54 protein-coding genes (2 of these 54 running past the window's edge) are annotated in these 56,578 nt (G+C 73.6%); 42 read left to right on the top strand and 12 right to left on the bottom strand.

Going from position 1 to position 56,578, the window contains the following annotated elements; translation table 11 throughout:
- The 18 genes from QFZ75_RS07775 to QFZ75_RS07690 form a co-directional block, all read left to right on the top strand.
- Positions 1-279, top strand: partial view of an MFS transporter gene (locus QFZ75_RS07775; RefSeq protein WP_307534973.1) — the 3' end only. It extends 2,220 nt beyond the left edge of the window; the window shows 279 of its 2,499 coding nt (coding positions 2,221-2,499); its start codon lies beyond the left edge, outside the window; its stop codon occupies positions 277-279.
- 194 nt (positions 280-473) lie between these two features.
- Positions 474-2,918, top strand: a complete 2,445-nt coding sequence (locus QFZ75_RS07770; RefSeq protein WP_307534971.1) for a SpoIIE family protein phosphatase — start codon at positions 474-476, stop codon at positions 2,916-2,918.
- A 173-nt stretch (positions 2,919-3,091) separates the two neighbouring features.
- Positions 3,092-3,814 (top strand): class I SAM-dependent methyltransferase, encoded by a 723-nt coding sequence (locus tag QFZ75_RS07765; RefSeq protein WP_307534969.1) that lies wholly within the window; start codon positions 3,092-3,094, stop codon positions 3,812-3,814.
- 56 nt (positions 3,815-3,870) lie between these two features.
- Complete coding sequence (locus QFZ75_RS07760) at positions 3,871-5,061, top strand: FAD-binding oxidoreductase (protein ID WP_307534967.1); 1,191 nt, start codon at positions 3,871-3,873, stop codon at positions 5,059-5,061.
- On the top strand, positions 5,058-5,366 hold the full coding sequence (locus QFZ75_RS07755) for a (2Fe-2S)-binding protein (protein ID WP_307534965.1): 309 nt from the start codon (positions 5,058-5,060) through the stop codon (positions 5,364-5,366). Before QFZ75_RS07760 ends, QFZ75_RS07755 begins: the two co-directional genes overlap by 4 nt.
- Positions 5,359-6,753, top strand: coding sequence for an FAD-dependent oxidoreductase (locus tag QFZ75_RS07750; protein WP_307534963.1), 1,395 nt, complete (start codon positions 5,359-5,361; stop codon positions 6,751-6,753). Before QFZ75_RS07755 ends, QFZ75_RS07750 begins: the two co-directional genes overlap by 8 nt.
- Positions 6,754-6,851: 98 nt before the next feature.
- Positions 6,852-7,808: a dihydrodipicolinate synthase family protein gene (locus QFZ75_RS07745; RefSeq protein WP_307534962.1), complete on the top strand. Its 957-nt coding sequence runs from the start codon at positions 6,852-6,854 to the stop codon at positions 7,806-7,808.
- A 31-nt stretch (positions 7,809-7,839) separates the two neighbouring features.
- On the top strand, positions 7,840-8,841 hold the full coding sequence (locus QFZ75_RS07740) for a proline racemase family protein (protein ID WP_307534960.1): 1,002 nt from the start codon (positions 7,840-7,842) through the stop codon (positions 8,839-8,841).
- Between the two features lie 139 nt (positions 8,842-8,980).
- Positions 8,981-9,658 carry a GntR family transcriptional regulator gene (locus QFZ75_RS07735; RefSeq protein WP_307534958.1) on the top strand — a complete coding sequence of 226 codons (678 nt, stop codon included), beginning with the start codon at positions 8,981-8,983 and terminating at the stop codon, positions 9,656-9,658.
- Positions 9,659-9,762: 104 nt separating this feature from the next.
- Positions 9,763-11,457 carry an immune inhibitor A domain-containing protein gene (locus QFZ75_RS07730; RefSeq protein WP_307544283.1) on the top strand — a complete coding sequence of 565 codons (1,695 nt, stop codon included), beginning with the start codon at positions 9,763-9,765 and terminating at the stop codon, positions 11,455-11,457.
- Positions 11,458-11,502: 45 nt separating this feature from the next.
- Entirely contained in the window at positions 11,503-12,339 is an 837-nt protein-coding gene (locus QFZ75_RS07725) for a M55 family metallopeptidase (protein ID WP_307534956.1), read from the top strand.
- Positions 12,332-13,705, top strand: a complete 1,374-nt coding sequence (locus QFZ75_RS07720; protein ID WP_307534954.1) for a M20/M25/M40 family metallo-hydrolase — start codon at positions 12,332-12,334, stop codon at positions 13,703-13,705. Before QFZ75_RS07725 ends, QFZ75_RS07720 begins: the two co-directional genes overlap by 8 nt.
- Before the next feature lie 9 nt (positions 13,706-13,714).
- Entirely contained in the window at positions 13,715-15,694 is a 1,980-nt protein-coding gene (locus QFZ75_RS07715) for a prolyl oligopeptidase family serine peptidase (protein ID WP_307534952.1), read from the top strand.
- Between the two features lie 29 nt (positions 15,695-15,723).
- Positions 15,724-16,650, top strand: coding sequence for an LD-carboxypeptidase (locus QFZ75_RS07710; RefSeq protein WP_307534951.1), 927 nt, complete (start codon positions 15,724-15,726; stop codon positions 16,648-16,650).
- A gap of 63 nt (positions 16,651-16,713) precedes the next feature.
- Entirely contained in the window at positions 16,714-16,914 is a 201-nt protein-coding gene (locus QFZ75_RS07705) for a hypothetical protein (protein ID WP_307534950.1), read from the top strand.
- A 111-nt stretch (positions 16,915-17,025) separates the two neighbouring features.
- A complete protein-coding gene (locus tag QFZ75_RS07700) occupies positions 17,026-17,589 on the top strand; it encodes a GNAT family N-acetyltransferase (RefSeq protein WP_307534948.1) in 564 nt (187 codons plus the stop codon).
- On the top strand, positions 17,586-18,488 hold the full coding sequence (locus QFZ75_RS07695) for an arginase family protein (RefSeq protein ID WP_307534946.1): 903 nt from the start codon (positions 17,586-17,588) through the stop codon (positions 18,486-18,488). The genes QFZ75_RS07700 and QFZ75_RS07695 overlap by 4 nt, the downstream gene beginning before the upstream one ends.
- A gap of 46 nt (positions 18,489-18,534) precedes the next feature.
- Positions 18,535-20,520 (top strand): DUF5107 domain-containing protein, encoded by a 1,986-nt coding sequence (locus tag QFZ75_RS07690; RefSeq protein WP_307534944.1) that lies wholly within the window; start codon positions 18,535-18,537, stop codon positions 20,518-20,520.
- A gap of 17 nt (positions 20,521-20,537) precedes the next feature.
- Here the strand turns inward: QFZ75_RS07690 and QFZ75_RS07685 are convergent, their stop codons facing one another.
- Positions 20,538-20,888: a VOC family protein gene (locus tag QFZ75_RS07685; RefSeq protein WP_307534942.1), complete on the bottom strand. Its 351-nt coding sequence runs from the start codon at positions 20,886-20,888 to the stop codon at positions 20,538-20,540.
- A 68-nt stretch (positions 20,889-20,956) separates the two neighbouring features.
- Here QFZ75_RS07685 and QFZ75_RS07680 point away from each other — a divergent pair, with 68 nt between their 5' ends.
- From QFZ75_RS07680 to QFZ75_RS07620, 13 genes are all read left to right on the top strand, one after another.
- Complete coding sequence (locus QFZ75_RS07680) at positions 20,957-21,460, top strand: hypothetical protein (protein ID WP_307534940.1); 504 nt, start codon at positions 20,957-20,959, stop codon at positions 21,458-21,460.
- Positions 21,461-21,541: 81 nt separating this feature from the next.
- Complete coding sequence (locus tag QFZ75_RS07675; RefSeq protein ID WP_307534938.1) at positions 21,542-23,389, top strand: transketolase; 1,848 nt, start codon at positions 21,542-21,544, stop codon at positions 23,387-23,389.
- Positions 23,386-24,306, top strand: a complete 921-nt coding sequence (gene ligD, locus QFZ75_RS07670) for a non-homologous end-joining DNA ligase (RefSeq protein WP_307534936.1) — start codon at positions 23,386-23,388, stop codon at positions 24,304-24,306. The genes QFZ75_RS07675 and ligD overlap by 4 nt, the downstream gene beginning before the upstream one ends.
- 61 nt (positions 24,307-24,367) lie before the next feature.
- A complete protein-coding gene (locus QFZ75_RS07665; RefSeq protein ID WP_307534935.1) occupies positions 24,368-24,724 on the top strand; it encodes a gas vesicle protein in 357 nt (118 codons plus the stop codon).
- 48 nt (positions 24,725-24,772) lie between these two features.
- Positions 24,773-25,198: a gas vesicle structural protein GvpA gene (locus QFZ75_RS07660; protein WP_307534933.1), complete on the top strand. Its 426-nt coding sequence runs from the start codon at positions 24,773-24,775 to the stop codon at positions 25,196-25,198.
- Positions 25,195-25,944, top strand: coding sequence for a GvpL/GvpF family gas vesicle protein (locus tag QFZ75_RS07655; protein WP_307534931.1), 750 nt, complete (start codon positions 25,195-25,197; stop codon positions 25,942-25,944). The genes QFZ75_RS07660 and QFZ75_RS07655 overlap by 4 nt, the downstream gene beginning before the upstream one ends.
- 25 nt (positions 25,945-25,969) lie before the next feature.
- A complete protein-coding gene (locus QFZ75_RS07650; RefSeq protein ID WP_307534929.1) occupies positions 25,970-26,233 on the top strand; it encodes a gas vesicle protein GvpG in 264 nt (87 codons plus the stop codon).
- Positions 26,230-26,937, top strand: a complete 708-nt coding sequence (locus QFZ75_RS07645) for a DNA primase (protein WP_307534927.1) — start codon at positions 26,230-26,232, stop codon at positions 26,935-26,937. Before QFZ75_RS07650 ends, QFZ75_RS07645 begins: the two co-directional genes overlap by 4 nt.
- Positions 26,930-28,105: an SRPBCC family protein gene (locus tag QFZ75_RS07640; RefSeq protein ID WP_307534926.1), complete on the top strand. Its 1,176-nt coding sequence runs from the start codon at positions 26,930-26,932 to the stop codon at positions 28,103-28,105. Before QFZ75_RS07645 ends, QFZ75_RS07640 begins: the two co-directional genes overlap by 8 nt.
- Positions 28,102-28,467: a gas vesicle protein gene (locus QFZ75_RS07635; RefSeq protein ID WP_307534924.1), complete on the top strand. Its 366-nt coding sequence runs from the start codon at positions 28,102-28,104 to the stop codon at positions 28,465-28,467. The genes QFZ75_RS07640 and QFZ75_RS07635 overlap by 4 nt, the downstream gene beginning before the upstream one ends.
- Entirely contained in the window at positions 28,464-29,255 is a 792-nt protein-coding gene (locus tag QFZ75_RS07630; RefSeq protein WP_307534922.1) for a GvpL/GvpF family gas vesicle protein, read from the top strand. The genes QFZ75_RS07635 and QFZ75_RS07630 overlap by 4 nt, the downstream gene beginning before the upstream one ends.
- Positions 29,252-29,440, top strand: coding sequence for a gas vesicle protein (locus QFZ75_RS07625; RefSeq protein WP_149513946.1), 189 nt, complete (start codon positions 29,252-29,254; stop codon positions 29,438-29,440). Before QFZ75_RS07630 ends, QFZ75_RS07625 begins: the two co-directional genes overlap by 4 nt.
- 41 nt (positions 29,441-29,481) lie before the next feature.
- The gene (locus QFZ75_RS07620) at positions 29,482-29,778 is read left to right on the top strand and encodes a gas vesicle protein K (protein WP_307544280.1); all 297 of its coding nucleotides are present in this window, start codon (positions 29,482-29,484) and stop codon (positions 29,776-29,778) included.
- Positions 29,779-29,917: 139 nt separating this feature from the next.
- Here the strand turns inward: QFZ75_RS07620 and QFZ75_RS07615 are convergent, their stop codons facing one another.
- Both QFZ75_RS07615 and QFZ75_RS07610 read right to left on the bottom strand, forming a co-directional pair.
- A complete protein-coding gene (locus tag QFZ75_RS07615) occupies positions 29,918-30,733 on the bottom strand; it encodes a class I SAM-dependent methyltransferase (protein WP_307534918.1) in 816 nt (271 codons plus the stop codon).
- Between the two features lie 152 nt (positions 30,734-30,885).
- Positions 30,886-32,376: a bifunctional phosphatase PAP2/diacylglycerol kinase family protein gene (locus QFZ75_RS07610; protein WP_307534916.1), complete on the bottom strand. Its 1,491-nt coding sequence runs from the start codon at positions 32,374-32,376 to the stop codon at positions 30,886-30,888.
- Positions 32,377-32,457: 81 nt separating this feature from the next.
- On the opposite strand from QFZ75_RS07610, the gene QFZ75_RS07605 reads away from it, so the two are divergent.
- Positions 32,458-34,077, top strand: a complete 1,620-nt coding sequence (locus QFZ75_RS07605) for an ABC-F family ATP-binding cassette domain-containing protein (protein ID WP_307534914.1) — start codon at positions 32,458-32,460, stop codon at positions 34,075-34,077.
- Between the two features lie 110 nt (positions 34,078-34,187).
- Here QFZ75_RS07605 and QFZ75_RS07600 read toward each other — a convergent pair whose 3' ends face one another.
- The 5 genes from QFZ75_RS07600 to QFZ75_RS07580 form a co-directional block, all read right to left on the bottom strand.
- Complete coding sequence (locus QFZ75_RS07600) at positions 34,188-34,799, bottom strand: response regulator (protein WP_373466030.1); 612 nt, start codon at positions 34,797-34,799, stop codon at positions 34,188-34,190.
- Between the two features lie 62 nt (positions 34,800-34,861).
- The gene (locus QFZ75_RS07595; protein WP_307534912.1) at positions 34,862-36,139 is read right to left on the bottom strand and encodes a sensor histidine kinase; all 1,278 of its coding nucleotides are present in this window, start codon (positions 36,137-36,139) and stop codon (positions 34,862-34,864) included.
- Between the two features lie 7 nt (positions 36,140-36,146).
- On the bottom strand, positions 36,147-38,396 hold the full coding sequence (locus QFZ75_RS07590) for an MMPL family transporter (protein ID WP_307534910.1): 2,250 nt from the start codon (positions 38,394-38,396) through the stop codon (positions 36,147-36,149).
- A gap of 251 nt (positions 38,397-38,647) precedes the next feature.
- On the bottom strand, positions 38,648-39,196 hold the full coding sequence (locus QFZ75_RS07585; RefSeq protein ID WP_307534909.1) for a type 1 glutamine amidotransferase domain-containing protein: 549 nt from the start codon (positions 39,194-39,196) through the stop codon (positions 38,648-38,650).
- A gap of 84 nt (positions 39,197-39,280) precedes the next feature.
- Positions 39,281-39,721, bottom strand: coding sequence for a CBS domain-containing protein (locus QFZ75_RS07580; RefSeq protein ID WP_307534907.1), 441 nt, complete (start codon positions 39,719-39,721; stop codon positions 39,281-39,283).
- Positions 39,722-40,079: 358 nt separating this feature from the next.
- Between QFZ75_RS07580 and QFZ75_RS07575 the strand changes: the two genes are divergently transcribed.
- The 4 genes from QFZ75_RS07575 to QFZ75_RS07560 all read left to right on the top strand — a co-directional run bounded on the left by QFZ75_RS07575 (position 40,080) and on the right by QFZ75_RS07560 (position 44,536).
- The gene (locus QFZ75_RS07575) at positions 40,080-40,889 is read left to right on the top strand and encodes an RNA polymerase sigma factor SigF (protein WP_307534905.1); all 810 of its coding nucleotides are present in this window, start codon (positions 40,080-40,082) and stop codon (positions 40,887-40,889) included.
- A gap of 222 nt (positions 40,890-41,111) precedes the next feature.
- The gene (locus QFZ75_RS07570) at positions 41,112-41,951 is read left to right on the top strand and encodes a hypothetical protein (RefSeq protein ID WP_307534904.1); all 840 of its coding nucleotides are present in this window, start codon (positions 41,112-41,114) and stop codon (positions 41,949-41,951) included.
- A gap of 153 nt (positions 41,952-42,104) precedes the next feature.
- Positions 42,105-43,499, top strand: a complete 1,395-nt coding sequence (locus tag QFZ75_RS07565; RefSeq protein WP_307534902.1) for an aminotransferase class I/II-fold pyridoxal phosphate-dependent enzyme — start codon at positions 42,105-42,107, stop codon at positions 43,497-43,499.
- Positions 43,496-44,536 (top strand): MBL fold metallo-hydrolase, encoded by a 1,041-nt coding sequence (locus QFZ75_RS07560; RefSeq protein ID WP_307534901.1) that lies wholly within the window; start codon positions 43,496-43,498, stop codon positions 44,534-44,536. The genes QFZ75_RS07565 and QFZ75_RS07560 overlap by 4 nt, the downstream gene beginning before the upstream one ends.
- Positions 44,537-44,731: 195 nt before the next feature.
- Here the strand turns inward: QFZ75_RS07560 and QFZ75_RS07555 are convergent, their stop codons facing one another.
- Together QFZ75_RS07555 and QFZ75_RS07550 are read right to left on the bottom strand one after the other, a co-directional pair.
- The gene (locus QFZ75_RS07555; RefSeq protein ID WP_307534899.1) at positions 44,732-45,358 is read right to left on the bottom strand and encodes a DedA family protein; all 627 of its coding nucleotides are present in this window, start codon (positions 45,356-45,358) and stop codon (positions 44,732-44,734) included.
- Complete coding sequence (locus QFZ75_RS07550) at positions 45,355-46,194, bottom strand: MBL fold metallo-hydrolase (RefSeq protein ID WP_307534897.1); 840 nt, start codon at positions 46,192-46,194, stop codon at positions 45,355-45,357. The genes QFZ75_RS07555 and QFZ75_RS07550 overlap by 4 nt, the downstream gene beginning before the upstream one ends.
- An 85-nt stretch (positions 46,195-46,279) precedes the next feature.
- Between QFZ75_RS07550 and QFZ75_RS07545 the strand changes: the two genes are divergently transcribed.
- The 6 genes from QFZ75_RS07545 (at position 46,280) to dnaK (ending at position 54,851) form a co-directional block, all read left to right on the top strand.
- Complete coding sequence (locus tag QFZ75_RS07545) at positions 46,280-46,705, top strand: hypothetical protein (protein WP_307534896.1); 426 nt, start codon at positions 46,280-46,282, stop codon at positions 46,703-46,705.
- A 206-nt stretch (positions 46,706-46,911) separates the two neighbouring features.
- Positions 46,912-48,993 carry a phage holin family protein gene (locus tag QFZ75_RS07540; protein ID WP_307534894.1) on the top strand — a complete coding sequence of 694 codons (2,082 nt, stop codon included), beginning with the start codon at positions 46,912-46,914 and terminating at the stop codon, positions 48,991-48,993.
- Between the two features lie 301 nt (positions 48,994-49,294).
- Complete coding sequence (locus QFZ75_RS07535) at positions 49,295-50,356, top strand: ATP-binding protein (protein WP_307534893.1); 1,062 nt, start codon at positions 49,295-49,297, stop codon at positions 50,354-50,356.
- 62 nt (positions 50,357-50,418) lie between these two features.
- Positions 50,419-52,161: a hypothetical protein gene (locus QFZ75_RS07530; RefSeq protein WP_307544278.1), complete on the top strand. Its 1,743-nt coding sequence runs from the start codon at positions 50,419-50,421 to the stop codon at positions 52,159-52,161.
- A gap of 75 nt (positions 52,162-52,236) precedes the next feature.
- Positions 52,237-52,662, top strand: a complete 426-nt coding sequence (locus QFZ75_RS07525) for an OsmC family peroxiredoxin (RefSeq protein ID WP_307534891.1) — start codon at positions 52,237-52,239, stop codon at positions 52,660-52,662.
- Positions 52,663-52,883: 221 nt separating this feature from the next.
- Complete coding sequence (gene dnaK, locus QFZ75_RS07520) at positions 52,884-54,851, top strand: molecular chaperone DnaK (RefSeq protein ID WP_307534890.1); 1,968 nt, start codon at positions 52,884-52,886, stop codon at positions 54,849-54,851.
- Positions 54,852-54,878: 27 nt separating this feature from the next.
- On the opposite strand, the gene QFZ75_RS07515 is transcribed toward dnaK, so the two are convergent.
- Together QFZ75_RS07515 and QFZ75_RS07510 are read right to left on the bottom strand one after the other, a co-directional pair.
- On the bottom strand, positions 54,879-55,742 hold the full coding sequence (locus QFZ75_RS07515; RefSeq protein WP_307534888.1) for a helix-turn-helix transcriptional regulator: 864 nt from the start codon (positions 55,740-55,742) through the stop codon (positions 54,879-54,881).
- A 143-nt stretch (positions 55,743-55,885) separates the two neighbouring features.
- Positions 55,886-56,578 carry the 3' portion of a helix-turn-helix domain-containing protein gene (locus QFZ75_RS07510; RefSeq protein WP_307534887.1) on the bottom strand. 204 nt of this gene lie beyond the right edge of the window, so the window shows 693 of its 897 coding nt (coding positions 205-897); the start codon falls outside the window, past its right edge; the stop codon is at positions 55,886-55,888.

The following is a 56,578-nucleotide window of genomic DNA, read 5'->3' as shown; positions in this document are numbered from 1 at the left end:
CGGCAGGACGTCGAGCTCGCGGGCGGGGCGGTACTGCGGGGGACCGTGCGGGCCAGCGGCGGGCGGCCCGTAGAGGACGCGCGGGTGACGTTGCTCGACGCGGCGGGGAACGTGGTGGACACGCTGACCACCGGGGGCGACGGGGCGTTCCGGTTCGTCGACCTGTCGTCCGGGGAGTACACGGTGATCGCGGCGGGGTACCCGCCGGTGGCCACGGTTCTGCAGGTGGCCGGGGGCGGGAGGACCGAGCGGGACCTCCAGTTGGGGCACGAGGACTGAGCGGGAGGGGGCCGCGGGTCGGTTGCCGGCCGCCGGCCGGTGGGGGCTGGTCGCGCAGTTCCCCGCGCCCCTCACGGGGTGCCGGTGTGCGCCGGGGCAATTCGGGGATTGGTGCACATCGTCGGTGCGGGCGGACGTACCGTGGTGGTGTGGCGGCGCAGATCTTGCGGACCGCGGGAGAGAGGGCCTGAGCCATGGACCGTGGCACCGAGAAAGGTGTCCCTCCGAGGGGGATCGCCGCGGCGGGACGGATTCCACTGGCCGTGGTCGTGGTGGACCGCGAGGGCCTGGTCACGCACTGGAGCCAGGGCGCACGGCGCCTCTTCGGCACCGCCAGGGAGGAGGCCGTCGGCCGCCTCGCCGTCGATCTGCTGCCCGTCTCCGGTGCCCTGCCCGAGGACGACGGGAACGCGCCCTACGGGGCCTACGCCGCCTACGACGGGTTCGGGCCCGACCTCGAATCCTCCCTCGACGGGCGGCTGTTCTACCCGGCGGCCGGTCGCGCCCGGCTGACCGCCGCGGGACCCGGCCGCATCGACGTCCTGTGGTGGGCCTACCCGCTGGTGGGACCCGGCCCGGAGCGGCTGCTGGTCCTCGCCGCCGATACGGACGCGCTGCGTCGCGACGACGGCATCGGCACGGCCGCGGCCGTCGAGCGCATCGCGCCCGGCTTCGCCCTGCACACCGACTTCCCCGGCGCCGAGGAGCTGGCCCGCGGACTGCCCGAGATCCTGCCGAGCATGAGCGTCGGCGAGAGCGCCCGCATCGTCGCCCAGGTCCTCGAACTGGGCTATCCGGTACTGGAGTTCAGCCAGAACGACCGCGTTCCCGTCACCCCCGACTGGGGCGTGCCGCGGCGCGCCGGGCGCAAGGCGCGCCAGGAGCGGGCCGCCGCGGCGGCCAGGTCGGGCGAACCCCTGCCCGAGGACGCCGAGGACGAGGTCCAGGACCTCGAGTACGCGGCCGTGCGGGAGCGCCTGGAGTTCCTGAACGAGGTCAGCGGACGCATCGGCACCTCGCTGGATCTGTCCCGCACCGTCGTCGAGGTCAGCCGGGCCGTCGTCCCGCGCTTCACCGACGTGGCCGGGACCTATCTGCGCGAACAGGTCGTCGCCGGCGAGGGCTTCTCCGAGGGCGTGCCCGACACCACCACCATGTGGCACCGGGTCGCGCTGGAGCACACGGACGAGCCGGGCCGCTGGGACGACGTCGTACCGGTCGGCGAGGCCATGCCGTTCCCGGCGCACACGCCGTTCTTCCAGTGCATGACCACCGGCGAACCCGTCCTCGTGCCCCGCATCAGCGAGCAGCTGGGCCACATGATCGCCGCGCAGTTCGAGAAGCGCGACATCCGGCCGCTCATCACGGGCCGCTCCATGCTGGTCGTGCCCCTCAAGGCCCGCAACGTCGTCCTCGGCTTCATGATCCTGCTGCGCCACCCGGAGCGCGTCGAGTTCAACGACATGGACCGGGTCACCGGCGCCGAACTCGCCGCCCGCGCCGGGCTCGTGCTCGACAACGCCCGTATGTACACGTACCAGGAGAGTGTCGCCGAGACCCTCCAGGACAGCATGCTGCCGCACATCGCCCCGCGGATGTCCGGCTGCGACATCGCGACCCGCTACCTGCCGGGCACGCTGCTCGGCCGGGTCGGCGGCGACTGGTTCGACTCGGTCAAACTGCCCGGCTCGCGGACGGCGCTCGTCGTCGGCGACGTGATGGGCCACGGCCTCAACTCGGCGGCGATGATGGGGCAGTTGCGCACCGCCGTCCAGACCATGGCGGCCCTCGACCTGCCGCCCGCCCAACTCCTGCGCAATCTCGACGACCTGGCGCAGCGGCTCGGCGAGCACTACCTGGCGACCTGTCTGTACGCGATCTACGACCCCATCGCGAGCGAGCTGGAGATCGCCAACGCGGGCCACATCCCGCCCGTGCTGGTCCGCGCCGAGAACGGCCGCAGTGATCTGCTCGACCTGCCGACCGGCGCGCCCGTCGGCGTCGGCGGGGTGCCCTTCGAGTCCGTACGGGTGCGGGTGGCGCCCGGCGACCGGCTCGTGATGTGCACCGACGGACTGGTCGAGGTGCGCGGCGAGGACATCGGTGTCGGACTGGCCACGCTGTGCGAGTCGGCGGCCCATCCGGCCGCGTCCATGGACGACGCCTGCGACACCATCATCCGAACCCTCAACACCCGCGGTGGCCGCAAGGACGACGTCGCGCTCCTGATGGCGCGGCTCAACGGCATCGAGCCCGAGGACGTCGCCGAGTGGCGGATCGGGCACGACCCCCGGGAGGCCGGCAGGGCGCGTGCGGCGGTCCGTGAACAGCTCCACGCGTGGGGTCTCGGCTCCCTCGCCGACACCGCCGAACTGCTGGTCGGCGAGCTCGTCACCAATGCCGTACGGCACTCCCACAGCAGGCCCGTCGACCTGCGGCTCGTCCGCGGCGACACCCTGCTGTGCGAGGTGGGCGACGACGACCACACCCTGCCCACGCTGCTCAGCGCCGGCCCGCTCGACGACGCCGGCCGGGGCCTGCGGGTGGTGAGCACGCTGGCGCGTGAGTGGGGGACCAGCCGGACCGACTCCGGCAAGACGGTGTGGTTCGAGCTGACCGTGCCGCGGCGCTCGCGCTGACCGTGCCGCGTCGCACGCCGGGTCCGGGGGGCGCACGGCTGCGGACGGCGGCGGACGGCCGCCGGATGCGCCGTGAACGTGCGCGCCGTGTCCTTGTCGCCTCGCCCCGGGCGCGGTAGACCGGACTGCCCGTCAGTTCAGGGCGGTCCGCGGTCGCATCCTGGGGAGCCGGCATGAGCGTGACTACTCGGTACAGAGAGGCCTGGGAGGGCTTCTGGCGCGAGGCCCCCGACGAGCGGGGGGCCGTCTTCTGGGACGCCGAACCCGCGCTCACCGCACGTGTCCACCTCGCGCTGTTCGAACCGCATCTGGCCGCTCCCGGGCTGCCGTTCGTGGACCTCGGCTGCGGCAACGGCACGCAGACGCGGTTCTTCGCCGACCGGTACCCGCGGGTCGTCGGTGCCGATCTGTCGGCCGCCGCCCTCGACCACGCCCGGCTCGCGGATCCGGCGGGGCAGGCGTCCTACCGGCTGTTCGACGCGGCGGAGGCGGTGGAGGCCGAGGTGCTGCACGCCGAACTGGGCGACGCCAACGTGTACATGCGGGGCGTGCTGCACCAGTGCGAGGAGGGGGACCGGCAGGCGCTCGTCGACGGGATCGCCACGCTCGTCGGTGACCGGGGGCGGGCGTTCGCCGTGGAGCTCGCCGAGGCGGCGGGGGCGGTACTGCGAGGGCTCGCCGGCGGGCCCGGGGGACCACCGGCGAAGCTCGCGCCCGTTCTCCGGCACGGGCTCACGCCGGGGGAGGTGGCCGACGCCGCCGTTCCCGGGTTTCTGCGGGCCGCGGGTCTCGTGGTGCTGGCGGAGGGGGAGTTGCCGCTGGTCACCACGGAGTGCCGTGCCGACGGCTCGCGGATCGAGCTGCCGTCACGGTGGACGGTGCTGCGGCGCGCCTGAGGGCCGAGGCGCCCGCACCCCTGTGCCAATCCTGGGGTATGTGACATAGTACTGGCGTGAACGAGGCGCTGACCTGCGATGTCGTCGTGGTGGGGGCCGGGATGGTGGGGGCGGCCGCCGCTCTGTACGCCGCTCGGGCGGGGCTGCGTGTCGTGCTGGTGGACCGCGGGCCCGTGGGCGGCGGCACCACCGGGGCGGGGGAGGGCAACCTGCTGGTCTCCGACAAGGAGCCCGGGGCCGAGCTCGACCTCGCGCTGCTCTCCGGGCGGCTGTGGGCCGGCCTCGCCGCCGAACCCGGTGTGGCGCGGTCCGTGGAGTACGAGGCCAAGGGAGGGCTGGTCGTCGCCTCCGGGGAACAGGGGCTGGCCGCGCTCGACGTGCTGGCCGCCGCCCAGCGGGCGGCCGGGGTCGAGGCCGTGTCCGTGGCCCCGGACCGGCTCCACGACCACGAGCCGTACCTGGCGCAGGGCCTCGCCGGTGGCGTGCTCTATCCGCAGGACGCCCAGGTGATGCCGGCTCTCGCGGCGGCCCGTCTGGTCCGCCTCGCCCGCACGGCCGGGGCCTCGCTGCGGACCGGACGGACGGTCACCCGGGTACTGCGTACGGCGTCGGGGGCGGTGCGCGGGGTCCGTACCCCGCAGGGGGACATCCACGCGCCCGCCGTCGTCAACGCGGCCGGGACCTGGGGCGGGGAACTGGCCGCCCTGGCCGGGGTGTCCCTGCCCGTGCTGCCACGGCGCGGCTTCGTCCTCGTCACCGAGCCGCTGCCGCGCCGGGTGCACCACAAGGTGTACGCGGCGGACTACGTGGCCGACGTGGCCAGCGACTCGGCGGCGCTCCAGACCTCGCCCGTGGTCGAGGGCACGGCGGCGGGACCGGTGCTGATCGGCGCCAGCCGGGAACGGGTCGGCTTCGACCGCTCCTTCTCGCTGCCCGTCACCCGGCGGCTCGCGGCAGGGGCGACCCTGCTGTTCCCGTTCCTGGCACAGGTGCGGGCCGTGCGCGCCTACCTCGGCTTCCGGCCGTACATGCCGGACCACCTCCCCGCCATCGGGCCCGACGCGCGCGTCCCGGGCCTCTTCCACGCGTGCGGGCACGAGGGCGCGGGGATCGGGCTCTCCACGGGGACGGGCCACCTGATCGCCCAGGTGCTCACGGGCAGGACGCCCGACCTGGACCTCGCCCCGTTCCGCCCCGACCGCTTCGCCGGGCGCACCGCCGACCCGCCGTCCGAGGAGGCCCTGTGAGACCGCGTACGCCCCTGAAGCTGGTCCGGGCCAGGCCGGAACCGTCCTTCACCGTCACGTTCGACGGCCGGGAGATCACCGTCCTGCCCGGCCGGACGATCGCGGCCGCGCTGTGGTCGGCGGGAGTCGTGTCCTGGCGCACGACCCGGGCGACGGGCGAACCCCGCGGTGTCTTCTGCGGCATCGGGGTGTGCTTCGACTGCCTGGTGACCGTCAACGGGCGGCCCGACCAGCGGGCCTGCCTGGTGCGGGCCGAGCCCGGTGACGTGATCCGCACCCAGGAAGGGACCGGGCACCATGACTGAACCGCCCCGCCTCGCCGTGGTCGGCGCGGGACCCGCCGGGCTCGCCGCCGCCCTCGCCGCCGCCGCGCGCGGCGTGCGGGTCACCCTCGTGGACGCCGCGGCGGACGCCGGCGGACAGTTCTACCGGCAGCCCGCCGCCGGGCTCGGTGCCCGCCGCCCCCATGTCCTGCACCACCAGTGGCGTACCTGGGAGGCGCTGCGCGACGGACTCGCGGCGCACACCGCGGCGGGGCGCGTCACACACCTGGCCGACCACCACGTGTGGTGCGTGGAGGGGGAGTCCGGCGCCTTCCGGGTGCACGCCCTGCGCGGGCCCGGGCAGGAGGAGTCCGTCACGGTCCGTGCCGACGCCGTGCTCCTGGCGACCGGCGGGTACGAGAGGGTACTGCCCTTCCCCGGCTGGACCCTCCCGGGAGTCGTCACCGCGGGCGGGGCGCAGGCCATGCTCAAGGACGGGCTCGTGCTGCCGGGGCGTACCGCCGTGGTCGCCGGGACCGGGCCGCTGCTGATGCCCGTGGCCGCCGGACTGGCCGCCGCCGGGGCCCGGGTGGCGGCCCTCGTGGAATCCGCCGACCCCAAGGACCTCGTACGGCACGCCCGGGTCCTCGCCGCCCGCCCGGACAAGCTCGCCGAAGGCGCGTGGTACGCGGCCGCACTGGCGCGGCACCGGGTCCGGGTCCATGTCCGCCACACCGTCGTCGCGGCGCACGGCACCGGCCGGCTCGAAGCCGTGACCGTGGCGGCGCTCGGCAGCGACGGGCGGATCAGGGACGGCAGCGAGCGGCACATCCCCTGCGACAGCCTCGCCGTCGGCCACGGCATGCTCCCGCACACCGACCTCGCCGAGACGCTCGGCTGCCGCCTCGACGGGGTGGACGTCGCCGTGGACGACGAGCAGCGCACCGACGTACCGGGCGTCTGGGCGGCCGGCGAGACCACCGGCATCGGCGGCGCGGCCCTCGCGCTGGCCGAGGGCCGGATCGCGGGACTGTCCGCCGCGGCGCGGCTCGACGCGCGTGCACCGGAGCCCGGTTCGTACGCCCGGGCCGCCGGGGCGCGGGCCGGGCTGCGGAAGTTCTTCGCGGCCGTCGACCGCGTCTGTACCCCACCCGTCGGCTGGACCGGGCGGATCGGGGACGACACCCTCGTGTGCCGCTGCGAGGAAGTGCCCGCCTCCGCGATCCGGGAGGCCGTCGACGAACTCGGCGCAGGGGACGAGCGCACCGTGAAACTGCTGACCCGCGCAGGGATGGGCTGGTGCCAGGGCCGGATGTGCGGTCCGGCCGTGGCGGGGCTCGCGGGATGCCCGCCGACGCCCTCGCGACGGCCGTTCGCCCGGCCCGTACCCCTGGGCGTACTCGCGCGCGAACCCGACGAGGCACCCTGACCCGCACGCCCGACCCGCATGCCCGACCTGTACCCCCGACCCGCACGCCTGACCTGTACGCCTGACCTGTACGCCCTACGGACCGGACGGGAATCCTCATGACCGACGCCATCGACAAGACCCGGACCCAGACCCAGACCCAGATCAAGACCGACACCGACGCCGGGACCGGGAACCGCCCCTGGCGCGGTGTCCTCGTCGCCACCGCGCTTCCGCTCAGGGCCGACCTCTCCGTCGACCACGACGCCTACGCCGACCACTGCGCGTGGCTCGTCGGGAACGGCTGCGACGGCGTCGTTCCGAACGGCTCGCTCGGCGAGTACCAGGTGCTGACCCCCGAGGAGCGCGCCAGGGTCGTGGAGACGGCCGTGGCGGCGATCGGCGGTTCGCGCGTGATGCCCGGCGTCGCCGCGTACGGCTCCGCCGAGGCCCGGCGCTGGGCCGAGCAGGCACGCGACGCGGGCTGCGCCTCCGTGATGCTGCTGCCCCCGAACGCCTACCGGGCCGACGAGCGCTCGGTCCTGGCCCACTACGCCGAGGTCGCGAAGGCCGGCCTGCCGATCGTCGCGTACAACAACCCGATCGACACCAAGGTCGACCTGGTGCCGGAGCTGCTGGCCCAGCTGCACGGCGAAGGGTACGTCCAGGGCGTCAAGGAGTTCTCCGGCGACGTGCGCCGCGCCTACCGCATCGCCGAACTCGCTCCCGAACTGGATCTGTTGGTCGGCGCCGACGACGTCCTGCTGGAGCTGGCGGTGGCCGGCGCCAAGGGCTGGGTCGCCGGCTACCCGAACGCGCTGCCCGCGGCGTCCGTCGAGCTGTACCGCGCCGCCGTGCGCGGCGACCTCGACACCGCGCTGCCCCTGTACCGGCAGCTGCACCCGCTGCTGCGCTGGGACTCCCGGGTCGAGTTCGTCCAGGCGATCAAACTGTCGATGGACGTCGTCGGCCGGTACGGCGGTCCGGTGCGCCCGCCGCGGGTGCCGCTGCGGGCCGACCAGGAGGCCGCCGTCCGGGCCGCCACCGAGAAGGCCGTGGCGGCCGGGCTCGTCTGAGCCGGAGACCGGGTTCGAGGGAGACAGAGTCATGCGCAGCACACTGGTCCTGCACGCCGTCGACTCGCACACCGAGGGCATGCCGACCCGCGTGATCACCGGCGGTATCGGCACGGTCCCCGGCGCGACCATGAACGAGCGGCGACTGTATTTCCGTGAACACCGCGACGACATCAAACAGTTGCTGATGAACGAGCCGCGCGGCCACTCGGCGATGAGCGGCGCGGTCCTGCAGCCGTCCACCCGGCCCGACTGCGACTACGGCGTCATCTACATCGAGGTGTCGGGCTACCTGCCGATGTGCGGGCACGGGACCATCGGGGTCGCGACCGTCCTCGTGGAGACCGGCATGGTCGAGGTCGTCGAACCGGTGACGACCATCCGGCTCGACACCCCGGCCGGACCCGTCGTCGCCGAGGTCGAGGTCAGGGACGGGGCCGCCCGGTCGGTCACGCTCAGGAACGTGCCGTCCTTCGTCGTTGCCCTCGACCGGAAGATCCGGCTCGCCGACGGGCGGACGGTGACCTACGACCTCGCGTACGGCGGGAACTTCTACGCCATCCTGCCGCTGGAGCAGTTCGACCTGCCCTTCGACCGGGCCCGCAAGGACGACATCCTCGCCGCCGGTCTCTCCCTGATGGACGCCGTCAACGCCGAGGGGGAGCCCGTCCATCCGGAGGACCCCTCCATCCGCGGGTGCCACCACGTGCACCTGGTCGCACCCGGTTCGACGGCCCGGCACTCGCGGCACGCGATGGCCATCCACCCGGGGTGGTTCGACCGCTCGCCCTGCGGCACGGGCACCAGTGCGCGCATGGCGCAGTTGCACGCGCGTGGTGAGCTTCCGCTGGAGACCGAGTTCTTGAACGAGTCGTTCATCGGCACGCACTTCACCGGGCGTCTGCACGGCACCACCGAGGTGGCCGGGATCCCGGCCGTCCTGCCCAGCTTCACCGGGCGGGCGTGGGTGACGGGGACCGCCCAGTACCTGCTCGATCCGAGTGACCCGTTCCCGGCGGGGTTCGTCCTGTAGCCCCCCGTGCGTGTTCCGCGCGCCTCGGCGATCGCGCGGTTCCCCGCGCCCCTGAACGGTTCCCCGGGCCCCCAAGGGGCCCTGCGCGCCTGGAAGACTGCGCAGTCGCCCGTACCGCCCCCTTCGAGGAGATCGTCCGATGGCCGCCCAGCGCACCCGTGCCCCCGCCCTGCCCCCGCTGGGCGGCAAGAAGCCCAGCTACCGTGAGCGCGTGGCGGACGCCCTGCGGGCCGCCCTCGTCGCGGGGGAGCTGCGGCCGGGCGAGGTGCACTCCGCGCCGGCCCTCGCCGCCCGCTTCGGCGTCTCCGCCACCCCCGTCCGCGAGGCCCTGCTCGACCTCGCCAAGGAGGGCCTGCTCGACACCGTGCCCAACAAGGGCTTCCGGGTCACCGCCGTCTCCGAGCAGCAGCTCGACGAGTACACCCACATCCGCTCGCTCGTCGAGATCCCCACCACCGCGGGGCTCGCCCGCTCCGCCGACCCCGCCGCGCTGGAGGCGCTGCGCCCCGTCGCGCGGGAGATCGTCACGGCCGCCGCGGCCGGTGACCTCATCGCGTACGTCGAGGCGGACGTCCGCTTCCACCTCGGCCTGCTCGCCCTCGCGGGCAACGCGCACCTGGTCGAGGTCGTCGGTGACCTCCGCAAGCGCTCCCGGCTCTACGGGCTGCAGGCCCTCGTCGAGGCGGGCCGCCTGGAGTCCTCCGCCGAGGAGCACCTGGAGATCCTCGACGCGCTGGTGGCCCGCGACGAGGAGGCGGTACGCGCCGTCATGACCCGCCACCTCGGGCACGTACGGGGACTGTGGGCGGCCGGGTGACCCCGGCGGCGACACGCTGCCCGGCAACCGGCCCCGCCCACGCCCCCGTGCTCTCCTGAGGGCGCCCCAGAAGCCCCGCAGCCCCAGGAGCCCGCACGGTGAGCATGCGCATCCGCGGGGCGGTGGCCGCCGTCGCCGTCGCCCTCGCCGTACCCGCCCCGGACGCCTTTGCTGCGGCGGCACACACTCAGGGGCGCGGTTCCCCGCGCGATCTTCCAGGGGCGCGGGGAACCGCGCCACCAGCAACGGCGGACCCGCGCCCGACCAGGAACCCCGAGGACAAGGTCTTCGTGCTGCCGGTGGAGTTCGCCGACCACACCCACAACCGGATCCCCGCGCCCGACCGCCGCACCGACAACTCCACGGTGTGGACCGCGGACTACAGCCGGGCCTACTACCAGCGGCAGATCTTCGGCACGGCCGGCGCCCCGGGCGGTGGCCCGGCCGACACCCTCGCGTCGTACCTGCGCAGACAGTCCGGCGGCGCCTACACGATCACCGGCACCGTCCACGACTGGACCCGCGTGGACCGGCCCCTCGCGTACTACGGCACCGACGCCTGCAGGAAGGACGGCAAACCGGTCCCGACGTACCACTGCAACCGGCGGCTCGTCACCGACGGGCTGAACCAGTGGTACGAGGACCAGCGCGCCACCGGCCGGACCGCCGCCTCCCTGGCCACGTACCTGTCCACGTACGACAAGTGGGACCGCCACGACCACGACCGGGACGGCGTCTTCGGCGAACCCGACGGCTACCTGGACCGCGTGATGCTGATGTTCGCGGGGGAGTCGCAGGTCAACGGCGGGGGAGTCAACGGCTCCGACGCGATCGGCTCCCACCGCGGCACCGTCGGCGACCTGCAGGCCGGGGCCGGCACACGGGGGCCGGCCGACGGCGACCGCGACGGCGGCAGCGAGGTGGGCGACTCGGGTGTCCGGGTGAACGACTACACCATGACCAACGAGAACCGGGGCCTGGGCACCCTCGCCCACGAGTACGGCCACGACCTGGGTCTGCCCGACCTGTACGACACCTCGGGCGCCGAGAACTCCACCGGCTTCTGGTCCCTCATGGCACAGGGCTCGCTCCTGTCGTCGGAGAGCGAACTGGCGGCGTACCCCGGTGACCTGGGCGCCTGGGCCAAACTGCGGCTCGGCTGGCTCGACCACGCGACCGTGGAGGCGGGGGCCGCCGCCACGGTCACCCTCAATCCGCTGTCGGCCGGCTCCGCCACCCCGGGCCCGGAAGCGCTCCTGGTGAACCTCCCGCCCGACAAGGACCGGAACGCGCGCCACTACATCGTCGAGAACAGGCAGTACACCGGCGAGGACGCGTACCTCCGGTCCGCCCCCTTCCACCTGGGCGGGACCCCCGGCAGGCCCAGGCTCAAGGAGCGGCTGCACTACGAGAGCGGCGTCCTGATCTGGTACTGGGACACCGCATACCGGGACAACAGGACCCAGGCACACGGGGGTCACGGTCTGATCCTGCCGGTCGACGCCCACGCCGAACCCGCGCGGACCGCCTCCGGAGCGGTGCTCCGCAACCGCCTGCAGTCCTACGACGCCCCCTTCGGGCTGCGCCGCACCGCCCCGCTCGTCCTCCGCCTCGGCGGGGTGCGCACGACGGTCCCGTCCCGTCCCGCGGTTCCGGTCTTCGACGACCTCATGGGCACCTACCGCCACGGCGCCGCGCCCCACGGATCGAGCCACGACGCCGACTCCGGGACCACGATCAGGGTCGACGAGGAGTACGCCGACGGCCGGGTGCGGGTCTCGGTGGGCCGCGCCCGCTGACCCCTGGCCCTGTGGACCGCCACGCGACTGCGATACAACTGGAGCATGGTAAAGATCCTCATCAGCGCCGACATGGAGGGCGCCACCGGGGTGACCTGGCCGGCCGACGTGCTGCCGGGCACACCGCAGTGGGAGCGGTGCCGCTCGATGTTCACCTCGGACGTGAACGCCGCGGTCCGCGGTTTCCTCGACGGCGGCGCCGACGAGGTCCTCGTCAACGAGGCCCACTGGACCATGCGCAACCTCCTCCTGGAGCAACTGGACGAACGGGCCCAGATGCTGACCGGGCGGCACAAATCACTCTCCATGGTGGAGGGGGTGCAGCACGGGGACGTCGACGGCATCGCCTTCGTCGGCTACCACGCCGGAGCGGGCATGGAGGGCGTCCTCGCCCACACCTACCTCGCCAACTCGATCACCGGCGTGTGGGTGGACGGCGTGCGGGCCAGCGAGGGACTGCTCAACGCACGCGTCGTCGCCGAGTACGGGGTCCCCGTCGTCCTGGTCACCGGGGACGACGTGGCCTGCGAGGACGCGCTCGGCTACGCGCCCGGGGCGCTGAAGGTCGCCGTCAAGGACCACGTCTCGCGGTACGCGGCCGTGTGCCGCACCCCGGCCCGTACCGCCGCGGACATCCGCTCGGCGGCCGAGGAGGCGGCGCGGCTCGCGGTGCGGCACGAGCCCGCCCGGGAGGGCCCCCACACCGTGGAGCTGGAGTTCGACGCCGAGCACCTCTCGGCGGCGGTCACGGTCGTCCCGGGCGTCGGGCGCACCGGGGAACGGAAGGTGGCGTACACCAGCGCCACGATGTACGAGGGCATCCGGACCTTCAAGGCGGTCACCACGATCGCCTCGGCTGCCGTGGAGGAGACCTATGGCTGACATGAGTGCGGCCGGCCCGAGCACGGCCGGCCTGAGCCCGACCGAGGAGCGGTCCGTCGACGAACGGGCCCTGGACGAGGTCGTCCGGTTCACCTCCGACCTCATCCGGATCGACACGACCAACCGGGGCGGCGGCGACTGCCGGGAACGTCCGGCCGCCGAGTACGCGGCCGCGCGGCTCGCCGAGGCGGGGCTGGAGCCGACCCTCCTGGAGCGCACCGAGGGGCGTACGAACGTCGTTGCGCGCCTGGAGGGCACCGACCCGTCCGCCGACGCGCTCCTCGTCCACGGTCACCTGGACGTCGTACCGGCGCAGGCGCAGGACTGGAGCGTCCACCCGTTCTCCGGCGAGGTCCGCGACGGGGTCGTCTGGGGGCGCGGCGCGGTCGACATGAAGAACATGGACGCGATGATCCTCGCGGTCGTCCGGCAGTGGGCACGCGCAGGCGTACGCCCCCGCCGTGACCTGGTGATCGCGTTCACCGCGGACGAGGAGGCGAGCGCCGCCGACGGTTCGGGCTTCCTCGCGGACCGGCACCCGGGGCTCTTCGAGGGCTGTACCGAGGGCATCAGCGAGTCCGGGGCGTTCACCTTCCACGACGGCGCGGGCCGCCAGCTGTACCCGCTCGCGGCCGGCGAACGCGGCACCGGCTGGCTGAAGCTGACCGCCCGGGGCCGGGCCGGCCACGGCTCCAAGGTGAACCGGTCCAACGCGGTGACCCGCCTCGCCGCCGCGGTCGCACGCATCGGCGCCCACGAGTGGCCCGTCCGGCTCACCCCGACGGTCCGCGCCGCGCTCACCGAACTCGCCGCGCTGTACGGCGTCGAGGCCGACCTCGACACCCCCGACGGCGTCGACGGGCTGCTGCGCGGGCTCGGGCCCGCCGCCTCCCTCGTCGAGGCCACGGTCCGCAACAGCGCCAACCCGACCATGCTGGACGCCGGGTACAAGGTCAACGTGATCCCCGGGGAGGCCGTCGCGCAGGTCGACGGACGCTTCCTGGCCGGTACCGAGGACGAGTTCCGGGCCACCCTCGACGAGCTGACCGGGCCGGACGTGGACTGGGAGTTCGTCCACCGCGAGGTCGCCCTGCAGGCGCCGCTGGACTCGACGACGTACGCCCGGATGCGGGCCGCCGTGGAGGAGTTCGCGCCCGAGGGGAACGTCGTGCCGTACTGCATGTCGGGCGGCACGGACGCCAAGCAGTTCTCGCGCCTGGGGATCACGGGCTACGGGTTCGCACCGCTGAAGCTCCCGCCGGGCTTCGACTACCAGGCACTCTTCCACGGCGTCGACGAGCGGGTGCCCGTGGAGGCACTGCACTTCGGCGTCCGGGTACTCGACCGCTTCCTGCGCACGGCCTAGGGGATGAAGATGGGGGACACAGTGCAGACGCTGGCCTACGGTTCCTGGCCCTCGCCCATCGACGCGGCGCTCGCCGCCGCGCACGACGGGCACCCGGACCACGTCGGTTTCGTCGGCGACGAGGCGTGGTGGACCGAGCCACGGCCCGCCGAGGACGGCCGCCGCACGCTGGTGCGCCGCCGGCCCGACGGGGCGGAGGAGCAGGTGCTGCCCGCCCCGTGGAACGTCCGCAGCCGCGTCATCGAGTACGGCGGACAGCCCTGGGCCGGCGCGGTCGGCGACGGGGGCCCGGTGGTGGTGTTCGTGAACTTCGCCGACCAGCGGCTGTACGCGTTCGACCCCGCCGACCCCGCCGGCGGACCGCGCCCCCTCACCCCCGTGTCGTCCGTGGGCGGCGGACTGCGCTGGGCCGACCCGCAGGTGCGGCTGGACCGGGACGAGGTCTGGTGCGTCCTGGAGGAGTTCACCGGCGAGGGCCCCGGCGACGTGCGGCGGCTCGTCGCCGCGGTGCCGCTGGACGGCTCGGCCGCCGGGGACCGGTCCGCGGTGCGCGAACTCACCGACGACCGGAACCGGTTCGTCACCGGGCCGCGGGTCTCGCCCGACGGACGGCGGGCGGCCTGGCTGGCCTGGGACCACCCGCGGATGCCGTGGGACGGCACCGAGCTGCTGGTGGCCGACGTGGCCGACGACGGAACGCTGGGGGAGCCCCGGAGGGCCGCGGGCGGACCGGACGAGTCCGTCGCCCAGGCCGAGTGGGGCCGGGACGGGTCCCTGCTCTATTCCAGCGACCGCACCGGCTGGTGGAACCTCTACCGCGACGGTGCGGCGCTGTGCCCGCGTGAGGAGGAGTTCGGCGGGCCGCTGTGGACGATCGGCCGGCGCTGGTTCGCGCCGCTCGACAGCGGCCTGATCGCCGTCGTGCACGGCCGGGGCGCCACCGCGCTCGGCATCCTCGACCCGGAGAGCGGCGAGGTCGTCGACGCGGCCGGTCCCTGGAGCGAGTACGAGGCGACCCTCGCCGTCGACGGCAGCCGCGTCGTCACCGTCGCCGCCAGCCCGCGCAGCGCGTACGAGGTGGTGGAACTGGACGCCCGCACCGGACGGGCCCGCGTCGTGGGGGCCGCGCACAACGACCCGGTGGACCCCAGCCACTACCCGGAACCGCAGATCCGTACGTTCACCGGGCCCGCCGGACGCGAGGTCCACGCGCACGTCTACCCGCCCCACCACCCCGGCCACGTGGCCCCCGGCGGCGCGCTCCCGCCGTACGTCGTGTGGGCGCACGGCGGCCCCACCAGCCGGTCCCCGCTCGTCCTCGACCTGGAGATCGCGTACTTCACCTCGCGCGGCATCGGGGTCGCCGAGGTCAACTACGGCGGGTCCACCGGGTACGGGCGGGAGTACCGCAACCGGCTGCGCGAGCAGTGGGGTGTGGTGGACGTGGAGGACTGCGCGGCCGTCGCCCTCGCCCTCGCCGAGGAGGGCACCGCCGACCGCGACCGGCTGGCCGTGCGGGGCGGCAGCGCCGGCGGCTGGACCTCGGCCGCCTCGCTCGTGAGCACGGACGTGTACGCGTGCGGGACGATCCTCTACCCCGTACTCGACCTGCTGGGCTGGGGCGAGGGCGAGACCCACGACTTCGAGTCCCAGTACCTGGAGAGCCTGGTCGGACCGCTCGCCGAGGTGCCCGGCCGGTACGCGGAGCGGTCGCCCACCGAGCACGCCGACCAGGTCTCCGTGCCCTTCCTGCTGCTCCAGGGCCTCGACGACGTCATCTGCCCGCCGGCCCAGTGCGAGCGCTTCCTGGCGAGGCTGGAGGAGCGGGCGCGGCCCGTGCCGCACGCGTACATCGCCTTCGAGGGCGAGGGGCACGGCTTCCGCCGGGCCGACACGACGGTACGGGTCCTGGAGGCCGAACTCGGCCTGTACGCCCAGGTGTTCGGCCTGAACCCGCCCGGCATCCCGGCACTGGAGCTGAGCAAGTGAGGCAGTGGTGAGGGAACGGTGAGGCAACGGTGAGAGAGCTCACCAGGCCCCGGCGCCTCGTCGCCGGGGCCCGGGTCGCCGTCGTCGCGCCCAGCGGGCCGGTGCCCGAGGAACGGCTGCAGGCGGGCCTGGACATCCTGCGCGGCTGGGACCTGGACCCCGTGGTGGCGCCCCATGTCCTGGACCGGCACGGGCGGTTCGCGTACCTGGCCGGCACGGACGCGGACCGGGCGGCGGACCTCGGGGCGGCCTGGTGCGACCCGTCCGTGGACGCGGTGTTCTGCGCCCGCGGCGGCTACGGCGCGCAGCGCATGGCGGACCTGCTCGACTGGGACGCCCTGCGGGCCGCGGGACCCAAGGTGTTCCTCGGCTTCAGCGACATCACGGCCCTGCACGAGGCCTTCGCGACCCGGCTCGGACTCGTGACGCTGCACGGGCCGATGGCCGCGGGCATCGACTTCATCAAGAACGCCCGCGCGCAGGACCACCTGCGGGCGACCCTCTTCGCGCCGGAGTCGGTGCGGACCGTCACGTCGGCCACCGGACGGGCCCTGGTCCCGGGCCGGGCCACGGGCGTCCTCCTCGGCGGCTGCCTGAGCCTGCTCGCCGCCGAGCTCGGCACCCCGCACGCCCGGCTCTGCGCGCGCGGCGGCCTGCTCTGCCTGGAGGACGTGGGCGAGGAGCCGTACCGCCTGGACCGCCACCTCACCCAGCTCCTGCGCGCCGGCTGGTTCGACGGCGTCGCCGGGATCCTGCTCGGCTCCTGGGAGCGGTGCGGTCCCTACGAACGGGTGCGGGACCTGGTCCTCGACCGGCTCGGCGGACTCGGCGTACCGATCGCCGAGGAATTCGGCTTCGGGCACGCCGAGGGGGCACCGACCATCCCGTTCGGGGTGGCGGCGGAGCTGGACGCGGGGGCGGGGACGCTGACGCTGGAGGCGCCGGCACTGGCCTGACACGCGGGGTTCCGGACGGGCCGCTCCCCGCGGGACCCCCGTCCCCGGGCTCGTCCTGGACGCATGGGTCCGAGGAGTCCGCGCAGCGGTGGCGACGGCACGGGGGCCGGCGGCGGGCGGCCGCTGACGCCCGGCCCGGTGGCCGTCGCCGCGCCGGCCCTGCTCGCCACCGCGGCGACCGGCGCGCTGTGCGGGGCCTGCCCCGGACGGCTCCGGCCCTGGGAGCGCCCGGGGCGTCCCGGAGACCCGAGGACGTCGCGGTGACCGCGTTCCTCGCCCCCGGCCGCGCCCCATGGCTCCTGCGCGGTGCCGGGCCGGGCTCCGCCGGGCGGAAGCGGCAGGACAGCGTCCCGGCGGGCCGCGTACCGTGGCGGGATGTCCGGTACCACCTCGTATCTCGCCGAGGGCCCCCGCGTGGGCCTGCGCCACTTCACCCGGGAGGACGGCGCCGAGTTCACCGCGCGGGCACGGGAGAGCACGGCGCTGCACCGGCCGTGGCTCTTCCCGCCCACCACCCCGGCCGCCTACGCCTCGTACGCGGGGCAACTGATCGACGATCCGGCGAAGGCCGGGTTCCTCGTCTGCGAGAAGGACGGGGACGGGGCGGAGGGCGCCGGGCGGATCGCCGGGTTCATCAACATCAACAACATCGTCGGGGGCGCCTTCCTGTGCGGGGCGCTCGGATACGGCGCCTTCGCGCACGCGGCCGGCCGCGGGCTCATGAGCGAGGGGCTCGGCCTGGTCGTGGGGTACGCGTTCGGCCCGCTCGGCCTGCACCGGCTGGAGATCAACGTCCAGCCGGACAACGCCGCCTCGATCGCGCTGGCCCGCCGCCGCGGCTTCCGGCTGGAGGGCTTCTCGCCCGCGTTCCTGCACATCGACGGAGCCTGGCGGGACCACGAACGCTGGGCGCTCACCGCCGATATGGTGCGCACATGAGTGCTCCGCGCCACCTCGTCGTCCTGGACGCACCCTCCAACCTCGGGCTGCGCCCGCCCGCCCCGGGCACGGTGCCCGGCTGCTACAAGCTCGCCGGCGCCCTGCGCGAGCAGCGGATCGTGCGGCGGCTCGGCGCACTGGAGGGCGGGGTGGTGGTCCCGCCGCGCTACGACCGGGGCGACTGGCAGGAGGGCGACGGCGTCTTCAACGCGACCGCGCTCGCCGCCTACACCCGCACGCTCGCCGACCGCGTCGAGGGGCACGTACGGGCCGGGGAACTGCCCGTCGTCCTCGGCGGCGACTGCTCCATCCAGCTCGGCGCGTGTCTCGCCCTGCGCCGCATCGGACGCTACGGGCTCGTGGCCGTCGACGCCTCGCACGACTTCCGTCACCCGGGCAACTCCGACCGGATCGGCGCGGCGGGCGGCGAGGAGGTGGCCCTGGCCACCGGACGCGGCCAGGACGACCTGACCGACCTGGAGGGGCTGAAGCCCTATCTGCGGGACGAGGACGTACGGTTCTTCGGGATCCGCGACGCCTTCGAGGACGACCGGGCCGAGCTGACCGCCCTGAAGATCCCCACGGTGACCGTCGGCGACCTCCGCGAGTGGGGCGCCGACGCCCTCGCGCGGGCCACCGCCCAGGCCTTCGACGTACCGGACCTGGACGGTTTCTGGGTGCACCTGGACGCCGACGTGCTCGACCCGTCCGTGATGCCCGCCGTCGACAGCCCCGACCCCCACGGACTGCTGCCCGACGAACTGATTGCGCTGCTGCGGCCGTTGGTGCGCTCGCCGCACTGCGCCGGCTTCAACGTCACCATCTACGACCCCGACCTGGACCCCGACGGCACCGCCGGCGCCCTGCTGGCCGACGTCGTCGTCGCCGCCTTTGCGTGATCCTGACCGGAAGAGCCCCTGGTCGACTCGTCGTTCACCCTGTTCCATGGTCGGCGTGACGACCATCCGACGTGACGTACTGACGCTTCCGGTCGCGGAACCCGGTCCCGCCAACCCCCTGCCCCCGCTGCGCCCCCTCGCCCGGACCCACCACGTGGACGAGCGGGACCGCGAGGGCCTGCCCCGCGACATGGCCCGCCAGATCGCGTACGAGCCGCTGCACAGCCTCCTGCCCGAACGTGTCCGGGACGGATACGGCAGGGACCGCGCACCCCGCGAGGTCGAGACGATCGTCCTGGAGAACGACCGGCTGCGCGCGACCGTGCTGCCCGGCTTCGGCGGCCGGGTCGTCTCCCTGTTCCACAAGCCGTCCGACCGTGAACTCCTCTACCGCAACCCGGTGCTGCAGCCCGCCGACTTCGCGCTCAACGGCGCCTGGTTCTCCGGCGGCATCGAGTGGAACATCGGCGCCACCGGCCACTCGGCCCTCGCCTGCGCGCCCCTGCACGCCGCCCGTGTCACCGCGCCCGACGGTACGCGGATGCTGCGCCTGTGGGAGTGGGAACGGCTGCGCGACCTGCCCTTCCAGGTCGACCTGTGGCTGCCGGAGGACTCCGACTTCCTGTACGCCGGCGTACGCGTCCGCAATCCGCACGAGAGGGCCGCGCCGCTGTACTGGTGGTCCAACACCGCCGTCCCGCAGGAGTGCAGGGTCCTCGCGCCCGCCGAGGAGGCCTGGCACTTCGGGTACGAGCGGCGGCTGCGCCGGGTGCCCGTCCCGGTGCACGAGGGCGTCGACCGCACGTATCCGCCGCGCGGCGAGCACCCGGCCGACTACTTCTACGAGGTGCCCGACGGGCAGCGGCGCTGGATCGCCGCCCTGGACGGGAGCGGGCGGGGCCTGGTGCAGACGTCCACCGACGTGCTGCGCGGACGCAAACTCTTCGTGTGGGGCTCCGGTACCGGCGGACGCCGCTGGCAGGAGTGGCTCACCGAGCCCGGCACCGGCGGCTACTGCGAGATCCAGGCGGGCCTCGCCCGCACCCAGCTGGAGCACGTACGCCTCGACGCGGGGAGCGAGGTGGCGTGGCTGGAGGCGTACGGTCCGCTGGACGCCGACGCCCCGCTGGTGCACGGGGACGACTGGGCCGCCGCGCGCACCGCGGTCGGGGACCGGCTGGAACGGGCGCTGCCGCGAGCGGAGTTCGGGACGGCGTACGAGCGCTGGCGGGCCGCCGCCGACACCGAACCCGGTGAGGTGCTGGCCACCGGCTCCGGCTGGGGCGCGCTCGAAGTGCTCCGGGCCGCCCACAAGCTGCCCGGCACGCCCTTCGACGCGTCCACGCTCGGCGACGCCCAGCAGCCCTGGCTGCGGCTGCTCGAATCCGGCTGCTTCCCCGAGTCGCGCCGGGCCGGTCCGCCCGGCGGGACGCTGGTCGCCCCGCACTGGCGGGACATGCTGGAGACCGCGCCCGCGCAGCCGCTCACCGAGTACCACCTCGGCGTCGCCCAGTGGCACGCGGGCGACCTGGCCCAGGCCGTGCGCAGCTGGGAACGCGGTCTGGAACTGGCGCCCTCGCGCTGGCCGCTGCTGCGCTGCCTGGCCGTCGCCGACCAGGAGTCGGGCCACCACGAACGGGCCGCCGACCGGTACCTGGACGCCTTCGACGACCTGTGCCAGGAGCGGCGCGACGACGGCGAGAGCTGGACGGCGGCCACCGCGGCACTGGGGCGCGAGGCGATCGGCGCGCTGCTCGCGGCGCGCCGCACCGCCGACGCGCGGTCCGTGTGGGAGCGGCTGCGCCCGGCGACCCGCGAACGCGGCCGGTTCCGGCTGATCGAGGCGCGGCTGCTGCTCGCCGAGGGCGACCGGGCCGCGGCGCGTGCCGTCTTCGACGCCGGCTTCGAGGTGGCCGACCTGCGCGAGGGGGCCGAGGCGATCGGGGAGCTGTGGTCCCGGATCACCGACGACCCCCTGCCCGGACGCTACGACTTCCGGATGCGGCCGCCCGGCGCCGGTGCCGCCGGCTGACCCGTGCGGCCGGCCCGCTACCTCGTGCGGCGGTCCACGTACTCGTACACGTAACCGTCCGGGTGCATCGCGATCAGGTTGCGTCCGGCGGGCGTCGCGACCGGGCCCGCCAGGACGTGGGCGCCCGATTCGGTGAGGACCCGGTCGACCTCGTCGACATCCTTCACCGCGATGGTCGCCGACACCTTGCGCAGCACCTCCAGTTCGGCCTCCGGGCCGCTCATCAGCAGGAAGCAGCCGACGGCGGCGACGGACACCCCGCCGCGCTCGAAGCGCTGTGCCGGACCGCCGGCGAGTCTCTCGTAGAAGGGGACCGCAGTCTCCAGGTCGTCGACGCAGACGCGCAGCGTGGCTCCCAGAATATCCATGCGCAAGAGCCTAGTTGGGGTGGCGCGGGAAGGAGATCGTTTCGGACGGATCGCGGGTCCCGGCGGGCATGGACCGCATCGATCACCTGGAACATCCGGACAGGCACCTGGCCGACGAGCCGGCGCAGGTGGCCCGGGACGCCGTACGCGAGGAACTGCGGGAGCAGACCCGCAAGCAGCGCCGTACGGCGGCGCTCTACGCCGCGTCCGGCGCCGTCGCCCTGTACGCGGGCGCGGCCCTCGCGCTCGCCGTCGGCCTCGCCCTCGCGCTCGGTCTGCCCGGCTGGGCCGCCGCGCTGATCACCGCCGCGGTGCTGGGCGCGGTGGCGTACGCGCTGCGGAGTGCGGCGCGGCCGTCGGGGGGCCGGGAGGCGACGGCCGCCGCCCGCGGAGCCGGTCGTGCCGCCCGTGCCGCCGTCCGTGCCGTCCGTGCCGGCGCCGCGTCCGCGGGAGCGGTGACGCGCGGCGGGTGCCGACCATGTGCCGACCAGGGTCACGACGGCGTGGCCCCGGTCTTCGCCGTCCGGACGGCCGCTGCGCGGCATGCGCCGGACGTTTGGGGACCCGGGTGAGGGGGACGCGGAAAGCCCCGTACGTCCGGCTTGGCCGCGTAACCGACGGTACGGGTCCGAATCCCTTGCGGAAGGAACACCATGGACTCCCCCCGGCTCGTCGAACTGGGTCAGCAGTTGCGTGTCGACAGCGTGCGTGCCGCCGCCGCCGCGGGCTCCGGGCACCCCACCTCGTCGATGTCCGCCGCCGACCTGCTGGCGGTCCTGTTCGCCCGGCGGTTCCGTTACGACTTCGAGCGACCCGCCCATCCGGGCAACGACCGCTTCGTGCTCTCCAAGGGACACGCCTCGCCGCTGCTGTACGCCGCGTACAAGGCGGCCGGGGCGATCGACGACGAGGAACTGCTGACCTACCGCATGCTCGGCAGCCGCCTCGAAGGGCACCCGACACCGCGCCGGCTGCCGTGGGTGGAGACCGCCACCGGATCGCTCGGCCAGGGCCTGCCCGTCGGCGTGGGCATCGCCCTGTCCGGCAAGCGGCTGGACCGGGCCGGTTACCGCGTGTGGGTGCTGTGCGGCGACAGCGAGCTGGCCGAGGGGTCCGTCTGGGAGGCGGCCGAGCACGCCGGGTACGAGGAGCTCGACAACCTCACCGTGATCGTGGACGTCAACCGGCTCGGCCAGCGCGGCCCGACCCGGCACGGCCACGACCTGGACGCGTACGCCCGCCGCTTCCGGGCCTTCGGCTGGCACACGGTCGAGGTCGACGGCCACGACGTCGAGGACATCGGGCGCGCGTACGGCGAGGCCGTGTCCACGGCCGGACAGCCGACCGCGATCCTGGCCCGCACCCTCAAGGGCAAGGGCGTCCAGGACGTCCAGGACCGTGAGGGCCTGCACGGCAAACCGCTGCCCGACGCCGATGAGGCGATCGCGGAACTCGGCGGGCAGCGCGACCTGCGGGTCCGGGTCCAGGAGCCGCCCGCCGCGCGGGCGCCGCATCCCGTGCGCTCCGGGGACCTGCGGCTGCCGCGCTGGGAGACCGGTGACGAGGTCGCCACCCGTGACGCCTACGGCAAGGCGCTCGCCGCGCTCGGCACCGCCCGCGGCGACGTGGTCGCCCTCGACGGCGAAGTGAGCGACTCGACGCGCGCCGAGTTCTTCGCCAAGGAGCACCCCGACCGGTTCTTCGAGTGCTACATCGCCGAGCAGCAGCTCGTCGCGTCCGCCGTGGGACTCGCCACGCGCGGCTGGGTGCCGTACGCCTCCAGCTTCGCCGCGTTCCTCACCCGCGCGCACGACTTCGTCCGCATGGCGGCGGTCGGCGGCGCGGGCATCAACGTCGTCGGCTCGCACGCGGGCGTCGCGATCGGCGAGGACGGGCCCTCGCAGATGGGCGTCGAGGACCTGGCCATGTTCCGCGCGGTGCACGGCTCGACCGTGCTGTACCCGTGCGACGCCCACCAGACGGCCGCGCTGGTCGCCGCGATGGCGGACCTCGACGGCATCCGCTACCTGCGGACCTCACGCGGCAAGACCCCCGTCCTGTACGGGCCGGACGAGGAGTTCCCCGTCGGCGGCAGCAAGGTGCTGCGCAGCTCCGCGGACGACCGGCTGACCGTGGTCGCCGCCGGGGTGACCGTGCACGAGGCCCTGAAGGCCGCGGACGCCCTCGCCGCCGACGGCGTCCCGGTACGGGTGATCGACCTCTACTCCGTCAAGCCCGTGGACCGGGAGACCCTGCGCACCGCCGCCGGGCAGACCGGCTGTCTGCTGACCGTCGAGGACCACCATCCCGAGGGCGGCCTCGGTGACGCGGTCGTCGAGGCCTTCCTGGACGGCCGCCCCACGCCCCGCCTGGTCCGCCTCGCCGTGCGTGACATGCCCGGCTCGGCCACCCCCGCCGAGCAGCTGCGCACGGCCGGCATCGACGCCGAGTCCATCGCGGCGGCGGCCCAGCTCCTCGTGGAGAGCGCGGTGCTGCGATGACCGCCGTACGGGCCGGCCGGCGCACGGTCGAGGTGCACCGGCCGGACAAGGTGCTGTTCCCCGGCGGCGGCGGGGCGAAGGAGTACACGAAGGCGGACCTCGTCGCGTACCACCAGGAGATCGCCCCGTTCATGCTGCCGCACCTGAAGGGCCGGCCCCTGATGCTGGAGCGGCACCCGGACGGGCTCGGCGGACCCATGTTCATGCAGAAGAACGTCCAGGACCACTACCCGGACTGGATCCACCGCGTCGAGGTGGCCAAGGAGGGCGGCACGGTCCTGCACCCCGTCTGCGACGACACCGCGACCCTCGTCTACCTCGTCGACCAGGCCTGCCTGACCCTGCACCGGTGGCTCGCCCGGGTCACGCCCGACGGCTCGCTCGGCCACCCGGACCGGATGGTCTTCGACCTCGACCCGGCCACCGACGACTTCGGGCCGGTACGCGACGCCGCCCGGCTCCTGCGCGAACTCCTCGACGAACTGCGGCTGCCCGCCGCCCTGATGACCACCGGCTCACGCGGACTGCACGTCGTCGTGCCGCTCGACGGACACCACGACTTCGACGAGGTGCACACCTTCGCCGGGGACGTGGCCGACACGCTCGCCGCGGCCCACCCCGACCGGCTGACCACCCGGGCGCGCAAGAAGGACCGCGGCGACCGGCTCTACCTGGACATCCAGCGCAACGCCTACGCCCAGACCGTGGTCGCCCCCTTCACGGTCCGCGCCGCACCGGGCGCCCCGGTCGCCGTACCCGTCAGCTGGGAACAGCTCGACGATCCCCAACTCGGCGCACGCCGCTGGACGATCGCCGACGCGGCCGACCAGGCGCGCACGAAGCCCTGGTCAGGCATGTCGCACGGCGGTCGCGCCCTCGGGCCGGCCAGGGGCCGGCTGGACGCCCTGCGGGGCTGAGCGCCGACACTCGCAGGTTTGGCCAACGATCGGCCGGTCACCCGTATGTGCGAGGTGGCCCATGTCGAACACATCCAACACATCAGGTTCACAGAGTTCATCGAACGCATCCAAGGGCAAGCGGAAAGACGTGACGGAAGACGAAGAGCTGCGCCCCATGGACGTGCTGCGCGAGGCACGCGCACAACTCGCCGAACTGACCGGCATGGAGGCCGAGTCGGTGTCCTCGTTCGAGCGCACCGAGGACGGCTGGACGCTCGAGGTCGAGGTACTCGAACTCGTTCGGGTCCCCGACACGATGAGCCTGCTCGCGACGTACGAGGTGAGCCTCGACCCGCGTGGTGACATCACCGGGTACCGGCGTGTGCGCAGATACGAGCGGGGGCGGGCCGACTCCCGCACATCCGGCGGCCGTTAGGCCGTCCGTCCCGCAACACACCCCAACAGACAAGGAGGGCCGATCGGTATGACCGTGGTTCCCGCACAGCAGTCAGGTGGCGGAGGCGGCTCCAGCGGCCTCTACGACGTTCTCGAGCTCGTACTCGATCGGGGGCTCGTCATCGACGCCTTCATCCGGGTCTCCCTCGTCGGCATCGAGATCCTCAAGATCGACGTCCGCGTGGTCATAGCCAGCGTCGACACGTACCTGCGCTTCGCCGAGGCGTGCAACCGGCTCGACCTGGAGGCCGGGCCCAAGCGCAGCCCCGGACTTCCCGACCTGGTGGGTTCGATCACCGAGTCCGGTGCGAAGGGCAAGTCCAAGGGGGCGCTGTCCGGCGCCGCCGAGACCATCTCCGACGCGTTCAAGCAGTCCCGCGAGGAGAGCCAGAGCGAGTCCCGCCCGCGCGCCCGCAAGACCGCAGCCTCGCGCCGTAAGGAGGAGCAGGAGTGAGCACGTACGTCTACGGCATCACGGCCGGTTCGCACCCCTCGCTCCCCGACGGCATGGACGGCGTCGGTGACCCGGCACGCGAGGTCCGCATCATCAAGGAGGGCGAGCTCGCCGCCGTCGTCAGTGACGCGCCCGAAGGCCTGCGCCCCAAGCGCAAGGACCTGCTCGCCCACCAGAACGTACTGGCCGAGACCGGCGCGGGCGGCCCGGTGCTGCCCATGCGGTTCGGCAGTGTCTCGCCGGACGACGCGGCCGTGACCCATGTCCTGGCCGAGCGCGCCGACCACTTCAAGGAGCGCCTCGACGTCCTGGCGGGCAAGGTCGAGTACAACGTCAAGGCCACGCACGACGAAGAGGCCGTACTGCACCGCGTGATGTCCGAGAACCCGGAGGTCCGGGCGCTCACCGAGGCCAACCGCGGTGCGGGCGGCGGCAGTTACGACGACAAGCTGCGACTCGGCGAGATGGTGGTCGCCGCGGTGAAGAACCGCGAGGTGGAGGACGCCGCCGAGATCCAGCAGGCCCTGGAGCCGGTCGCCGCCGCCGTCAGCGTGGGCCCCGAGTCCACCGGGTGGCTGGCCAACCTGTCGTTCCTCGTGGACCGCGAGTCGGCCGAGGCGTTCATCGCCGCCGTCGAGGAGGTCCGCAAGGCGCACCCGCACCTCGACCTGCGCGTGCACGGGCCGCTGCCCCCCTACAGCTTCGTCGAGCCGGGCCCTTCCGAGCCCGCCGAGGCGCACAACTGACGTACGAAGCAGAGGAGTTGCCGCTATGGGGCTGATCGGAGAGGTCCTGATGCTGCCGTTCGCCCCCGTGCGCGGCAGCCTCTGGGCGATGAAGCAGGTGGTGAACGAGGCCGAGCGCCAGTACTACGACCCGGCGGCGGTCCGTGCCGAACTCGGCATCCTCGAGGAGCGCCTCGAGGCCGGCGAGATCGACGAGGCGGAGTTCGACCGCAGGGAGGACGAGCTCCTCGACAGGCTGGAGATAGCCATGACCAGGGGCACCCAAGCAGGCGACGGGACGCAACGATGAATCGAGTAGGGCTGGGCCTCGCCGTAGGGGCCGGGTACGTCCTCGGACGTACGAAGAAGATGAAACTGGCGTTCGCCGTCGGGACGATGGTGGCGGGCAAGCGGATGCACCTGAGCCCGCGGGCGCTCGCGGACCTGGTCTCGACGCAGCTGCAGAACAACCCGCAGTTCAAGGAGATCGGTGACCAGCTGCGCGGCGACCTGCGCGGAGTGGGCAAGGCCGCTTCCGGAGCGCTCGTCGAGCGGCAGATCACGGGTCTCGCCGACCGGCTGCACGGCCGCACCAGCCAGGTGAAGGACCAGCTCGCGGGCGTGGTCCCCGTCGACGTCCCGGACGTACCCGGGACCGGCGGCAAGAAGCGCCGCAGCCGGGACGACGAGGCGGACGACGAGTACGACGACGAGGACGAGCAGGACCACGACGCGGACGGCTCCGACGACTCGGGCCGCGACGCACGTGACGCGGACGACGCGGACGAGGACGACGACGAGGAGGAGCCGCGGTCACGCAAGCGGGCTCCCGCGAAGAAGGCCCCCGCGAAGAAGAGCGCGCAGAAGCGGAGCCCCGGCAAGGAGGCTCCGGAGAAGAAGACGGCGGCGAGGACCGCGAAGAAGGCCCCGGCCAAGAAGACGGCCGCGGCGAAGTCCGCCACGCGTCGCGTGCCGCGGGCCCGTACGACGAGGGGAGGCGGCGACGATGAGTGACACCCTCGGGTCCGCGACCAAGCAGGCCAAGAGCAACCCGCTGACCTCCGTGGCCCAGAGCGCGGCGGTCGACCGGCTCAAGGAGGAGGCCCAGGCCTACCTGGCCGCCCAGACCCAGCGTCTGCTGGTCGGAGTCGGCACCAAGCTCGGCCAGACGACGGGCAAGCTCAACGACATCGCCTCCGGCGACAGCCCCGGCTTCGCCAAGCTCGCCCTCGACGGCGGCCGCAAGCTGGCCGACGGCAAGGGGCCGATGAGGACCGCGCTGGAACTGGGCGCGGGCAAGGCCAAGGACAGCGTGGTGGGCGCCTTCAAGAACCTGACCGGCGGCAAGGGCAAGCGCAAGGGCGGCGCCGGCAAGAAGCCGACCGTCATCATCGAGTTCATCGACGTCGGTGTGCCGCTGCGCACGGCCTACGACCAGTGGACCCAGTACCAGGACTTCAGCACCTTCGCCAAGGGCGTCAAGAGCGCGAACCGCGCCGACGACACGACGTCCGACTGGCAGATGAAGATCTTCTGGTCCAACCGCAGCTGGAAGGCCCACACCACCGAGCAGGTGGCGGACCAGCGGATCAGCTGGACCTCCGAGGGCGCCAAGGGCACCACGAAGGGCGTCGTCACCTTCCACTCGCTCGCCGAGAACCTCACCCGCGTGCTGCTGGTCATCGAGTACTACCCCAAGGGGCTGTTCGAGAAGACCGGCAACATCTGGCGCGCCCAGGGCCGCCGGGCACGTCTCGACCTCAAGAACTACGTCCGGTTCATCACGATCAAGGGCGAGGCCGACGACGGCTGGCGCGGTGAGATCCGTGACGGCGAGGTCGTCACGAGCCACGAGGACGCGGTCGCCGAGGAGGAGGAGTCCGAGCAGAACTCCGAGAACGCGGAGAACGCGCAGGACGAGGACGCGGACGCGGAGGACGCTGAGGACGCGGAAGCCTCCGCGGAGGACGAGGAGCTTCCCGAGGGCGAAGAGGCGTACGAGGACGAGGACGCCCCCGAGGCCGAGTACGAGGACGAAGAGGTCCCCGAGGACGAAGAGGTCCCCGAGGACGAGGAGGCGTACGAGGACGAGGACGCCCCCGAGGCCGAGTACGAGGACGAGGACGTGCCCGAGGAAGAGGCGGACGAGCGTGAGCCCGCCGGTGCGCGGAGCCGTCGATGACCACGGCTCAGCGCCTCCCCGACCCCTACGGGAGCGGTGGCGGCGCCAACCTCGCGGACATCCTCGAACGGGTCCTGGACAAGGGCATCGTCATCGCGGGCGACATCCGCATCAATCTGCTCGACATCGAGCTGCTCACCATCAAGCTGCGGCTCATTGTCGCCTCCGTCGACAAGGCGAAGGAGATGGGCATCGACTGGTGGGAGACGGATCCACAGCTGTCCTCCCGCGCCGGCCGTGACGAACTCGCCCGTGAGAACGCCGAGTTGCGCGCGCACGTCGCCGAGCTGGAGGAGGCGCGGGGCGCGCTGCCCGCGCGTGAGCGTGAGCGTGAACCCGCACAGGAGGAAGCCCGAGAATGAGTGGTCTGCGTTACGTGTACGCCGTCTGCCGCCCGTTCGGTACGCCCCTGCCGGCCCAGCTGACGGGGGTGGCAGGGGCGCCGCCCAGGCAGTTGGTCCACGGTGACCTGGTCGCGGTTGTCGGCCACGTCGCCGAGGAGGACTTCGCGGAGGAACCGCTGCGGGCCCACCTGGAGGACCTGGACTGGCTCGGCGCGACCGCCAGGGCCCACCAGAACGTGATCGACGCCCTCACCGTCGTCACCTCGCCGCTGCCGCTCCGGCTCGCCACGGTGTTCCGGGACGACAGCGGCGTCCGGCAGATGCTGCAGGAGCGGGAGGAGACCTTCCGGCGGACCCTCGACCGGCTCGACGGCCGGGTCGAGTGGGGCGTCAAGGTGTACTCGGAGCCCACCGGGACGGCCGAGGACCCGCAGACCCCGGGCGGTACGGGTACGCGGCCGGTCCCCTCTTCCGGCGGGGCCGGGTCGGGGCGCGATTACCTGCGCCGGCGGCGCGACCAGCGCAAGGAGGGCGAGGAGAAGTGGGAGCGGGCCGAGCGGTTCGCGAGCCGGCTCCACGAGTCCCTCTCCGGGTACGCGGAGGACACCCGGATGCACGCCCCGCAGAACGCGGCGCTCTCCCGCGCGCCCGGCCGCAACATCCTGAACGCGGCCTATCTGGTGCCGCGCACGGAGTCCGAGGCGTTCGTGGAACTGGTGGACCGCACGAAGGACGACGACCCCGGGCTGCGCGTGGAGCTCACCGGTCCGTGGGCGGCCTACTCCTTCAGCGGGGAGGACACGTGACTGTCGTCGAACGCCGGGAGGTCGCGCTCGTCGACCTGCTCGACCGGCTGCTCGCGGGCGGGGTCGTCATCTCCGGCGACCTCACGCTGCGCATCGCGGACGTCGATCTCGTACGCATCGATCTGAAGGCACTCATCAGCTCGGTGAACGAGAACGTTCCCGCGCCCTGGGAGGAGATGCTGTGAGCGGCGGGGAAGCCCTCCGGAGGGTTGTCGACGACGCGGTCCTGGGGACCGGGGGGAAGGCCGGGCGCAACCGTCTCGACTTCGAACCGGACACCGTGGAGCGGGACCTCATCAAGCTGGTGCTGACCGTCGTCGAGCTGCTGCGGCAGCTGATGGAGCGGCAGGCCGTGCGGCGGTTCGACACCGGGGACCTGTCGGAGGACCAGGAGGAGCGGATCGGGCTCACGCTGATGCTCCTGGACGACCGGATGGCCGAACTCCGGGACCGGTACGGGTTGCGGCCCGAGGACCTGAACCTGGACCTCGGGCCGCTGGGCCCGCTGCTTCCCCGGGAGTAGCCTCCGGCCGGATTGCGGGTCGGCTGCGGGCCGTTCGCGCAGTTCCCCGCGCCCCTGAAGGACGAAAAGCCGGGGCGCAGCCCCGCTTTTCAGGGGCGCGGGGAACTGCGCGACAAGCCCCCACCGGCCCGCAGCGGCATCAGACCGGCTTCCTGCACAGGATCTCCCCGTGCAGGACGGAGAACCAGGCATCCTCCCGCCGCCCCCACTCCCGCCACGCGGCGGCCACCGCGTCGAGCTGTTCCCCGGTGGCATGGCCCCCCTCCGTGGCGCGGTCCGCGTACGCCGAGGCGACCGTACGGTCCGCCCACAGCCCGCTCCACCACGCGCGCTCCCCGGCGGAGGAGTAGCACCAGGTGCTCGACGAGGCGTCGACGTCGGGGAAGCCGGCCGCCAGCGCCCAGGACTTGAGACGCCGCCCGGCATCCGGCTCACCCCCGTTGGCGCGGGCCACCCGCCGGTACAGGTCGAGCCAGTCGTCCATGCCCGCGACCTGCGGGAACCAGGTCATCGCCGCGTAGTCCGAGTCCCGGACGGCGACGAGCCCGCCGGGCCTGGTGACCCGGTACATCTCCCGCAGCGCCTGCACGGGGTCGCCCACGTGCTGCAGCACCTGGTGGGCGTGGACGACGCAGAAGGTGTCGTCCGGATACTCCAGCGCGTGGACGTCCGCGACGGCGAAGTCGACGTTCTCCACGCCGCGTCCGGCGGCGGTGGCACGTGCCTGGTCCAGGATGCCCGGCGCGTGGTCGACACCGGTGACGTGTCCCTGCGGGACCAGCGCGGCCAGGTCGGCGGTGATGGTGCCGGGACCGCAGCCGATGTCCAGGATCCGCATGTGCGGCTTCAGCGAGCCCAGGAGGTAGGCCGCCGAGTTGGCGGCCGTGCGCCAGGTGTGCGAGCGCAGCACGGACTCGTGGTGGCCGTGCGTGTAGACGGCGGTCTCCTTCGGCATGGCGGCATCCGTTCACTCGTACCGGGCCCCGCGGAGCGCCTCCGCCGGGGTACGTGTCAACCTACGCCGCCATGTCGGATATTGAGATACGCGTCTTGCCATATGGACCGACGGAACGGCCGGCGGTCGATCGGCAGCCGGCCGGCGGACGGTCAGCGGGGGCCGCTCGGGCGGTAGACCGTGAGTGCCTCCGGAAGCTTCTGGATCGTCACATCGCCCTCCACCGGCGCCACCTCGCCGTCGAAGGCCAGCCAGGTGCCCGGCTCGACCCCCTGGACGCGCAGGCCGCCGACCCGGAGCGCCGCGTGCACGGGGGAGCGGGTCAGCGGTCCGGCCACGGCCGCGGCCAGCAGGCGTACGGCCGGGAAGCGGCCGCCGTGCACGACCCGCACGTCGAGGCGGCCGTCCGCGAGGTCGTAACGGCGGGCGGGGATCGGCCCCATCCGGTGGTAGGTGCCGTTCCCGGCGAACAGGAGCCACAGCGGCCGCTCCTTGCCGTCGAAGTGGGCGCGCAACGGGTGCCGGCCCGCGCGCACGACACGCAGGGTCGACACGACCCCGGCCGGCCAGCCGCCGATCCGCCCGGACCAGCGGTCCCGCTCGCGCACCAGCTCCGGATAGACGCCCAGGCTGCAGTTGTTGAGGAAGTAGCCCTCCTGGTCACCGGCGGAGAACCGGCCCACGTCGACCCGTACGGCGTCGCCCTCCGTCAGGGCCCGGCTCAGGCCGCGTACGTCCTCCACGCCCAGGTCCTGCGCGAAGTGGTTGAGCGTGCCGCCGGGCAGCACGGCGAGCGGGAGGCCGTGGCGCAGCGCCACCGTGGCGCCCGTGTTGATCGTGCCGTCGCCGCCGCACACCCCCAGCACCTCGGCGCGGGCCGCCGCCTTCTCCAACTCGGGGAGCAGACGGTCCGGTTCGCACTCCACCACCTCGGCGAGCGGCAGGAGGTCCGCGACGGCGCGCATCCGGTCCGCGGTGCCCGCCGCCTTGTTGACCACGAGCACCAGCCCCTCGCCGTCCCGCAGCGCGGGCACGTCCGCGCGCGGACGCCCCGGGGGCGGCAGCTGGTCGCGCGTCGGCACCAGCGCGCGTACGGCGAAGGCGGTGCCCGCGCCGAACGCCGCCCCGGCGAGCACGTCGCTCGGGAAGTGCGCACCCGTGTAGATACGGGACAGCGCCACCCCCGCGGCCACCGGGACCACCACCGCACCGAGCGAGCGCGACTCCAGGGCGACGCCCGCCGCGAAGGCCGCCGCCGACGCCGAGTGCCCCGACGGGAAGGAGGTGGTGATCGGCTGGCGCTTCAGCTGCCGCATCACCGGCACGGAGTCCAGCCGGGGGCGCGGGCGGCGCACCGAGCGCTTGCCCACCGTGTTGATCGTGGCCGAGGCCACGGCGAGCGAGGCGATGCCGCGGACGGCCGCGCGGCGCGCCCGCGGCGAGCGGGTCGCCGCCAGGGCCGCCGCCGCGCCGAACCACAGCACCCCGTGGTTCGCGCTGCGGCTCAGCCTCGGCAGCAGTGGGTCGGCGCCCGGCCAGTGCCGGGTCGCGACCGCCTCGAAGAGGCGGTGGTCGAGGGCCATCAGCCGGTCGAGCAGGCCGTGGGCGGCCCTGGCGGCGGTGAGGTCTACGTCTGCGGTCATGCTCCATCGTCTACCCTGGCGGGCCCCCGCCGCGCATATCGGTTTGCCCCGCCGCCTGTCCGACCCGGACAATGCGCGACCATGGGACATCTCGAAGCCGCGCACCTGGAGTACTACCTCCCCGACGGGAGGGCGCTGCTCGGCGACGTCTCCTTCCGGGTGGGCGAAGGGGCCGCGGTCGCGCTCGTGGGACCCAACGGCGCGGGCAAGACGACCTTGCTGCGGCTCATCTCCGGTGAGCTGAAACCGCACGGCGGCACCGTCACGGTGAGCGGCGGGCTCGGCGTGATGCGCCAGTTCGTGGGATCCGTACGGGACGAGACGACCGTGCGCGACCTGCTCGTGTCCGTGGCCCAGCCGCGGATCCGCGAGGCGGCGCAGGCCGTGGACCACGCCGAGCACGCCCTCCTGACGGTCGACGACGAGGCCGCCCAGCTCCAGTACGCGCAGGCCCTGTCCGACTGGGCGGAGGTCCGCGGGTACGAGGCCGAGACGCTCTGGGACATCTGCACCACGGCCGCGCTCGGCGTGCCCTACGACAAGGCGCAGTTCCGCGAGGTACGGACCCTGTCGGGCGGCGAGCAGAAACGGCTCGTGCTGGAGGCGCTGCTGCGCGGCACCGACGAGGTGCTGCTCCTCGACGAACCGGACAACTACCTCGACGTCCCCGGCAAGCGCTGGCTGGAGGAGAAGCTGCGGGAGACCCGCAAGACGGTCCTGTTCGTCTCCCACGACCGGGAACTGCTCGCCCGTTCCGCCGAGAAGATCGTCAGCGTGGAGCCCGGCCCGGCCGGCGCCGACGCCTGGGTGCACGGCGGCGGCTTCGCCACCTACCACGAGGCCCGCCGTGAGCGCTTCGCGCGCTTCGAGGAGCTGCGGCGGCGCTGGGACGAGAAGCACGCCCAGCTCAAGAAGCTGGTGCTCAACCTGCGCCAGGCGGCCTCCATCAGCCATGAACTGGCCTCGCGCTACCAGGCCGCGCAGACCAGGCTGCGCAAGTTCGAGGAGGCCGGGCCGCCGCCGGAGCCGCCGCGCGAGCAGGACATCACGATGCGCCTGCACGGCGGACGCACCGGGGTACGGGCCGTGACGTGCAAGGGGCTGGAGCTCACCGGCCTGATGCACCCCTTCGACCTGGAGGTCTTCTACGGCGAGCGGGTCGCCGTGCTCGGCTCGAACGGCTCCGGCAAGTCGCACTTCCTGCGGTTGCTGGCGGGTGGCGAGGTCGCGCACACGGGGGAGTGGAAACTCGGCGCGCGTGTCGTGCCCGGGCACTTCGCGCAGACCCACGCCCACCCCGAGCTGGAGGGACGCCCGCTGCTCGACATCCTGTGGACCGAGCACTCCCAGGACCGGGGCGCCGCGATGTCGCGGCTGCGGCGGTACGAGCTGACGGCGCAGGCGGAACAGCGGTTCGACCGGCTGTCGGGCGGGCAGCAGGCGCGCTTCCAGATCCTGCTGCTGGAGCTGGAGGGGTCCACGGCGCTGCTCCTCGACGAGCCGACGGACAACCTCGACCTGGAGTCGGCGGAGGCGCTGCAGGAAGGGCTGGAGGCGTACCGGGGGACCGTGCTGGCGGTCACCCACGACCGGTGGTTCGCGCGGGCGTTCGACCGGTATCTGGTGTTCGGGAGCGACGGACGGGTGCGGGAGACGACGGAGCCGGTGTGGGACGAGCGGCGGGTCGACCGTCGGCGCTGACGTCGACGATCGACCCGGCGCTCGGGGCCGGGGACCGGGGTCGTTCATCGGCTGCCGGGCCGGTGGGGGCCGGTCGCGCAGTTCCCCGCGCCCCTGACGGGGCGCGCCCCTCACCGGTCCGGGTGGGCCAGGCCCGTCCGGTAGGCGATCACCACCAGCTGGGCGCGGTCGCGGGCCTCCAGTTTGGTCATGGCGCGCTGCACATGGGCGCGTACGGTGAACGGACTGAGGAACATCCGCTCGGCGATCTCCTGGTTGGACAGGCCGGTCGCGACCAGCGCCACCATCTCGCGTTCGCGCGGGGTGAGCACGGCCAGCCGTTCGGGGCGGTGCGGCGGGACGTCGTCCGGTGTGGCCAGGAAACGGGCGACCAGGGAGCGGGTCGCGGCCGGGGAGAGCAGGGTGTCGCCCTCGGCGACCGTCCGTACGGCGTCCAGCAGGTCCTCGGCCCCGATGCCCTTGCCGATGAAGCCGCCGGCCCCCGCGCGCAGCGCCTGGGCCACGTACTCGTCGGTCTCGTACGTGGTGAGGACCAGGATGCGGCTGCCGCGCAGTTCCGGGTCCGCGCAGATCTCCGACGTGGCGGTGAGACCGTCCATCCCGGGCATCCGGATGTCCATGATCACCACGTCCGGGCGCAGCTCCCGCGTGAGGTGTACCGCTTCCCGGCCGTCGGCGGCCTCGCCGACCACGGTGATGTCGTCGGCGGTGTCGAGCAGCATCCGGAAGGCGCCCCGCAGCAGGGCCTGATCGTCGGCGAGGAGCACCCGCAGCACCGGCGGCGTCACGGCGTCTCCCCGGCCTCCGCGCCGCCCGTCCGCGCGGGCGGGACGGGCAGTCGGGCGGACACGAGGAAGCCGCCCTCCGGGCGGCTGCCGGTGGAGAGGTGTCCGCCGACCGCGGTGGCGCGTTCACGCATCCCGATCAGACCGTAGCCCGGTGGACGCTCCAGTTCCGCGGCCGTATCCGCCGGTCCCGCGGCCGTACCCGGTCCCGTGGAGGCGGCCGGCGCCGTACGGGCGCCCTCTCCGTCGTCGGCGACGGTGATGGTCATGCGATCACGGGTCCAGGCGAGGCGTACCCGGGCGCTGCCGGTACCGGCGTGCTTGGTCACGTTGGTCAGGGCCTCCTGGACGATGCGGTAGGCGGTGAGGTCCACCCCCGGGGGCAGCGGCCTGGCCGTGCCCTCCTCGTGCACCGACACCTCCAGACCCGCGCGGCGGAAGGACTCGACGAGCGTGGGGAGCCGCGACAGCCCGGGCGCCGGTTCGGCGGGCGCGGCCGCGTCCCCGGACTGGCGCAGCAGACCGACCGTGGCCCGCAGGCCGTCGAGCGCGTCGGCGGTGGTCCCGATGAGCTCCTTGAGGCTCTTGCGGGTCTGCTCCGGGCGGACGTCGAAGAGATGGGCGGCGACCGTGGCCTGCGCGTTGGCCAGGGTGATCTGATGGGCCACCAGGTCGTGCAGTTCCCGGGCGATGCGCACCCGTTCCTCGGCCACCCTGCGGCGCGCCTCGCTCTCCCGGCTCTTCTCGGCCCGCCGGGCCCGCTCCTCCACGGCCGCCAGGTAGGCCCGCCGGTTGCGCACCGAGTGACCGAGCACGCCGGCCATCAGCGGGAACGCCGACACCGCCCCCACCCTGCTCGCGTCCCTCCACGACAGGGTCCCGAACAACGGGGCCGAGGCGACCAGCAGCGCCACGGAGACGAGTGCCACCGCGCTCACCGCGCGCCGTTCGGTGCGCGCGGTGAGCGAGTAGGAGTAAGCGGTGATCACGGCGGGGGCCGCGATGAGCGGGCTCAGCAGGAGGCCCAGGAACGGTGCCAGCACGCCGCTCGCGGTCGTGGCGACCACCGCGGTCAGGGGCACCCGGTGCCGCACCGGCAGCACGGCACAGGACACCACGGCGACGAACCAGGCGGTGGCGGACGGCGGTGAGAACGTGCTGCCGTCGTCCTTCACCACGCCGCCGAACAGGCAGAGCGCGAACGCCGTCGCCGTGATCGCGGTCTCCCGCCACCACCTGCCGCGCGGCCTCGGGCCGCCGCCACCCGTGTGCGTCATCGCCGGCTCAGTGCGGGTACCGGCCGACGGGGAGCGGCGGCACCGTCGCGTCCGGCACGGTCGCGGGGGCCGGGACATGCCTGCTCAGTTTCTCCCCCTCGACGTCCACGTTCGGCAGCACACGGTTCAGGGTACGGGGCAGCCACCAGGCGCGGTGGCCGAGCAGTGCCAGGACCGCGGGTGCGATCGCCATCCGGACCACGAAGGCGTCGAAGGCGACGGCGGAGGCGAGGCCGACACCCATCGTCTGGATGGTCGGGCTGTTCATCCCGATGAATCCGGCGAACACGCTGATCATGATGATCGCCGCGGCGGCCACCACGCGTCCGCTGTGCCGGAAACCGCTGACGACCGCCTCGCCGGGGGACGCGCCGTGGACGTGGGCCTCCCGCATCCGGGTGAGGAGGAAGACCTCGTAGTCCATGGCGAGGCCGAACACGATGCCGATGATGAGGATCGGCATGAGCGACATGACCGGTCCGGTCTGCTCGATGCCGATCAGGTCCGCCGCCCAGCCCCACTGGAAGACGGCGACGACGACGCCGAAGGCGGCACCCACCGACAGCAGGAAACCGAGCGCGGCCTTGACCGGGACCAGCACCGAGCGGAAGACCACCGTCAGCAGGAGCACCGCCAGGCCGATGACCACGGTCAGATAGGGGACGAGGGCGTCGGACATGGCCTCGGAGATGTCGATGTTCAGCGCGGTGGTGCCGGTCACCGCGATGCCGGCGCCCGTGTCGGCCTCGACGTCGGAGAGCGCGTCCCGGATCGCGTGCACCAGGTCCTTGGTCTCGCCGCTGTTCGGCGCGGTCCGCGGGACGGCGGTGAGGACGGCCGTGTCCTCGGCCCGGCTGAGAACCGGATCACCGACCGACGCGACCCCGTCCACTTCCCGTACAGTTTTGACGACCAGGTCCGCGGTGGCCCGGGTGTCCTTGGACCGCGACGTGTCCACGACGACGGTCAACGGGCCGTTGAAGCCAGGACCGAAGCCCTCCGACAGCAGGTCGTAGGCACGCCGCTGGGTGGTCTCCACGGACTTGGACTCGTCCCCGGGCAGCCCGAGTTCGAGGCTCAGCGCCGGTAGGGCGACGGCGCCGAGACCGAGCCCGGCGATCATCAGCACGGGCACCGGTCGGCGCAGCACGAACCGCGCCCAGCGGACGCCGAGCCCGTCCCGGCCGGCCGCGGCCGGCGCCGGGTGCGGGTGCTCGCTTCCCGGCCGGGTGGCCCTGCGGACGGACCGGGACAGCGTCCGCCGGCCGGAGAAGCCGAACAGCGCGGGGACCAGGGTCAGCGCGACGAGTACGGCAAGGGCCACGGCGCCCGCGCCGCCCAGGCCCATTTTCGTGAGCTCGGGGATGCCGACGACCCCCAGCCCGGCCAGGGCGATGAAGACGGTCGCGCCGGCGAAGACGACGGCGGATCCGGCCGTGCCCACCGCCCGGCCGGCGGCCTCCTCCGGCCCGCTGCCCCGGGCGCGCTCGTCGCGGAAGCGGGAGGTGATGAAGAGCGCGTAGTCGATGCCGACCGCCAGTCCCAGCATCAGCGCCAGGATGGCGACGGTGGACGTCAGGCCCAGCGGAACGGCCAGCGCGGAGACCAGGCCGAAGGCGACGGCCACGCCCACGAACGCGGTCAGCAGCGACAGTCCGGCCGCGACCAGCGACCCGAGGGCGAGGACAAGGACCACCGCCGCCACCGCCACGCCGACGATCTCCGTCGTACCGCCCAGTTCCTCCTCCGCGTCCAGGGCGGAGCCGCCGATCTCCACGGTCAGTCCCGCGTCCCGGGCCCGGCTCGCGGCCTTCTCGAGAGCGGTCTTCGTCGGCCCGGTCAGGTCGACGGCGTCCGCGGTGTAGGTGACCGTGGAGTAGGCGACGGTGCCGTCCTCGCTGACCGCGCCGGTCCCGTAGGGGTCGGTGGTCGATGCGACCTGATCACCGCCGTCCAGCGCGCCGAGCGTCTTCTCGACGGCCGTCCTGTTCCCTTGGGCCGTCACCCGCTGCCCGTCCGGGGCCCGGAAGACCAGACGGGCCTCGGCGCCCTGGGAGTTGCTCTCGGGGAACCGCTCGTCCAGCAGGTCGAACGCCTTCTGCGACTCGGTGCCGGGCATGGACAGGTCCTCCTCCTGACCGGCCGGCGCCACCGCGGCGGCGACCCCGGCCAGCACCAGGACACCCAGCCACAGCGCGCTCACGAGCCGGCGCCGGCGGAAGGCCCACCGTCCGATCCGGTAAAGAAAGATCGCCACCTGTTGATCACTCCAGACACCGTCGGGAAGGGGAAACGCGTGGGGTTCACGCGCCTCCCAGACTTCCTTCCGGCGCCCCGCGGGACATCGTCCCCAGCCGCCGTCCTCGTCTGGTGCGCCCGGACCAGCCGCCGCCCGTCCTGGTGCGTACGCACCAGGCCCCCGCTCGTCCTGAGCGGGGGCCTGGGGGCGCGGACCCGACGGTGCCGGGTCCGGCAGCGATGTACCCGGTGGTGAGGGAACCGGGAGCGCTAGGAGGGGCGGGACTGCTTCTGGAACTCCGCGACGAATGTCTCGCAGAAGGCCTTCAGGTCGTCCGGCTTGCGGCTGGTGACGAGGGTCGAGGGCTGCGCGTCGCAGACCGACACCTGCTCGTCGACCCAGGTGGCACCCGCGTTGCGCAGGTCCGTCCGCAGGCTCGGCCACGAGGTGAGGGTGCGGCCGCGGACCACGTCGGCCTCGATGAGGGTCCACGGGGCGTGACAGATCGCGGCGACCGGACGCCCCTGGTCGAAGAAGTCACGGGCGAAGGCCACCGCCTTCTCGTCCGTGCGCAGCGCGTCCGGATTGGCCACGCCGCCGGGCAGCACCAGGCCGTCGAACGAATCGGCCGAGGCCTCGCCCACGACCTGCTGCACGGGGAACGTGTCCGCCTTGTCGAGATGGTTGAACGCCTGGATCTCGCCCGGGTCCGTCGACACCAGCACGGGCTCGCCGCCCGCGTCGACGACGGCCTGCCAGGGATCGGTGAGCTCGATCTGCTCGACACCCTCCGGCGCCACCAGAAACGCAATACGCATGAGGTTCTCCAGTTCTTCCGTTCGCTTCGGCGTTGTGCCCGTGTGTGCCCGTGTGTGCCCGTGTGTTTCCGTGCCGGGGGCGGGTCAGGTACGGGTGCCGCCCGCGCCGGTGTCCGGTGCGGCACGGCTGATCCGCGCGAGCGCCGAGTCCGGGTTCTCCGCGATCGCGAGGTCACCCAGGCTGACCACACCGATCGCGCGGCCGTCCTCGACGACCGGCAGCCGGCGTACGGCGTGTTCGCGCATCACCGCGACGGCGGCCGCCACCGGGTCGTCGGGGCCGATCACCACCGGGTCCGGCGTGCAGACCGTCCCGGCGCGGACCGTCAGCGGATCGGCTCCGTCCGCCACGGCCCGCAGGGCGATGTCACGGTCGGTCAGGACGCCGGTGATCCCGTCGTCACCGGCCACCAGGACACCGCCGACGTCCTGGGTCCGCATCAGCAGGGCCACTTCGACGAGCGAGGCGTCCGGCCGCACCGGGACGACGACCGGTGTCATGACCTCCCTGACGAAAAAAGCCATGCCGTGGACCTTTCCTGCGCTCTCCGGCCGGTACGGGCGGGGTGGGGGTCCGCCGACCGTGCCGGGCCGACGTCGACGTCAGCCCGGAGTACCCCGGTGACGTCGGGCTAAGCGTCCGGTACCGGCTCCCGGTGTCCGGGGCGGCCCGGCGGTCGCGGACGCACGACTCCCACGGGCCCGTGCCATCACCCGTGTTTGCTCTGCCCGACCAGGGGCAGGCGAATGCCCAGTGCTTCGGACAGGAGGCACGTTCGTGGGAGTGGAACTGCCCGTCCCACGGGTGTGCCCGTCCGCAGCAGGGCGCGCTCCCACGGTTGACCGTCCAACCGAGCACTCCCCGGAGGGAGTTGCATTCATCATGCAAACTCACGCCCACGCACGGCAGCACCCGCACGACGACGCCCCCGACACCGCGGAAGACTTTCGCACGCTCGCCTCCCTGCCCCCGGGCCCCTCGCGCGAGGCCCTCCGCGACCGGATCATCGAGGCCTGGCTGCCCATGGCCGAGCGGCTGGCCGGCCGGTTCCGCAGCCGCGGCGAGAGCTTCGACGACCTGCGGCAGGTCGCCGCGCTGGGCCTGGTGAAGGCCGTCGACCGCTACGACCCGGAGCGCGGCAACGCCTTCGAGAGCTATGCCGTGCCGACCGTCACCGGTGAGATCAAGCGCCACTTCCGCGACCACATGTGGACCCTGCACGTGCCGCGCCGGGTCCAGGACCTGCGCAACCGTGTCCGCTTCGCCCGCCAGGACCTGGCCCAGACGATCCCTGGCCGGCAGCCCACCGTCGCCGAGATCGCCGCGCAGGCGCAGATGAGCGAGGACGACGTACGCACCGGTATGGGGGCCCTGGAGAGCTTCACGGCGCTCTCGCTCGACGCCGAACTGCCGGGCAGCGAGGACGGCTACTCCCTGAGCGACGCGATGGGCTCCGCCGACCCGGCCCTGGACGTCGTCATCGACCGCGAGGCGGTCAAGCCCCGGCTGGAGGCCCTGCCCGAACGCGAACGGACCATCCTCTACATGCGCTTCTTCGGCGACATGACGCAGAGCCGCATCGCCGAGGAACTCGGCATCTCGCAGATGCACGTCTCCCGGCTGATCAGCCGCTGCTGCGACCGGCTGCGGAACCAGGTCATGCACGACGTCGCGCCCCCTCCGACGGCCTGACCGCGGGGGCGGGGCCGGGCGGAACCGGGCGGGACCCGTGACCGGTGCGCACGTGCCGTGTCACCCGCTCGGGCGTCCGTGTGGCACGAATGGTGTCCGGCCGCGCGCGCCCCGGCCGGGGGCGGGCTCTGATGGGCTGCGGGGCATGCCGGTCGTGCCCCGCCTCCGCCGCCGTACCCGGGCGTGGGGGTCCGCAGCCCCGGCCGAAGGAGACCGAGCCCCATGCCGCTGCGCCGTACCGCTCGCGCACTGTCCGCCACCGCCCTCACCGCCCTCGCGCTCGGCACCGCCGCGGGAGCCGCGACCGCGAACCCGGATGCCGAGGTCAGCCCGCGCACCGTGGCCCCCGGCGACACCGTCACCGTCTCCGTCACCTGCGAACGGCCGGGGCCGGGCGGACACCCGCCCGCGACCGTCGAGGCCACCTCGCAGGCCTTCGAGCACGGCACCGTGCGCCTGCACGAGGACGGGCACGGGGGAGGCGGGAGCAGGCAGGACCCGGGGGGCGGAGAGGGCCCGGTGGGCGGAGGGGATCCGCTCCTGGACGAGGGTTCGTCCGGCGAGGACCCGCTGGGCGAGGAGGACCCCGCGGCCGAGAAGGGCGCACCGGTCGAAGAGGATCCGGCGGGCCTGGAGGACCCGATGGGCCTGGAGGACCCGGTGGATCCGGCGGGTTCCACGGGCGCGGACGGTCCGGCGGGCACGGACGACCCGAAGGGGGACGTGGGGCCGGAGGGCGGCGTCACCTACAGCGGCACGGCCCGTATCGCGCCCGCCGCGGACTTCGAGCGGGACGCACCCGGCGGCGGGACCTCCGAATGGAGCGCCGACGGGGTCTGCCCGGCCGCGCACGGCGGCGGGGGCAAGAAGTGGAGCGCCCCCTTCACGGTGTCCCTCGACCCCTCCCGCGGCACCGGCGTCCGGCACGGGGTGCACGCCGGCACGGGCGGCACCTTCGACGACTCCATGATCGCCCTCGTGTCCGGCGGCGTCCTGATCGCGGGCGCGCTCGGCGCGGCCGTCCACAGGCTGCGCCGCCGGGAGCCGTCCTCGAACCGCTGAGTCGGTGGAGCGGCTGTGCCGGGCAGCACGGCGGCTCCGGTGGGTACGGCGGCTCCTGTGGGTACTGGGACCCCAGAGGCACGACCGACGTCCTGGGAAGCACGACGGCCCGCGGGGCGGCAGGTCCAGGGACCACTGCGTGGAGGTGCACGGATGCGGCGGACCGATCCGGCGGGGCACGGGCCCGTCCGTTACGGACCACCCCTCCCGGACCACGGCCTGCCCCCGCCGCCCGGGCTGGCCGCCGCCGCGAGGGGCGCGCACACCGAGCCGGCCGGCGGCGGCCCCGCGCTCCTGGACGCCGCCCGCGGCTACTGGGCCCGGCGCGGCCTGCCCGCCGGCCGCGACCGGACCGTCGCGGCCCCCGGCGCCCCGGCCCTGCTCCTCGCGCTGACCGCCGCGCTCGGCGGTGACGTGCTGGTGCCCCGCCCCTGTGCGGCCTGGTGGGCCCCGCAGGCACGCCTGCTCGGCAGCTCCGTCTTCCCCGTCGCGACCCCCGTCGAGTGCGGCGGGCTGCCGGATCCGTACGCCCTTCTGGAGACCGTGCGCCGGGTGCGTGCCGAGGGCGGCGACCCGCGGCTGGTTGTGCTGTCCGTGGCCGACGACCCCGCCGCCACCGTCGCGCCGCCCGAGGTGGTGCACGAGACGATGGAGGCCGCCGCGGGCGAGGGCCTGCACGTGGTCAGCGACGAGACCTGGCGCGACACCCTGCACGAGCCGCGGGACACCGTGCTGCTCAGCCCCGCCGAGATGCTCCCGGAGCGGGTCACGGTCCTGGCCGACCTCTCCGGCCCCTTCCTCCCGGTGGGCTGGCCCGCGGCGGTCGCCCGCTTCCCGGACGGCGACACCGGCGGCCGGCTGCGCGAGCGGGTGCTCGACGTCCTCACCGCGCTCGGCGCCCGGGTCGCCGCACCGGTCGCCGCGGCCGCCGCGTACGCGCTCGGCGAGCCCGACGAGATCACCCACCGCCTCGCCGGGTCCGTACGGCTGCACGCGCAGGTGGCCGCCGCCGCCCACCGGACCCTCGTCGCGGCGGGGGCCCTCGTCCGGCCCCCGCGGGCGGGGCGTCACCTGTACGCCGACCTGGACCCGCTGCGGCCCGCGCTCGGCGCGCTCGGGGTGGGCGACGCGCAGGATCTGGAGGACCTCCTGACCGTCCGGCTGGGCATGCCGGCGCCCGGTGGCCACCGCTTCGGCGACGACCTCGGCGCCCTGCGCGTACGCCTGGCCACCGGACCGTTCCTCGGCACGACCGACGACGAGCGCATGACGTCCCTCCTGTCACCGGAACCGCTGGAACTGCCGCAGGTGGCGGGCGCCCTGGGCCTGCTGCGGTCGGTCTTCGACGATCTCCGCGACGGCCACGACGACGGCCACGACGACGGCCACGACGGTCACGGCCATGACGACGGCGACGCACACGGCGACGCACACGGCGACGCACACGGCGACGCACACGGCGACGCACACGGCGACGCACATGACGACGCGTGCGGCGACGCGCACGAAGACGCGTATGACGCTCGGCGACGGGAGTCCCCTCGATGACGCAGCAGTCCGAGTCGGCCACGGCCACGACGGTTACGACGGCCACCTCCACCTCGACGACGGACCCCGTGCCGCTCGCCGAGCCCCGCCCGCCGGGTGAACGGCGTGTCTGGCCGCGGTCCTTCGCCGGCCGGCTCACCGCACCGCTGCCGGGCCTCAGGGGCTTCGCGCGGTTCGCCCGCGAGGGGGCGCTCCGGCCGGGGCCCGGGGGCCTGGCCGACGTTCCCCGACTGCCGTACGAGCCGAGCCCGTTGCCCCACGCCGACACGGACACCGTCGCCGTCTCCTGGGCTGGACACGCCAGTTGGGTGATCCGGATCGGCGGACTCACGGTCCTCACCGACCCGGTCTGGTCCCGCAGGATCCTCGGGACGCCCGCCCGGATCACGCCCGTCGGGGTGCCCTGGAGCGCGCTGCCACGCGTCGACGCGGTCGTCATCAGCCACAACCACTACGACCACCTGGACGCCCCGACCCTGCGCCGGCTGCCGCGCGACACCCCGGTGTTCGTGCCGGCCGGGCTCGGCCGCTGGTTCCGGCGCCGGCGCTTCACGCACGTCACCGAGCTGGACTGGTGGGAGGCGGCGCAACTCGGTGGTGTGCGGCTGGACTTCGTGCCGGCCCACCACTGGTCCAAACGCAGTCTGCACGACACCTGCCATACGCTGTGGGGCGGTTGGGTGCTGACCGCGCCCGACGGGCGGCGTGTGTACTTCGCGGGCGACACGGGGTACGGGCACTGGTTCTCGCGGATCGGGGAGCGGTATGCCGGGATCGACCTGGCGCTGCTGCCGATCGGGGCGTACGAGCCCCGCTGGTGGCTGCGTGATGTGCACTGCGATCCCGAGGACGCGGTGCGGGCGTTCCAGGATCTCGGGGCCCGGCGGATGGCTCCGATGCACTGGGGGACGTTCGTGCTGTCGGCCGAGCCGGTGATGGAGCCGCTCGTGCGGGTGCGGGCGGCCTGGGAGGGGGCGGGGCTGGCGCCGGAGCGCTTGTGGGATCTGCCGGTGGGGGGATCGCGGGTGCTGCCGTGACGTGGCTTGCGGGCCTGTGGGCCTGAGGGCCTGCCGTGGGCGGGGGCCGGGTGTTGTCCGTCGGCTGCGGGCCGGTGGGGGCCGCTCGCGCAGTTCTCCGCGCCCCTGAAGGATTGCGCCGTCTCCCGCGCCCCCCGGGAGACGGACCGCGCCGTTTCCCGGGTTCCGGAAGCAGAAGGACAGGGAGAACCCGGGTCAGCTGGCGGTGCTTCTGATCCTGCGCCACAGGCCCGGGGTCACGCCTATCACGATCGTCAGGAGGATCGCCGCGGCCACGCCCTCCCAGGGCTCCTCGAAGAGGGAGCCGCCCAGCACTCCGATGAGCTGGTAGGTCGCCGCCCAGGCGAGGCAGGCCGGGCCGTTGCCGTGGGCGAAGCGCCGTACCGGCCACTTCGCCATCAGGCAGGCCAGCATCACCGGGATCCGGCCCGCGGGGACCAGCCGGGACAGCACGAGTACCGCGACCCCGTGGTCGGCGAGCTTCCCCTGGGCCTGGGCGAGCCGGTCCTCGGGCGCGCGGTCCCGGATCGCGGCGAGCCAGCGCGAGCCGTTCTTCGACCGCATGCCGCGCCGGCCGAGCCAGTACAGCGCGATGTCCCCGAGGAACGCGGCCAGCGCCGCCACCACGAAGACCATCGCCATCGAGAAGGGCGTCGACCGGTGGAGGGCCACCACCGCCGCCGAACTGACCAGCGCACCGGTCGGGACCACCGGCACCAGCGCACCGATCAGCACCAGCAGGAACAACGACGGATAGCCCAGCGCCTGCTGGGTGGCGACCGTCGGCACGCTCGTGACCGCGGCGGCGAACACATGTGTCACCGCGCTTCGCCCTCCCCCTCGTCGTCCGTCCGGCCGCCCGGCGCGTCCCCGGATGAAGAGCGGTACCCCGCGACCTTCGGTCGCACACTTTCGCCCTGGTCGAGGAGGTGTACCCGCACGTCCGGCGCCCGCCGGGCGGACAGGCGCACGAACTCGGTACCGGGGGTGTGGAATTCATGGGGGCGCACGGCATCCATCCCGATCGGCCAGAACGTGCCGTAGTGCACCGGCACCGCGCTCCCCGGCCGCAGCCGGGCCAGCGCCTCGGCGGCCCGCCCCGCGTCCAGGTGCTCCTCACCCAGGTGCGGCCCCCAGCCGCCGACCGGCAGCAGCGCCACGTCGACCGGCCCGACCTCGTCGGCCATCTCGTCGAACAGCCCCGTGTCCCCGGCGAAGTACGTCCGGGACTCGCCCTCGATCACATAGCCGAGAGCGGGGGCGCGGTGCGGTCCGATGGGCAGCCGCCGCCCGTCGTGCCGGGCGTGCACGACCCGTACGACCAGGTCACCGATCTCCACCCGGTCGCCCGGCGCGACCTCGGTGAGCCGCAGACGGTCGAGCCTGCGCAGCCCCGGCACCGCGCGCCGCGCGCCGCGCGGGACCAGCAGGCGGGTGCCCGGAGCGAGCCGCGCCAGGGACGGGAGGTGCAGGTGGTCGGCGTGCAGGTGTGAGACGAGTGTCACATCGGCGGCCGCTGCCTCGGCGGGCGGCGGCGCCCCCCGGCGCCTGCGCAGGTGTGCGAGCCGGCGCGCGAAGAGAGGATCCGTGAGCAGGCGTACGCCCGAGTCCTCGACCGTACAGGTGGCGTGACCCCACCAGGTGATCTCCACCGGCACTCCTTTGCCTCCTTCGCGCGACTCCCCCCGAGCCTACGGGCAGGAGTAGGGTCGGCGACGAAACCCGGAGGTGAGGGGGGACGCCATGGGAGACACACGCCGTGCCTCCGGAATGCTTCGCGTGACGACGATCGCCAGCCTGACTCCGTTGGAGGAGCTGGACGACGACCCCTTCCTGGTGGACTCGCGCAGCCAGCACGCCATGTGCGCGCGCTGGGCGGCCGAGCAGGGGTACGTGGTCACCCGGGAACTGCTCCTGCGCGGGCTGCGACCCGACCACTGCGCGCTCTGGGAGGACGCCGAGGCCGGTCTGGTGGACCTGTTCGTCGCGCCCAGCCGGCGGGTCCTGGAGCGGGCGATCGCCTCGGTCGACGCGTTCACCGCCGAGTGCGCCCGGCGCGGGGTCCGCGTCGAGACGGTCGGCCACGCGGAGCCCGCGTACGACGCCCAGATGAAGGCCCACGTCCACCGCCGCCTGTCGATGCCGACGGCCGGCTACGACGGCCGCTGAAACACTCCGCGCGACCCGCGGCCCACACTCCGCGCGACCCGCGGCCCACCGCGGAGCGGGCCGCTCACCGGCCGTGGGCGGGTGCCGGTCCGGTGAGGGCCGGTCGCGCGGTTCCCCGCGTCCCCGAAGGGCGCCCCCACGCGTGTGGCAGGGTGGGCCCGGGTCCGCCGGCAAGAGGGCGGAGGCGGATGTGAGGCGGGTGTGACGTGGGCAAAGAACGCTGGCGGAGGGTGGGCAGCGCGGTCTGGCGGAGCGTCGCCGTATGGGCGGTCTCCACGGTCACGATGCTGGTGCTCGCCGGGATCCTGCCCGACTTCAGGCTCCAGTCCGCCGACGGGGACAGCGCCACCAGCATCGCCGTCACCGCCGCGCTCGGCGCCGGGGCCTTCGGCGTGCTCTCCTCCGTCGTGTGGCCCCTCCTCGTGCGGGCCCTGCTCCTCGTCCCCGCCCTCGTCCTCGGTGCGCTCGTCTTCTTCCTGAACGGCTCGCTCCTGCTGCTGGCCCTGCGCCTGGACCCCTCGGGCCAGAGCGAGGCGGCCCCGGAGACCGCCGTGGTCGTCGCCGCGGTGATGTCGGCGGTCGCCTCGGCCACCGGCGGCGCCCTGGCCGTGCGCGACGACGACGCGTACCGGCGCAGGCTGTACCGGCTGTCCGACCGTCGCCGTGAGGGGACAGCGCCGGCCGGCGCCCCCTCGACCCCCGGCACGGTCTTCCTCCAGTTCGACGGCGTCGGCCACGACGTGCTGGTGGACGCCGTCGCCCGCGGGCTCATGCCCACCGTGGCCGCCTGGCTCGGAGACGGCCCGGGGGGCCGCGCCACCCACCGGCTCATCCCCTGGCGCACCGACTGGTCCAGCCAGACCGGCGCCAGCCAGCTGGGCATCCTGCACGGCTCCAACCACGACGTCCCCGCCTTCCGCTGGTACGAGAAGGACAGCCAGGAGATCGTGGTCTGCAACCGGCCCACCAGCGCCGCCGAACTGCAGCGCCGGGCCGTCGAGCACACCGGCGACGGCGGCCTGCTCACCCTGGACGGCGCGAGCCGCGGCAACCTCTTCAGCGGCGGCGCCGACCAGCTCGCCCTGGTGCTCTCCGTGGCCGCCAGGCGAGGACGGGACAACCGCTCCCGGGCCGGCTACTTCGCGTACTTCTCCGACCCGGCCAACGCGGTCCGCACCGCCCTGTCGTTCGTCGCGGACGTCTGCCGGGAGATCGGCGAATCCACCGGGGCGCGCCTGAAGAAGCAGCGCCCCCGCGTCGGCCGCGGCGGTCTCTACCCGTTCATCCGCGCCTTCGCGACCGTCGTCGAGCGGGACGTCGTCGTCGCGGCGGTCATCGGGGACATGCTGGTCGGACGCGCCGCGGTCTACGCGGACCTGGTCGCCTACGACGAGGTGGCCCACCACTCCGGACCCCGCAGCCGGGACGCGGACAAGGTCCTGCAGCGCCTGGACCGCTCGCTGGCCCTGATCGCGAAGGTCGCCGAGCACGCCCCGCGCGCCTACCGCGTCGTCCTGCTCTCCGACCACGGGCAGAGCCCCGGCGAAACGTTCCGCGCCCGCTACGGACTCGGTCTCGGCGAGCTGGTCCGGGCCGGCTGCGGGCTGCCCGTGCCGCGCAAGGTGCGGCGTACGCACAGCGGTGCCGAGGCCAGGGTCGCCGTACGGGCCGCCCTGCGCAGGCCGGTCAAGGAGAGCGACGAACCGTACCGGCCGGCCGGTCCCGCGTCGGAGCCCCTCGTGCTGGCCTCCGGCAACCTGGGCCTGGTGTCCTTCCCCGACGTCGCGCACCGGATGAGCCGCGAGGAGATCGACGCCCGGCATCCGGCGCTGCTGACCACGCTCGCCAACCATCCCGGCATCGGGTTCGTGCTGGTGCGCAGCGAGGAGCACGGCGGGCTCGTACTGGGCGCGCACGGCGCCGCGATCCCGCTGGACGAACTGGACGGGAACCCGGGCCCGCTCGCGGAGTTCGGCCCGGGCGCCGCCGACGCCGTACGGCGCACGCACTCGTTCCCGCACGCCGCGGACATCATGGTGAACTCCTGGTACGACCCCGAGGAGGGCGAGGTCCTGGCGTTCGAGGAGCAGATCGGCTCGCACGGCGGTCTCGGCGGGGCGCAGGGAAGGCCCTTCCTGATGTCGCCGCTCTCGTTCTCGGCGCCGGTCGGGGACGGGGAGGAACTGGTCGGCGCGGAGCGGGTGCACGGGGTGCTGCGCAGATGGCTGCGGGAGTGCGACGGGCCGCAGGTCCCCCTGGCGGCTGTGGACGACGAACGGGTGGCTTGAGCGGGGCGTTCGGCTGCGGCCCGGTGGGGGCGGGCCCGCGCAGTTCCCCGCGCCCCTGAAAGACGGGGCTGCGCCCCTGCCTTTCAGGGGCGGTAGCCCTTGCTTTTCAAAGGGCGCGGGGAACTGCGCGACCGGCCCCCGTGCGCCCGCGGACACAGAACCGGCCGTCACCGCCCGCCGGTACGCAAAGGCGACCGGGCACCAGAAAATGGGCTGCGGCCGGGGCACCGGCCGCCCACACTGTCCGCATCGGACACCGCGCACCGGCGCGCGTCACTCCACACCCTCCAGGAGCCACTGCGTGCAGGCAGCCGTCACCGTCACTCCCGCCCGCATACCGGAACTGCTGCTCGGTCTCGCGACCGTGCGGCCGGTGTTCCTCTGGGGCGCCCCCGGCATCGGGAAGTCCTCGCTGGTACGGGAGTTCGCCGAGTCACTCGGACTGGAGTGCGTGAGCCTGCTGGGTACGCAGCTGGCGCCGGAGGACCTGATCGGCGTACCGCAGATCAGGGACGGCCGCTCGGTGTTCTGCCCGCCGGAGGCGATCGCCCGCGACGAGCCCTACTGCCTGTTCCTGGACGAGCTCAACGCCGCGACGCCGGACGTCCAGAAGGCCTTCTACTCGCTGATCCTGGACCGCCGCATCGGCAGCTACGAGCTGCCGGCCGGCTCCATCGTGATCGGCGCGGGCAACCGCTCGACGGACAACGCGCTGGCCCGCCCGATCGCGTCGGCCCTGGTCAACCGCCTGACCCACGTGCACCTGGAGGCCTCGGCGAAGGACTGGCTGAGGTGGGCGGCGGTCAACGACATCCACCCGTGGGTGCTCGACCACCTCACCGACCGGCCCGACCACCTCTGGTCGAAGCCGCCGAAGACCGAGGAGCCGTTCTCCACGCCGCGCTCCTGGCACATGCTCTCCGACGCCCTGCGCTCCTTCGGGCCGACGCTCGACGAGCCGACGCTCAAGGTGATCGCGCACGGCACGCTGACCCCCGCGCACGCGGTCGCCTTCTGCGGCTACGTGAAGATCGTCCGCAGCCGCTTCGGCATCGAGACGATCATCAAGGGCGAGGCCCGCTGGCCGCACCGCGTCGAGGACCGCGACCTGCTGTACTACCTCGCCGAGTCGTTCCGGGGCCGCCTCGTCAAGGAGCTGCCCGCCGTCAAGGAGCACGCCTCGGCGAACGGCCGGCAGACCGCGTACCGCGCCAAGTCGCTGCTCGTGCAGCTCGCCGAGATCTCGGTGGAGGTCGCGCAGAGCGTCATCGCTGCGGACGAGGACGGCAACCCCGTCCTGCCCGCCTGGTTCCTGGTGGAGGCGGCCCGCGACATGCCCCGGCTGGTGGAGGCCCGCCGGTGACCCGTACGGGCAGGCGGCCGCAGCCCAGGAAGGACCTGGCCGGCGAGGCGTTCGCCGAGGGGATGCGGCTGGTGCGGGCCAACCGCGCGCTGGCCGCCATCGGGTTCAGCGTCTGCCGGCAGGAGGAGTGCGGGGCCTCGCCCCGCGACGGACTCGTACGCGCCGACTCCGACGGCGTGCTCCACGTGCACCCGAAGCGCCACGCGGAGCCCGCCGAGTGGGCCTGGGCGGTCGCGCACGCCGCCCTCCACCTCGGCTTCGGGCACGTCCCGGCCCACGACACCACGCGGGAGCAGCCCGACCGCTTCGACCTGGCCGCCCGCTGCGTCGTCGTCAACCGCTTCCTGCTCGGCTTCCCCATCGGCCTGACGCCCGCGGACCTGCCGATGGCGTACCCCGACGGCGACGAGGAGCAGCTCGCCGCCCGCTGGCGCCGGGCCGGCGCCGGCATCCCCGCCGTGTACGAACGCTGCGGCACGGCGGGCGGCGAGCCGGACCAGCTGCTGGTCCCCTGGGACAGCCGGTTCGGCGGCCCCGCGCCGGACTGGCAGCTCGCCTTCGCACACGCGCTGACCCGCACCGTCGCCACCGCGATGGACCTGGCGGGCGGCCGCCGCGACTCGATGCGCGGAGGCGTCACCCGCCTCCAGCCGTGGGAGAGGGCACTGAGCTGGTTCGTGTCCTCCTACCCGCTGCTCGGCGGCATCGCGGCCGGCGTCACGGTCGTCGCGGACGCCGAACTCGCCCGTGCGCACGGCATCTCCGTCGCCGCGGTCGACCCGGAGGCCGCCGAGATCTACATCAACCCGCTGCGGCGGTTCGACGACGAGGAGTGGCGGTTCGTCCTCGCCCACGAGATGCTGCACGCCGCACTGCGCCACGGCGACCGCTGCGGTGGCCGCGACCCGTACCTCTTCAACGTCGCCTGCGACTACGTCATCAACGCCTGGCTGGTCGAGATGCAGGTCGGCGTGATGCCCGAAGGGCTGCTGTACGAAGAGGAGTTGAAGGACCTGTCCGCCGAGGAGGTCTACGACCGGCTCGTCACCGACCTGCGCCGCCACCGCCGGCTCGCCACGCTGCGCGGCAAGGGCGTGGGCGACATCCTCGGTGGCCCCCTCGGCCCGCCGCGCGACCACGTCGACCTCGACGAGTTCTACCGCCGCGGCCTCGCCCAGGGCCTGGACCTGCACCAGCGGCAGGAGCGGGGCTTCCTGCCCGGCGGGCTCGTCGAGGACATCCGCGCGCTCAGCCACCCGCCCCTGCCGTGGGACGCTCGACTGGCGCGCTGGTTCGACGAGTTCGTACCGCGCCCCGAACCGCTGCGGACCTATGCGCGCCCCTCCCGCCGGCAGGCCGCGACCCCCGGCATCCCGCGCGCCGGACGGTACTTCCCGCCCGAGGAGATCGCCCGCTGCACGTTCGGCGTGGTCCTCGACACGTCCGGCTCCATGGACCGCACCCTGCTCGGCAAGGCGCTGGGCGCGATCGCCTCGTACGCACAGGCCCGGGACGTACCGGCCGCGCGGGTCGTCTTCTGCGACGCGGCCCCGCACGACGCCGGGTTCCTCCCGGTCACCGAGATCGCCGGCCGGGTACGGGTCCACGGCCGCGGCGGCACGGTCCTGCAGCCCGGTGTCGACGTCCTGCACCGGGCGGAGGACTTCCCGCCGGGCGCCCCGGTCCTGATCATCACCGACGGGTGGTGCGACGTCCTGCGGGTCCGCCGCGAGCACGCCTACCTGATCCCGCAGGGCTCGTCCCTGCCGTTCACCGCACGGGGGCCGGTCTTTCGCGTGCGGTGAGCCCGCGTGCGACCCGAGTGTGATCGGATGGTGCCACGGACCCCGGAACCGGGACCTCGTCGAAAGGGAATCATCGTGGCAACAACGCGCTCCGCACACACCGTCTGGGAAGGCAACCTGCTCGAGGGCAACGGCGTCGTCACCTTCGACTCGTCGGGCATCGGCGAGCAGCCGGTGTCGTGGCCGTCGCGCGCCGAGCAGGCGAACGGCAAGACCAGCCCCGAGGAGCTGATCGCCGCCGCCCACTCCAGCTGCTTCTCCATGGCGCTCTCGCACGGCCTCGCCGGCGCCGGCACCCCGCCCACCAAGCTCACCACCTCCGCGGACGTCACGTTCCAGCCGGGCGAGGGCATCACGGGCATCCACCTCACGGTGGAGGGCACGGTGCCGGGCCTCGACGGCGACGCGTTCGCCGCGGCCGCCGAGGACGCCAAGAAGAACTGCCCGGTCAGCCAGGCGCTGTCGGGCACGACGATCACGCTGACGGCGAAGCTCGCCTGACGTATCGTCAGGTCAAGTTCACCTGACGCCCCGTCACCCCGTCGATGCCGCGCCCTCCGGGAGGGCGCGGCATCGTCATGTCCGGAGCGAACCGGGCAGTCCGGGGGCACGTGCCCCATTGACAGCATCGCACTCAAGTTTTGTGATGGAACACGTTGATGGAGCACGTCGATGGAACGCGGTGACGGAACGCGGGAAGACCCGGGTGGAAGGGGACGGACATGGCACGTGCGGTCGGGATCGACCTCGGTACCACGAACTCGGTGGTGGCCGTACTGGAAGGGGGTGAGCCCACGGTGGTGGCGAACGCCGAGGGCGCGCGCACCACCCCCTCGGTGGTGGCCTTCGCCAAGAACGGCGAGGTGCTCGTCGGGGAGGTCGCCAAACGGCAGGCCGTGACGAACATCGAACGCACCGCGCGCTCCGTGAAGCGCCACATGGGAGACCCCGCCTGGCGGTTCCCCGGCAGTGACGGCGGCACGATCGACGGCACCCGCTACCGCGCGCAGGAACTCTCCGCGAGGGTGCTGCAGAAGCTGAAGCGGGACGCCGAGTCGTACCTCGGCGAGGACGTCACGGACGCCGTGATCACCGTGCCCGCCTACTTCGACGACACCCAGCGCCAGGCCACCAAGGAGGCCGGTGGGATCGCGGGCCTCAACGTCCTGCGGATCGTCAACGAGCCGACCGCCGCGGCCCTCGCCTACGGCCTGGACCGCGGTGAGGAGCAGACCGTCCTCGTCTTCGACCTGGGCGGCGGCACCTTCGACGTCTCCCTCCTGGAGATCGGCGACGGCGTCATCGAGGTCAAGGCCACCAACGGCGACACCCGGCTGGGAGGCGACGACTGGGACCAGCGGATCGTCGAACACCTCGTCAAACGCTTCAAGGGCCAGTACGGCATCGACCTCGGCCAGGACAAGATGGCGCTCCAGCGGCTGCGGGAGGGCGCGGAGAGGGCCAAGATCGAGCTCTCCTCGTCCACCGAGACGACCGTCAACCTGCCCTACATCACCGCCACCGGTGACGGCCCGCTGCACCTGGACGAGAAGCTGACGCGCGCCCAGTTCCAGGAGCTGACGGCCGACCTGCTGGAGCGCTGCAAGGCCCCCTTCCACCAGGCGGTCGCGGACGCCGGGGTGAAACTCTCCGCGGTCGACCACGTCATCCTGGTCGGCGGCTCCACCCGGATGCCGGCGGTGACCGAGGTGGTCAGGGAACTCACCGGCAAGGACCCGCACAAGGGCGTCAACCCGGACGAGGTGGTGGCCCTCGGCGCGGCGCTCCAGGCGGGTGTCATCCGCGGCGACGTGAAGGACGTCCTGCTCCTCGACGTCACCCCGCTGTCCCTGGGCATCGAGACCAAGGGCGGCATCATGACCACGCTCATCGAGCGCAACACGACCATTCCCACCCGTCGTTCGGAGATCTTCACGACCGCGACGGACAACCAGCCGTCGGTCGGCATCCAGGTCTTCCAGGGCGAGCGGGACATCGCCGAGTACAACAAGAAGCTGGGCGTCTTCGACCTCACCGGTCTGCCGCCCGCGCCGCGCGGGGTGCCGCAGATCGAGGTCGCCTTCGACATCGACGCCGACGGCATCATGCACGTCTCGGCGAAGGACCTCGCCACGGGCCGCGAGCAGAAGATGACCGTCACGGGCGGCTCCGCGCTCGCCAAGGACGACATCGACCGCATGATGCGCGAGGCCGAGCAGTACGCCGACGAGGACCGCAAACGGCGCGAGGGGGCGGAGACCCGCAACCAGGCCGAGCAACTCGTCCACCAGACGGAGAAGTTCGTCCGCGAGAACGAGGAACGGATCCCGGGCGACACGAAGACGCAGGTGGAGGCCGCGATCACCGAGCTCAAGGCCCTCCTGGAGGACCGCGAAGGCACCGACACGAACACCCTGCGCACCGGTGTCGAGAAGCTCGCCACCGTCAGTCAGCAGGTGGGCCAGGCCATGTACGCCCAGGCCGGGCAGCCGCCCCCGCAGGACGAACGGGACGGCGGGCAGGCTCCGCCGGCCGACGAGGAGGGTGTGGTCGACGCGGAGATCGTCGACGAGGAGAGGGAGAGGGAGAACGAGAACGAGAACGAGAAGGGGAAGGGGACGGGCGGGGGCGCCGAAGGCACCCGGGGCGGGGACACCCGGGGCGGGGACGCCGGGAACGGCTCCGCCTGACGCGGGCACGCCCCGGTCCGGTCCCGCTCAGAAGTCCGCCCGGCGCTCCAGGATCAGTTCCCTGGTGCGCCGGGCGGAGGCCGCGCCGGTCGTCATGTGGTCCAGCACCTCGAGGTGCGCGGCCACTTCCCTGCGGGAGTCCAGATAGAGCGCCCCGGTCAGGTACTCGGTGTAGACCATGTCCGGCAGCTCGGGTTCCGCGAACCGGAACAGCACGAAGGGCGCGTACGTCCCCGGGTGCGGGCCGGACGCGAACTCGGCGATCTGCAGCGTGACGCGGTCGTTGTCGACGATGTCCAGGAGGTGGTCCAGCTGATCCGCCATCACCTCGGAGCGCATGCTGACCGGCCGCTGGAGGACCGTCTCCTCCATGATCACCCAGAGGTGCGGCGGGCGGTCCCCGGTGAGGAGCTTCTGCCGGGCCATCCGCAGGGACACATGGCGGTCGATCTCCCCGGGCCCCGTCTGGCCGACGGTGCCCGCCTCCAGGACGGCCCGGGCGTACTCCTCGGTCTGCAGCAGCCCGGGCACGAAGTGCGGCTCGTACGACCGGATGATCGAGGCCGCGCCCTCCAGGCTGACGTAGAGGCTGAACCAGTCCGGCAGGACGTCGTGGTAGCGCTGCCACCAGCCGGGCTGGTTCGCCTCCTCGACGAGCCGGACGAACGCCGAGATCTCGTCCTCGGGGACGCCGTACGTCGACAGCAGCACCTGGACGTACGGGATCTTCAGCGTGACCTCGGCCATCTCCATCCGCCGTACGGTCGCGCCGGCGACCCGCAGGATCCGCGCGGCCTCGTCGCGCCGCAGCCCGGACCTCTCCCGCAGCTCCTGGAGCCGTCTGCCGAGTACCACCTGCCCCACCGTGGGCGCAGGACGTCGTTCACTCACCCCACGCCTCCCCTAGCGCCAAGCAACGGCCAGCAGTGTGCCACGTCCGAGGGGCTGGCACAGAGGGTGCCCCGTCGGCAACACGGCGAACCGTGTGCTCAACCCCCACCGAACCTGCACAAGAGCACCACCGGAGGCTCTCCTCAGGAGGCCGACGACTGCAGGTATCCGGCTGTCGCCGGGTCCGCCGGCAGCAGTGTCTCGACGGCCAGCTCGGCGACCGTCACGTCCATCGGGGTGTTGAACGTGGAGATGGACGAGATGAAGGACAGCACCCGGCCGTCGTGCTCGATCCGCATCGGCAGCGCGAAGTGCGCCACCGCCACCGGTTCCGGCTCCGGCTCCGGTCCTGGGACCGGTTCCGGGACCGGATAGGCCGCCACCTCCTCGTACAGCGCGCGCAGTGGGGCCGAGCGCCGCAGGGCGATGTCCCGTTCCATCTGGGCCAGCAGATGCCCGCGCCACTCGCGCAGGTTGCGGATCCTGGGCGCCAGGCCCTCGGGGTGCAGGGTCAGCCGCATCGCGTTCGGCGCAGGGGCGAGCAGGTGCCCGGGGAGACCGTCGAGCAGCATCGTGATGCCCCGGTTGGCGGCGACCACGGTGTACGTGGCGTCCACCACCAGCGCCGGATAGGGCTCGTAACCCCGGATCAGCCGTTCCACACCCTCGCGCAGCGCGTCCAGCGCCGGATCGTCCAGCGGCGTCTGCGGATAACGGGGCGCGTAACCGGCGGCCAGCAGAAGGGAGTTGCGGTCGCGCACGGGCACGTCGAGGTGCTCGGCGAGCCGCAGCACCATCTCCTCGCTCGGCCGGGAGCGCCCCGTCTCGACGAAGCT

The organism is Streptomyces sp. V3I8, from assembly GCF_030817535.1.
Taxonomy (GTDB): domain Bacteria; phylum Actinomycetota; class Actinomycetes; order Streptomycetales; family Streptomycetaceae; genus Streptomyces.
The sequence above is the reverse complement of the archived record's forward strand: the minus strand, read 5'-3'. Positions and strand labels throughout refer to the sequence as shown.

Excerpts from the sequence above, each read along its gene's own strand:
- QFZ75_RS07645 (WP_307534927.1), top strand. The coding sequence starts at position 26,230 with ATGAATCGAGTAGGGCTGGGCCTCGCCGTAGGGGCCGGGTACGTCCTC.
- QFZ75_RS07660 (WP_307534933.1), top strand. The coding sequence starts at position 24,773 with ATGACCGTGGTTCCCGCACAGCAGTCAGGTGGCGGAGGCGGCTCCAGC.
- QFZ75_RS07570 (WP_307534904.1), top strand. The coding sequence starts at position 41,112 with ATGCCGCTGCGCCGTACCGCTCGCGCACTGTCCGCCACCGCCCTCACC.
- QFZ75_RS07695 (WP_307534946.1), top strand. The coding sequence starts at position 17,586 with ATGAGTGCTCCGCGCCACCTCGTCGTCCTGGACGCACCCTCCAACCTC.
- dnaK (WP_307534890.1), top strand. The coding sequence starts at position 52,884 with ATGGCACGTGCGGTCGGGATCGACCTCGGTACCACGAACTCGGTGGTG.
- QFZ75_RS07680 (WP_307534940.1), top strand. The coding sequence starts at position 20,957 with ATGGACCGCATCGATCACCTGGAACATCCGGACAGGCACCTGGCCGAC.
- ligD (WP_307534936.1), top strand. The coding sequence starts at position 23,386 with ATGACCGCCGTACGGGCCGGCCGGCGCACGGTCGAGGTGCACCGGCCG.
- QFZ75_RS07725 (WP_307534956.1), top strand. The coding sequence starts at position 11,503 with ATGGTAAAGATCCTCATCAGCGCCGACATGGAGGGCGCCACCGGGGTG.
- QFZ75_RS07580 (WP_307534907.1), bottom strand. The coding sequence starts at position 39,721 with ATGGCTTTTTTCGTCAGGGAGGTCATGACACCGGTCGTCGTCCCGGTG.
- QFZ75_RS07665 (WP_307534935.1), top strand. The coding sequence starts at position 24,368 with ATGTCGAACACATCCAACACATCAGGTTCACAGAGTTCATCGAACGCA.
- QFZ75_RS07730 (WP_307544283.1), top strand. The coding sequence starts at position 9,763 with ATGCGCATCCGCGGGGCGGTGGCCGCCGTCGCCGTCGCCCTCGCCGTA.
- QFZ75_RS07630 (WP_307534922.1), top strand. The coding sequence starts at position 28,464 with ATGAGTGGTCTGCGTTACGTGTACGCCGTCTGCCGCCCGTTCGGTACG.
- QFZ75_RS07560 (WP_307534901.1), top strand. The coding sequence starts at position 43,496 with ATGACGCAGCAGTCCGAGTCGGCCACGGCCACGACGGTTACGACGGCC.
- QFZ75_RS07705 (WP_307534950.1), top strand. The coding sequence starts at position 16,714 with ATGGGTCCGAGGAGTCCGCGCAGCGGTGGCGACGGCACGGGGGCCGGC.
- QFZ75_RS07575 (WP_307534905.1), top strand. The coding sequence starts at position 40,080 with ATGCAAACTCACGCCCACGCACGGCAGCACCCGCACGACGACGCCCCC.
- QFZ75_RS07650 (WP_307534929.1), top strand. The coding sequence starts at position 25,970 with ATGGGGCTGATCGGAGAGGTCCTGATGCTGCCGTTCGCCCCCGTGCGC.
- QFZ75_RS07685 (WP_307534942.1), bottom strand. The coding sequence starts at position 20,888 with ATGGATATTCTGGGAGCCACGCTGCGCGTCTGCGTCGACGACCTGGAG.
- QFZ75_RS07530 (WP_307544278.1), top strand. The coding sequence starts at position 50,419 with ATGCGGCTGGTGCGGGCCAACCGCGCGCTGGCCGCCATCGGGTTCAGC.
- QFZ75_RS07635 (WP_307534924.1), top strand. The coding sequence starts at position 28,102 with ATGACCACGGCTCAGCGCCTCCCCGACCCCTACGGGAGCGGTGGCGGC.
- QFZ75_RS07770 (WP_307534971.1), top strand. The coding sequence starts at position 474 with ATGGACCGTGGCACCGAGAAAGGTGTCCCTCCGAGGGGGATCGCCGCG.
- QFZ75_RS07585 (WP_307534909.1), bottom strand. The coding sequence starts at position 39,196 with ATGCGTATTGCGTTTCTGGTGGCGCCGGAGGGTGTCGAGCAGATCGAG.
- QFZ75_RS07605 (WP_307534914.1), top strand. The coding sequence starts at position 32,458 with ATGGGACATCTCGAAGCCGCGCACCTGGAGTACTACCTCCCCGACGGG.
- QFZ75_RS07615 (WP_307534918.1), bottom strand. The coding sequence starts at position 30,733 with ATGCCGAAGGAGACCGCCGTCTACACGCACGGCCACCACGAGTCCGTG.
- QFZ75_RS07610 (WP_307534916.1), bottom strand. The coding sequence starts at position 32,376 with ATGACCGCAGACGTAGACCTCACCGCCGCCAGGGCCGCCCACGGCCTG.
- QFZ75_RS07675 (WP_307534938.1), top strand. The coding sequence starts at position 21,542 with ATGGACTCCCCCCGGCTCGTCGAACTGGGTCAGCAGTTGCGTGTCGAC.
- QFZ75_RS07700 (WP_307534948.1), top strand. The coding sequence starts at position 17,026 with ATGTCCGGTACCACCTCGTATCTCGCCGAGGGCCCCCGCGTGGGCCTG.
- QFZ75_RS07720 (WP_307534954.1), top strand. The coding sequence starts at position 12,332 with ATGGCTGACATGAGTGCGGCCGGCCCGAGCACGGCCGGCCTGAGCCCG.
- QFZ75_RS07565 (WP_307534902.1), top strand. The coding sequence starts at position 42,105 with ATGCGGCGGACCGATCCGGCGGGGCACGGGCCCGTCCGTTACGGACCA.
- QFZ75_RS07715 (WP_307534952.1), top strand. The coding sequence starts at position 13,715 with ATGGGGGACACAGTGCAGACGCTGGCCTACGGTTCCTGGCCCTCGCCC.
- QFZ75_RS07745 (WP_307534962.1), top strand. The coding sequence starts at position 6,852 with ATGACCGACGCCATCGACAAGACCCGGACCCAGACCCAGACCCAGATC.
- QFZ75_RS07765 (WP_307534969.1), top strand. The coding sequence starts at position 3,092 with ATGAGCGTGACTACTCGGTACAGAGAGGCCTGGGAGGGCTTCTGGCGC.
- QFZ75_RS07735 (WP_307534958.1), top strand. The coding sequence starts at position 8,981 with ATGGCCGCCCAGCGCACCCGTGCCCCCGCCCTGCCCCCGCTGGGCGGC.
- QFZ75_RS07740 (WP_307534960.1), top strand. The coding sequence starts at position 7,840 with ATGCGCAGCACACTGGTCCTGCACGCCGTCGACTCGCACACCGAGGGC.
- QFZ75_RS07690 (WP_307534944.1), top strand. The coding sequence starts at position 18,535 with ATGGTCGGCGTGACGACCATCCGACGTGACGTACTGACGCTTCCGGTC.
- QFZ75_RS07595 (WP_307534912.1), bottom strand. The coding sequence starts at position 36,139 with ATGACGCACACGGGTGGCGGCGGCCCGAGGCCGCGCGGCAGGTGGTGG.
- QFZ75_RS07600 (WP_373466030.1), bottom strand. The coding sequence starts at position 34,799 with ATGCTGCTCGACACCGCCGACGACATCACCGTGGTCGGCGAGGCCGCC.
- QFZ75_RS07750 (WP_307534963.1), top strand. The coding sequence starts at position 5,359 with ATGACTGAACCGCCCCGCCTCGCCGTGGTCGGCGCGGGACCCGCCGGG.
- QFZ75_RS07640 (WP_307534926.1), top strand. The coding sequence starts at position 26,930 with ATGAGTGACACCCTCGGGTCCGCGACCAAGCAGGCCAAGAGCAACCCG.
- QFZ75_RS07545 (WP_307534896.1), top strand. The coding sequence starts at position 46,280 with ATGGGAGACACACGCCGTGCCTCCGGAATGCTTCGCGTGACGACGATC.